Genomic DNA, 57,075 nt, shown 5'->3' with positions numbered 1-57,075 from the left:
CTTCCGCGGCTGAGCGGCTCGCCGGTCAGAACCCTCGGAACTTGGGGTCGCGCTTCTGGCTGAAGGCCTGCACGGCCTCGACAGTGTCGGCGGTAGAGAAGTTCAACGCCTGGCAGCGGGCCTCGTCCTCAACGGCCTGCTCCATCGAGGTGGCCCCGTTGTTGAGCATCGTCTTGGTCATCGAGAGCGCCAGTGGCGGTCCCTTGGCCAGGGTGCGGGCCCAATCGTCGACGAACCCGTCGAGGTCGGCTGCCGGCACCACCCGGTTGACCAACCCGATGTCAGCCGCCTCCTTGGCAGAAACGATCTCGGCGAAGAAGGCGAGCTCCTTGGCCCGGTGGAGCCCGATCAGCCGGGGCAGCACCCACGATCCCCCGAAGTCGACCGAGAGGCCGCGCCGGGAGAAGATCTCTGAGAAGCGAGCGTCCTCCGATGCCACGATCAGGTCGCAGCCCAGGGCGAGGTTGCAGCCCGCTCCGGCGGCGATCCCGGCGACTTTGGCGATCGTGGGTTTCGGCACCCGATGCAACGCCAGGGCCACGTCACCGACGCGGCGCATGCGCACCAGGCCGTGGTCACCCCCACCGTCGGACACCCCGCTCAGGTCCTGGCCGGAGCAGAATGCACCCCCGGCGCCGGTGACTATCAGCACACGGTCCTCGGTGCTCCGGGCGACGGCCTGAAACGTCTCCCACAGCTCGATCCACATCGTCTCGTTGATGGCGTTCTTGCGGTCTGGCCGGTCCATGGTCACGGTCACGACCCCGTCGGCGCGCTCTACTCGGAGAGTCTCCATGGGCCCGCACGATAATCACCGGACCACCGACGGTCCTCCGCCGCCTACCTACCGCGCCGAGGCAGCGACCCCGAGGGCGGCATCGAGGTCGGCCCACAGGTCCTCTACGTGCTCGATGCCGACGCTGACCCGGACCAGGCCGGCCGGCGTCGCCTCCTCGCCCTCCCAGCGCTGGCGCCGCTCCAGCAGCGTCTCCACCCCACCCAGGCTCGTGGCGTGCACACAAAGGCGCACCGCGTCGCACAGGGCGTCGGCGATCGGGGCGCCGCCGTGCACCTCGAACGACAGCATGGCGCCGAAGCCGTCCATCTGCCGGGAGGCCAGCTCGTGGCCAGGGTGGTCGGCGAGCCCCGGGTAGCGCACGACGGAGACCCCGGGATGGGCGGCCAGGCGACGGGCCAGCTCGGCGGCGTTGGCCTGGGCCCGCTCGAGGCGGACGTCGAGAGTACGCACCCCGCGGAGGGCGAGGAACGCCTCGACCGGCCCGGGTACGGCGCCGTGCAGGCTCCGCCGCCGGCGGAGCGCCTCGCCCCAGCGGTCCTGGTCACCGGTGATGGTCGCCCCCATCACCACGTCGGAGTGACCGGCCAGGAACTTGGTGACGCTGTGCACGACGACGTCGGCGCCCAGCTCGAGGGGGCGCTGGAGCAGGGGCGTGGCGAAGGTGTTGTCGACCACCACCGGGACGGCGACCGCCCGGGCCCCCTCGCACAGGGCGGCGAGGTCTGCGATCGCCATCATGGGATTGGTCGGGGACTCGCACCACAGCAGCTCGGCGCCGTCGATGGCGGCGAGCGTGGCCGAGGTGTCGGTGATGTCGACGAGCCGGACGAGGAGCCGGCCGCGCCCCGCCAACTCGGCCAGCAGTCCCCGCGTGCCCAGGTAGGCGTCCTGTGGCGCCACGACCAGTGCACCGACGGGCAGGGTCTCGAGGACAGCGGCGATCGCCGCCAACCCGGACGCGAACACCAGCGCCTGGCCGCCCTCCAGGGAGCCCAGCACCTCCTCCAGGGCGTCCCAGACGGCGTTGCCCTCCCTTCCGTAGGAGAGCGGACCGTCCGCCCGGTAGGTCGAAGACAGCGGCACGGCCACGTTGACGGGCGCCCCCGCGACCGCCTCTCCCCTACCTGAGGCCACCGCGACCGAGGCTGGATGCAGTGGTGGGCTCAGAACGCCCCCTCGACCACCTCGACGACGCCTCCCAGCACCGACGCCACGTCGAACCGCACCAGCCCGGCGTGGTAGGACCCCTCCTCGAGCCACCGGGCCGCAGCCCGCCGCAGGCGGGCCTGCTTGGCCCGCGTCACCGCCTCGACGGGCGCCCCGAAGACGGTCGAGGACCGGGTCTTGACCTCGCACACGACGATCAGGTCGCCGTGGCCCAGCACGAGGTCCAGCTCGCCCTGGGGACAGCGCCAGTTGCGGGCCACGACATCGAATCCGGATGCCCGGTACCACTCGGCCACCCTCTCCTCGCCGTAGGCGGCGAGCTCCTGGCGCCGAGCGACCCGTTCCACGGCTAGAGCTCCTTCTCGGGGAGCTCCTCCACGTTGACGTCCTTGAACGTGACGACCCGGACGGAGGAGACGAATCGGGCGGGCCGGTACATGTCCCACACCCAGGCATCATTCAGCTGGATCTCGAAGTGGGGATGCCCCGCCTCCCCCTTGGCCTCCATGCTCACGTGGTTGGCCAGGTAGAACCGTCGGTCGGTCTCGACGACATAGCGGAACATCGGGAGCACCGCTCGGTACTCCTGATAGAGAGCCAGCTCGATTTCGGCCTCGTAACGCTCGAGGTCCTCAGCGCTCATCATTCATGTCTCAGGCCTCGCTGGAGCGTTGTCCCCTGGAAGGCCAACTGTAGGACGCCGGTGCCCCGCTGCGCCCCTCCAGCCGCCGCACCCGGTCCCCCAGCCCCCGCTGGTGCTGGCGGCTGCGCCGCCCCGGGGGCCCCTGCCCCGCCGCAGGCCCGCGAGGTGCCCGGGACCCAGGGGCCCCACACGCTGGTCGCTCCAGTCAGCGAAGGACCGGCTTCTCCTCGACAAGACACCCATCTCTCCATAATCTCCACGAGGGCGACGACATCAGGGGGGCGAATCGATGCCCCGTGACTCTAACGGGATGCCCCGAGAAGCCTTTCAGCACGGTGTGACGACCCCGAACGAGGGAGGAGGCGTCACGACCGGGTCGTCGAGCTACATCGGTGTGATTCTGCGTCGCTGGCGAACGGCGCCGGGAGCGGCGCTAGGTCGTTTCTGCGGTCTTGTGGACGCGAGCGCGACCGTCCTGAGCCCTGGCTCCGCCTCCCGCTGAGCCCGATGCGGCCTCCCACGCGAACCCGTCCGGGTCGGTGAAGGGCCCCGCATCGCTGCCAATCACGATCCGGTGCGATCCGGAGCCGTCAGGGGAGACGCCGGCGTCCTTGGCGAGGGCTCCTCGCTTGTACAGCGCCAGAGTGATGGCGCCCGATGTCGCGGCGAACTGGACGTACCTGCTGAAATAGCTCTTCGCCACCGCGAGGCCGCGGTCGACGTAGAACCGTTTGCTCGCGGCCACGTCCGCGACGCCCAGCAGGAGCACGATCTCGTCGATCTGCCTGGTCGCCGGGCCGCTGTCCTTCTTCGACGACGTCGCGACCTTCCAGATCGTCCCGTCCGGCGCTCGGACGACGCCGCCGTAGCCCCACAACGACTTCGCGGCCGGCTTCAGCGGCGTGGCACCGGCGTTCAGGGCGGTGCCGATGAGGTCTTTGGCGGTGGCTGGCTGCGACACCACAAGCGACAGCGTGAACCCAGGAAAACCGGTCGCCGGTGCCTCCGAGGCCCGCAGGCGCACCTGAGTGCCCAACCCGAAGGCGGCGGAGTAGAAGGCCGTGGCGGCCGTGAGGTCGGGCACCTCGAGGGTGACGGATTCGATGGAGGTCATGGCCGCTCCTTCCGCGACGTGGGTCTGTCGTTCTATTGACGGCTACCACCCCGCTGATGTGACAGGGCAGAAGCAACTTCCACGGCCTCCTGATCCAGGTCACCGCGAGCGAGCGCCAGGCTTGATCGATCGGCCTGGGTTTGGGGTTCTCGAGACAGCCCTCAGTGGTCGTCGAGTTCCGCGAGCAATCGGCGGGGGGCGACCATCCTGAACGTCTCTTCTACGATCGCCGCCACCTCGTCCCAGTCGACGCCACCAGGAGGAGGTGGGCTCAGGACCACCCCAAGCCAGTCCGCGAAGACACCGCTGCTGGACGGTTGAGGTCTGAAGACGCGTTGGGGATCGGCCGCGAGCGCGTTCTGGTGGCAGCTATGGCGGGTGGTGTAGCGGGCCAGCTGGGCGTCCAACAGGTCGGCGAGCTCGGCCGACCGGGCGTCTAGGTGGCGGACCTGCCCTTCTTGCCGGCCGGGGTGGCCGGGGAAAGCTGCCGCTTCTCCTTGATCTTGGCCGCCTTCCCGACCCGACCCCGGAGGTAGTACAGCTTCGCCCGGCGGACGTCGCCCTGGATGATGGGCTCGATCTTGGCGATGATCGGGGAATGCACCGGGAACGTGCGCTCGACGCCCACGCCGAAGCTGACCTTGCGGACAGTGAAGGTCTCCCGGACCCCCGAGCCCTGGCGGCGGATGACGGCCCCCTGGAACACCTGGACCCTCTGCCGGTTCCCCTCCACCACACGCACGTGGACCCGGACCGTGTCTCCGGGCGCGAACGCCGGGATGTCGTCACGGAGGCTGTCACGATCGACCAGGTCGGTGGGGTTCATGGCGCGAAGGCTCCTCAGGAGACCGGGGGGACACTGCAGGATACCCATGCTCGGCGAGGAGCCGCATCTCCTCGTCGCTCAACCCGCCGCGAGCCTCGAGGAGGTCGGGACGCCGGGCGATGGTGCGGACGAGCGCCTGAGCCCGACGCCACCGGGCGATGCGGGCGTGGTCGCCCGAGCGCAGCGCCTCAGGCACGACCCACCCGCGGAAGTCGGCCGGCCTGGTGTACTGCGGGTACTCGAGGAGCCCGTCGGCGAAGCTCTCCTCGGTCGCCGATGCCGCGTTCCCCATGACCCCCGGCACCAGCCGGGCCACCGCCTCGATGACGACGAAGGCTGCCGCCTCCCCGCCGGCCAGCACATAGTCACCGATCGACAGCTCGTCGTCGACGAGATGCTCCGCCACCCGCTCGTCGACGCCCTCGTAGCGCCCGCACAACAGTGAGAAGCCACCGCCAGGGGCCGTGCCCAGAGCGGCCAGCTCCTGCACCAGGGCCTGGTCGAGCGGACGTCCAGCAGGTCCGAGCAGGAACAGCGGCCGGGGCGGTCGAGCTACCTCGACCGCCCCGAAGACCGGCCCTGGCGCGAGCACCATCCCCGCCCCGCCGCCGAAGGGGGTGTCGTCCACCGACCGTCGCGGATCGGTCGCCGCCGAGCGCAGGTCGTGGATCCTCAGGTCCAGCAGGCCACACTGGCGAGCCCGCCCGACCAGGCTCTCGCTGCCGACGGCCTCGAGGAGCCCCGGAAAGATGGTGAAGATGTCGACCCGCACGACGACATCACTCCAGGAGCCCGTCGGGGACCTCGACCACCACTCTGCCCGGTCCGTGCTCCACCACGAAGCGGAGGGGGATGAGACCACCCCCGTCGAGCACGAGCAGGTCGCTGGCGGGGTTGGCCTCGATGGCGGTGATCTCCCCCAAGTGGCGCCCGTTCACGTCGAGGACCTCCGATCCGTGCAGCTCGTGGACCCAGAGAGCATCGGGATCGACGATCGGCTCAGCCCGGAGCACCACGTCTCGAAGGGCCTCGGCTCCGTCCCGATCGCCCACCCCGGAGAAGGAGACGATCCAGCGACCGCCGTTGCAGACCGACCGTACGACCTCGAGGTTGCCGGCGGTCGACGAGAGCACGGCGCCGCTCGCCAGTCGCTCGGTGCGATCCGTCACCAAGCGCACGATGACCTCGCCCCGCAGCCCGTGCGGCCGAACCACCCTGCCGACCTCGAGCGTCGCTGGGCTACCGGGCCGGCCTCCCGGGTCGCCCGCGGCTGGCGTCGGCCGGTCAGTCGACAATGTCGACGCTGGCCTCGGTCCCCTCGTTGGCCCCGGCCGCCCTCACCAGAGCGCGGATGGCCTGCGCGACACGACCCCGCCGTCCGATGATCCTGCCCATGTCGTCCGGGGCGACGTGCAGACGCAGGTTCACCCCCTGGCGGGCCTCCTCGACCTCGACCACCACGGCGTCGGGGTCATCGACGATGGAGCGGGCGATGTGCTCGAGCACGGCTCGGGGGATCGCACCGAGGGCCCGGTTCCCCGCCATGTCATCGACTTCGTCGACCTCGCCGTCAGCCGAGAGGCCGACCTCCGCGTCCGACATGTCGCTCACTTCGATGCTGCGGCGGTGAACTCGTCCCAGGCCCCGGAGACGCGCAACAGCTTCTCGACCCGCTCGGTCGGCTTGGCCCCCCGTGACAGCCACTTGACGGCCTTGGCTGAGTCGATCTTGACCACGGATGGATCGGACCTGGGTGCATAGGTGCCCACGATCTCGATAAAGCGGCCGTCCCTGGGGGAGCTGCTGTCAGCGGCCACGACGCGGTAGGTGGGCTGCTTCTTCTTGCCCATCCTCATGAGGCGAAGCTTCACTGCCACGAATCGATCCTTGCCTTTCTGGGCCTGCCTTCCGGGCCGGCCGTTGGTTTGTCCGAGCTCGCTAGCGAAGCGAGCTGAGGTCGGCTAGCGACGGCGTGACACGGCCCCGCTTGCCCTTCTTCCCCGGCTTGCCGGAGGCCTTCCCGCCTCCGATGCCCTTCATCATGCGCTGCATCTCCTTGAACTGCTTGAGCAGCGCGTTCACCTCGGCGGTGGTCGAGCCACTGCCGTTGGCGATGCGCTGCCGTCTCGACCCGTTGACGATGGCCGGGTCCCTTCGCTCGCCCGGCGTCATGGAGCGGATGATGGCCTCGACATGGGCCAGCTGCCCGTCATCGATGGGGGCGTTCTTGATGTCCTTCGGCAGCCCGGGGAGCATGCCGAGGATACCCGTGAGGGGACCCATCTTCTTGATCTGCTGCATCTGCTCGAGGAAGTCCTCGAGGGTGAACTGTCCCTCCTGGAGCCGCGCCGCAGCCCGGGTGGCGGTTTCCTCGTCGTAGTGCTGCTCCGCCGTCTCGATGAGTGTCAGCATGTCGCCCATGCCGAGGATCCGGCTCGCCATGCGATCGGGATAGAAAGTGTCGAAGTCGGCGAGCTTCTCACCCGTCGAGGCGAAGGCGATGGGTCGGCCGACGACCTCCTTCACCGAGAGGGCGGCGCCACCACGGGCGTCGCCGTCGAGCTTGGAGAGCACCACGCCGTCCAGCTCCAGCGTGGCGTGGAACGCCTCGGCGGTGGCCACGGCGTCCTGGCCGGTCATGGCGTCGATGACCAGGAACGTGTAATTGGGATGGAGCACGTCGGAGACCGTGCGGACCTCGTCCATCAGGGCCTCGTCGATCGTGAGGCGCCCCGCCGTGTCGACGATGACCACATCGCGACCCCGCCGCTGGGCTTCGTCCAGCGCCCGCCGGGCCACGGTGACCGGGTCGGTCGGCTCGCTGAACACGGTCACCCCGGCCTGGCTCCCGAGCACCCGGAGCTGCTCCACGGCGGCGGGCCGCTGGAGGTCGGCCCCGACCAGGAGCGGCTGGCGACCCTGCTGCTTGAACCACCGGGCCAGCTTGGCTGCGCCTGTTGTCTTCCCGGAGCCTTGGAGACCGGCCAGGAGCACGACCGTCGGAGGCTTGGAGGCGTAGGTGATGCGCAGGGGCTCGCCCCCGAGAATGCCCACGAGCTCCTCGTTGACGATCTTGATGACCTGCTGCGCCGGCGAGAGGCTCTTGGACAGCTCGGCCCCGACGCAGCGCTCCCGGACCCGGGCGACGAATCCCCGGACGACGGCGAGATTGACGTCCGCCTCGAGGAGGGCCAGCCGGATCTCGCCGAGGGCCTGGTCGACCTCGGCCTCGCCCAGGCGGCCGCGGCCCCGCAGACGGGTGAAAATACCTTCGAAGCGATCAGAGAGAGACTCGAACATCTCGAGCCAGGCTACCGGAACGGCCAGCGGGCTCCATGCCTGCTCCTCAGGCGAACAGCGCCTCGACGAACTCGTCGGGGTCGAGGGGGACGAGATCGGCAGGGGACTCACCGAGCCCCACGAGCTTGATGGGCAGCCCGAGGTCCGCGACCACGGCCACGGCGATGCCGCCCTTGGCGGTGCCGTCGAGCTTGGTCAGGACCACACCGGTGACGCCGACCGCCTCGGAGAACTGGCGGGCCTGGACCAGACCGTTCTGTCCCGTCGTGGCGTCGAGGACCAGGAGCACCTCGCCCAGGTGGGCCGGAGACCGCTCCGCCACCCGCCGCACCTTCTTGAGCTCCTCCATGAGATTGACCTTGGTGTGCAGACGCCCGGCGGTGTCGACCAGCACCAGATCGGCCCTCCGGGCTACCGCCCGTTGGACGGCGTCGAACAGCACCGAGCCGGGGTCGCCCCCCTCCGACCCCCTCACCAGGTCGGCCTCGACGCGCACCGCCCACAGGGCCAGCTGCTCGGTGGCGGCGGCCCTGAACGTGTCGCCCGCCGCCATCACCACCGACCGCCCCTCGGCCGCTTCACGCATGCCCACCTTGCCGATCGTGGTCGTCTTCCCTACGCCGTTCACACCGACGAACAGCCAGAGGTTCGTCTGCCCCGGCTCCTGATGGAGCTCCCGGTCCCCTCGTCCGACGATTGCCTTGAGGTCCGACTTCAGCGCCTCGAGCAGCGCGTCGGGGCCCGCGATCTCGCCGGCCTTGACCCGCGTGCGGAGCCCGTCGAGCAGTGAGGTGGTGGTCGACACCCCGACGTCGGCCAGGATCAGCGCCTCCTCCAGCTCCTCCCATGTCCCCTCGTCGATGCCGGAGCGGGCGAGCACCGAGCCGACGCGGGCAGCCAGGAGACTGCGGGCCTTGCCCAGCCGCTCGCGCAGCGGCGGCGGGGCGGCGACCTCGGGAGGACCGAGCACCTCTTCGGCCTCGGCCGGCGCCTCGACGACCTCGGGCTCGGCGACCTCCGTCGAGGGCACGGCGCCCTCCGCCGGCGGCCGCGGCGGAGGCTCGAGCTCGACGCCCGCGCCGCGTCGCCTCAGGGTGACGCCGGCCACGAGACCCAACGACACGAGCAGGAGGAACCCGAGGACGGCCACGATCACCAAGATCGTCATGGCTTCGAGAGCCTACCGCCCGCCCCCGCTCGCTTGACCCCTAGGCCGAGGCCCTGACCCGTTCGCTCACGATCTTGGAGGACCCGCCGGGCTGGAGCGTGACCCCGTACAGCCAGTCGGCCGCTTCCATCGTCCGCTTCTGGTGGGTCACGACTATGAGCTGCGCCTCGTCGCGGAACTCGTCGATCAGGTCGAGGAAGCGCCGGAGGTTCACATCGTCGAGGGCGGCCTCGACCTCGTCGAGCAGATAGAAGGGTGACGGACGGCTGCGGAACACCGAGAACAGGAAGGCGATGGCCACCAGGGAACGCTCGCCGCCCGAGAGGAGCGACAGCTTCTTCACGTTCTTGCCCGCCGGCTTGGCCTCGACCTCGATGCCAGTCTCCAGGAGGTTGTCGGGGTCGGTGAGGCGCAGCCCGCCCACGCCGCCCGAGAAGAGGGTCGAGAACAAGGCGGAGAAGTGCTTCGACACGTCGGCGAAGGCGGCCGCGAAGACCTGGACGATCTCGCCGTCGATGGCCCGGATGACCTTGGCCAGATCCCGCCGGGCCCCCCGAACATCCTCCAGCTGGGACTCGAGGAACTCGTGGCGCTCGCGCAGCGAGGTGAGCTCCTCGATGGCCAGCGGGTTGACCGGGCCCATCAGCCGCAGCTCACGCTCGAGCTCCCTGCCTCGCTGGGCGATGGTGACCCCGCTGGCCGGCTCGGGGCGGGGTGCGGCCTTGGCGGCCTCCGGCTCGTGATCGAGCTCTCGGCGCACGGACTCGACGGCCGCCTCCTGCCGGAGCCGGATCTCGGCGTCCTCGATCTCCGCCCGCTGGGCCCGCTCCCGGATCTCAGCCAGGCGACGCTCGGCCTGCTGACGCTCGCCCCGGAGGCGGTCGAGACGGGCGGCTCGGTCGTGTAGGGCGGCGGCCATCTGGCGACGCTGCTCATCGAGGGTCGCGGCCTGGTCTTCGAGCGTGGCCACGTGCCCCGCCACCATTGCGCTCAGCCGATCGATGGCGATGGCGGCCGCCTCCATCTGCCGGCGGCGGTCCGACGCCTGGTCCGCTTCCGTCCGGTCGCGCTCGAGCCGCTGCTCGATGTCGCCCAGCCGTCCGGCGAGGAGGGAGCGCCGTTCGTCGAGGCTCGCCGTCCGCACCTCGAGGCCGGTACGGAGCTGGGCCACGGCAGCGACTCGCTCGTCCATCTGTGCCTTGGCCTCCCGTGCCACGGCCACTCGCTGGGCGACCTCTGCCTCGTCCGCCTCGAGCGACGGCAGGCGCTGCTCGAGCGAGGCAGCCAGGGACGTGTCGTGCTCGATACGCCGGGTCAGCTCCTGCTCGTGGTCCCGGGCGTGGTGGGCATCCTGGGCGAGCACCCCGAGCTCGGACTCGACCCGGGTGAGCGCCTCGCTGGTGCCCGCGGACCGGGCGTCGGCTCGCTCGACCTCTCGGGCCAGCTCCGCCTCGGCGGTCCGAGCCGCGGCCAACTCGGCCCGAGCGGCCTGCAGCTCCTCGGTGGCGTCGGTGACCGCTCGGGCGAACGTCGCCGCTTGCGCCCGTGCCTCGTCGAGCGCGGCGCCCGTGGCGGTCGGCCCGCCACCACCGATCCGCCACCCGGACGCACCGAACCGGTCGCCCTCGGCCGTGACCACGATCAGCTCGGGTCGGCGCAGCGCCAGGTCCACCGCCGCTTCCCAACCCCCGGGCGCCACGACGGCGCCGGCCAGAAGGACGTCCAGAAGGTGCTCGACCCCGTTGACGGCGGAGCGGACGTGGGCCCGGACCAGATCGACCTCCGCGAGATCGGTGGGGTCGCCGACGCGTCGGTAGCCCCCAGCGCCGGGGGCCAGCACGGCACCCGGCTTCCCTGCTCGGCGCAGATGGGCCAGGGCGGCACGCGCCTCGCCGGGGCCGGCCATGACCACGGCGGCCACCGCCTCGCCCGCCGCCGCCTCGAACGCGCGCTCCCACCCGGGGTCCACCGCCACCAGCTCCAGCAGCGTGCCCACGACCCCCGGGACCTCCGAGAGGCGCTCGGCGCCTGCTCGGGCCCGCGCCTCATGAAGGGCAAGGGCCAAGGCCTCGGCCCGCGCCTGCCACGAGTGGTGATCCTGGTCGGCGCGGCGCAGACCAGCCTCTGCCCGCTCGGCTTCGGACTCGGCGGACGCCCGCCGCTTGGCGGCGTCCTCGGCCGCCGCGACCAGCGACGGCGCCGCTCTCCGGGCGGCCTCGATCTCGGCTCCGAGCCGGCCTCGATCGGCCTCCAGGCCGTGAGACCGGTGCCCGATGGCAGCCAGGCGGGACTCGAGCCGGCCCTGCTCCGTCCGGTCGCGGTCGAGCCCGTGGCGGATGGTCCGAAGCTGACCGCGGGCATCGGCCGCCGCCCCGTCCCGGGAGACCAGGCCCATGGTGTCGCCGAGGGTCTCTTCGAGGTCGGCTCGTTCGCCGGCGAGCGCCAGCTCGGCGGCGGCCAGCTCCTCGCCCGAAGGCTCGAGCTCCCGGGCCGACGTCTCGGTCTGGTCGAGCTCGGACCGGAGGCGGGCGGCTTCGGCCTCGAGAGCGGCCACCACGTCCTGGTCCGCCAGGGCGCTCGCCGCACTGGCGATCGATCGGCGACGCTCGACGAGGACGGCAGACATCCCCAGCGCGCGCTCCCGCAGGCTCTCCACCCGGCGGAGATGGTCCGCCAGGTCGTCACCTCGGCCCGACGTCAGCGCGCTCTCGGCCGCGACCACCGAGGTGTCGAGCGTCGCCAGGCTGGCCTTGAGCCCGTCCTGCTCCCTGTCGAGCTCGGTCCGGGTCTCGAGGGATGCGGTCAGACGGGCGTCGAGGTTGGAGAGCTCCCGACCGGCGAGGTACAGCCGGACGGCGAGGAGCTCGTCCGCCAGGCCGCTGTGGCGGCGGGCGGCCTCGGCCTGTCGCTCGAGGGGGCGGATCTGGCGGCGCACCTCGCCGAGCAGGTCCTGGAGCCGCTCGAGGTTCCCCTCCGTGGCCTCCAGGCGGCGTTCGGCGCGCTCCCGCCGCCGGCGGTACTTGAGCACCCCGGCGGCCTCTTCGACGATCAGGCGCCGGTCCTCGGGGCGGGCGTTCAGCACGGCGTCGAGCTGGCCCTGGCTCACGATGACGTGCTGCTGGCGGCCCACGCCGGAGTCGGACAGGAGCTCCTGGACGTCGAGGAGCCGGCACGGGACGCCGTTGATGGCGTACTCGCTGTCGCCGGAACGGAACAGGGTGCGGCTCAGGGTGATCTCCGACGACTCGACTGGGAGGAGACCCGAGCTGTTGTCGATCGTGAGGGAGACCTCGGCCCGTCCCAGCGCCGGGCGCTTCGCCGATCCGGCGAAGATGACGTCGTCCATCCGGGCCGAGCGGACGGTCCTCGGCCCCTGGGCCCCGAGCACCCACGCCACGGCGTCGACGACGTTCGACTTGCCGCTGCCGTTGGGACCCACGACGACGGTGACCCCGGGCTCGAGCTCGAGCGTCGTCGACTCGGCGAAGGACTTGAAGCCCTTGAGCGTGAGCGCCTTCAAGAACACAGCGCGATCACGTTACCGGGGTGTCTGGCCTGCTTCGGGTATCCCCGCCGACCAGGGCGGTCATCGACTTCGCCCGCCTCAGACCTGGCACCCTTCGCACAGGAACGACGAACGCCCCCCCAGCCTGATCCTCGTGATGCGGCGATGGCAGCGCGGGCATGACTGGCCCTCCCGGTCGTACACCTGATGATGGCTTTGGAAGTCGCCCGGCCTGCCGAACAGGTCCCGGTACTGCTGGTCCGCGAGCGAGGAGCCGCGGTGTCGCACGGCGTCGGAGAGCACCTCGACCATCGCCCGATACAGCCGACGAATCTCCTCAGACGACAGCGTCTCCGAGCCACGGTCGTGGCGGAGGCCGGCGGAGAACAGGATCTCGTCGGAGTAGATGTTGCCGATGCCGGCCACGAACCGCTGATCCATCAGGAGCGGCTTCAGCTTGGTCTTGCGAGCGCGCAGCAGGTCTCCGAACTGCACCCAGCTCATCACATCGTGCAGGGGATCGAAGCCCAAGTGACCGAGCTCGGGCACCTCCTGGGCGACGACGGGCTCGGCGGCGACGAACATCTCGCCGAAAGTCCTGGGATCCACGAAGCGAAGCTCGCCGCCCTTCGTGAAGGTGATGGAGACGTGGGTGTGACGGGCGGCCACCTCCCGGGCGCTGCTGGGCCGGAGCAGCTGGCCGCTCATCCCCAGGTGGACGACGAGCACGTCGCCGTCGTCCAGGCACAGCAGGAGGTACTTGCCCCGTCGTCTGACGCCGGTGATCTTCTGGCCCTCGAGCCTGCCCCTGAACTCGGCCGGGCCCCGATGCCTGCGGATCGAGCGTCGACCCTTCACCTGTACCGACTTGATTCGCTTGCCGACCACCGCGCCGTCGAGATCACGGCGGATGGTCTCGACCTCTGGGAGCTCAGGCACGCTCGTCGCGCCGCCCACCCGACCCGACCGATGGCAGCTCGGCCGCATCTGGTGGCGGGCGTGGTGTGCCGGACAGATCGGCCCACGCCATCCGGGCCGCGGCCTGCTCGGCCTGCTTCTTGGATCGGCCCTCGCCGCGCCCGAGCAGCCGACCGCCGACGTGCACGCTGGCCCGGAAGCGCTTGGCGTGGTCGGGACCCTGTTCCTCGACCGCGTAGCGGGGCAGGGTCTCGGCCTGTCGGGCGGCCAACTCCTGGAGGCGCGTCTTGTAGTCCTGGCCGCCAGGACCGGCGGCCGCCTCCCTGATGCGCTCGCCGAGCAGCTGCATGACCAGCTCACCGGTCCTGTCCAGGCCGAGCTCGAGGTAGATGGCGCCGATGACGGCCTCGAAGGCGTCGGCGAGGATGGACGGCTTCTCGCGTCCTCCCGAGGCGTCCTCTCCCTTGCCGAGCAGTAGACCCGACCCCAGGTCGAGGGACGCGGCCAGGTCGGCCAGCACCTCGGCGTTGACGACCGAGGCCCGGACCTTTGCTAGCTCCCCCTCGGGCAGGTCCGGGTAGGCCTGGAAGATGTGGTCGGTGACGAGGAGGCCCAGCACCGAGTCCCCTAGGAACTCCAGGCGCTCGTTCGAGGCCTCACCCGTGGTTTCCGCGCACCACGACCGGTGGGCCATGGCCTGCTGGAGCAGCTCGACCTCTCCCGGCTCCTGTCCCAGCCGTCGCGCCAGTGCATCCAGCTCGACACGACGCAGTCCCGGCGGCTCGCGCAGCTCAGGTGGCCTCGAGCTTGGCGACTACGTAGTCGACGGCGTCTCGGACGGTCTTGAGGTCCTCGAGGTCCTCGTCCTCGACCCGGAACCCGACCGTCCGCTCCCCCAGCTCCTCCTCCAGGCCCTCGACCAGCTCGATGAGGGCGAGCGAGTCGGCGTTGAGGTCCTCGGAGAACGAGGCCCCCTCGCTGACGGAGGCGGGATCGATCTCCAGGATGTCGGCGAGCTGGTCGCGGATCATCTCGAAGACCTGGCGACGGTCGAACGGGCCTTTCTCGACATGGGTCTCAGCGGGCACTGCTGCTCCTGGGGTCAGTCGACGTCCGGATCGTACCGGTATCGGGCGCACGTCGCGGCCTCGATGACGCCCGAGACCGGGCTGTTTCCCCCGGGCCGGGCCTCCGGGGCCGGGCCTGTTGTCATCGGCCCCGGCCGCCTGGGCCGGCCTTCAGGGCGCGACGGCTCGCCGCAGTTCGTCGACCAGGCCCCGGGACACCATGTCGTGGGCCACCCGCACGGCGTTCACCACCGCCCGGGCTGACGAGGACCCGTGGCTGATGATGCAGACCCCGTCCACGCCGAGGAGCATGGCCCCGCCGGTGGACTCTGGGTCCATCTCCTCCATGAGCGGAGCCAGGCCGGGCATCAGCACCTTGGCCGCCGCTTTGGTCTCCTCGTTGGCGGTCATGACCCCAGTGAGGGCGCTCACGAAGAACCTCATGCCGCCCTCGAGCGCCTTGAGGGCGATGTTGCCCGTGAAGCCGTCGGTCACCACCACGTCGGCGGCGTCACTCAGCAGCTCGCGGGCCTCCACGTTTCCGACGAAGCGGACGCCCACCCCCTCCGAGAGCAGGGCGTGGGTGCGCTTGACCAGGGCCGTGCCCTTGCTCTCCTCCTCCCCGTTGGACAGCAGCCCAACGCGTGGCTCGGCCAGGTCGTAGCGCTGTCGAGCGAACAGCGACCCCATCTTGGCGAACTGCACCAGCCACTCGGGGGTGCACTCGGGGTTGGCGCCGGCGTCCAGCAGCACCGTGTGGGTGGACCCGGGCACGGGCAGCGGAGTGGCGATGGCGGGCCGGGCGACTCCTGGAAGCCGGCCCATGCGCAGCAGGGCGCCGGCCATGGCGGCGCCCGTGTTGCCGGCGCTGACCATTGCCGCCGCCCGGCCGTCCCGCACGGCCTCGGCCGCCCGGACGAGGGAGGCGTCCTTCTTGCGCCGGACCCCTTGTCCAGGGTCCTCGTGCATCCCGATCACCTGGCTCGCCGGCACGACCTCCAGGCCCGCCGTGTCGCCAAGCTCCTCGGGCCGGCCCACCAGCAGCACGGGGACGTCGAGCTCGTCGACCGCCTGACGGGCACCGGCGACGATCTCCCTGGGGCCGCGGTCGCCGCCCATGGCGTCGACGGCGACGGCAAAGCTCGCGGGCTTTCGGCCCGCGGCCCTCCGGCCCGCGGGCGCGGGCTCGGCCATGGGGGCGGGGGAGGCCTCGGAAGCGGAGCTGGTCACGTGCCCGTCAGTCGACGTCGACGGCCTGTCGGCCCCCGTACCAGCCGCAGTTGGGGCACACCACGTGGGGCAGCTTCGCCCGACCGCACTGTGGGCACACGCTGCGCGGCGGGGTCCGGAGGACCCAGCTCGAGGCCCGACGGCTCCGGGTCTTGGCCTTCGAGGTCTTCTTCTTGGGGACGGCCATCTTCTCTCGCTCTCGTCTGGCGTGTGCTGTCCGGACCTACCCCGCTCAGCGGCGAAGCTCACCGCCTCGCAGGGCGTCGAGCGGTGCCCACCGAGGGTCGACCGTCTCGGTCTGGCACGAGCAGCTCGCCTCGTTGCGGTTGATGCCGCAGACCGGGCACAACCCGAGGCACTCCTCGATGCAGAGGGGAACCTGGGGCAGGTCCAACAGCACAGCGTCGCGCGCCAGCGGCTCCAGGTCGAGCTGGTCGCCACGGAGCGGGTAGGTCTGCTCGGGGTCTCCACTGGGCTCGAACAGCTCCCGGACGGCGCTCCGGAGCTCGCCGCGGGCCACGGCCAGGCAGCGACGGCACTCGCCGGTCCACGGAGCAGACACGGAGCCCGTCGCCATGATCCCGCCGTGCACCGACTCGAGCAGCACCTCCACGACCACCGGCGCCCCCTCGGGCACCGAGCTGCCCGTGATCCCCAGCTCCGGGATCGGCCCTTCACGCCGCTCCCGCCGGCTGGCGCCAGGCTGGCGCCGAAGGGTCGCCACATTGACGACGAAGGGATGCTGCGCCATCGTCCTCGCCCCCTGTCCCTAGCCTCGGTCCTGGTCGAAGAACTCTCCCCCGTTGGCGTCGAGTCCGTTGCCAGCGGCGTCGCCGGGCTTGACCGCCCCCGAGTCGAAGCTGGCGAGGCCTCCACCGACGTTCAGCGCCGGCGTCTCCTGGAGCTTGCGCCGGCCCGAGTGCACGGTCTTGGCCGTCCGTTCGAGCAGGTCCTCGAAGGTGGCCAGCTTGCGGTCGCAGTACTCCTCGGCCTCCCGGCGCAGCCGTCGGGACTCGTCGTGGGCCCGGTCGAGGACGCGCTGGGCGGCATGCTGCGCCTGACGGACGATCTCGCCGCGCTGCACCATGCCTTCAGCCTGCACCCGCGAGGCCTCGAGGATCTCCTCGGCCTCGCGTTGGGTCTTGCTGAGGAAATCGTCGCGCTCTCGGAGCATCCAACGGGCGTGACGAAGCTCGTCGGGAAGCTGCCTGAGCGCCTCTTCCAACACCTGCACCAACTCGTCCCGGCCGACGAGGGCGTTGGCGGACAGCGGCATCGACTTGGCCCGGCGGACCGTCTCGATCGCTGAACGAAGAAGCTCCTCGGTGCCATGCCCGTCGGCCGGCTCGAACAGGCTCACGGCCCGAACCTCTCCTGGAGCCGTTTGGCGACGGGGGCGGGCACGAGGCCGCTGACGTCGCCGCCGAAGCGCGCCACCTCGCGCAGGAGCCTCGAGGCGATGAACGAGTGAGTCGACGCCGTGGGGATGAACAGGGTGTCGATCCCCGACAGCTGCTGGTTCATCTGGGCCATCTGCATCTCGTTCTCGAAGTCGGTCACGGCCCGCAGACCCTTCACGATGGCCGTCGCCCCGACCTCCTTGGCCACGTTGACCACCAGCGTCGACATCCCCACGACCCGCACCCGCGGCAGGTGCGTGGTCGACTCCTCCAGCATCTCCGCGCGCTCCTCGAGGCTGAACAGGGGCTCGCCCTTCTGAGGGTTGCGGAGCACGGCCACGATCACCTCGTCGAAGAGCCGGCAGGCACTCTCGACGACCTCGAGATGGCCGTTGTGGAAGGGGTCGAACGATCCGGGGAACAGGGCGATCCTCACGAGGCACCTTTCCGAGCGACCTGATGCGGCAGCGGCTGGACCAGGGTCACCACCGTACCGCCGTAGCGCTTGGTAGTCCGCACCACCCAGCCCGGCGGGGGCTCGAGCGGCACCGAGGACTCCAGCACGGCCAGGTCGGCGGACAGTCCCCGCAGGAGCCGATCCCAAGCCGCGAAGTCGTACGGCGGGTCGCACAGAGCGAGGTCGAACGCAGAGTCGCCGCCCGCTCGGGCCGATTTCCCGGACCGGCCGTGCTCCAGCCACGCCAGCGCGTCGGACCGCACCACGTCCCACGAGGCGTCGGCCAGCCCGACCGCGGCCAGGTTGTCGCGGATGGTCGCGGCGGCGGCCGGATCCCGGTCGACGAACGTCACGTGCGCCGCGCCCCGCGAAAGCGCTTCGATGCCGAGCGCGCCGGTGCCCGCGAACAGGTCGACCACCGTTGCCCCCTCCACGGCCCCGAGGCTGGTCAACACGTTGAAGACCGCCTCCCGGACTCGGTCGCCGGTGGGCCGGACGGAGCGGCCGGCGGGAGCCCGTAGGCGGCGGCCTCCTGCGACCCCACCAACCACTCGCATGCCTTCGAGATTACCTGCGACCCGCGGTTCTCGGGGGTTTGGGGTCTCCGGTCAGCTCTTGAAGAGGAACTCGGCCTCATCCTCGTCGATCATCAGGCGGACCTCGTCGGCGAGCAGGTCGTGGGCGCCGAGCATCGGGTCCGCGTCGACGATGTCGAACGCCATCTGACGGGCCTGCGCCACCAGCTCCCTGTCCCGTCGGAGCGACGCCAGCTTGAGATCGCTGCGTCCCTTCTGACGGGTGCCCAGGACGGTTCCCTCTCCCCGAAGGTCCAGGTCCACCTCGGCGAGGTGGAAGCCGTCGGTCGACTCCTGGAGGGCCTCCAGCCGCTTCTCACCCTCGGGCGAGGAGCCCTCGCCGAGCAGGTAGCACCAGGAAGCGTCCTTTCCCCGGCCCACCCGGCCCCGAAGCTGATGGAGCTGGGCCATCCCGAAGCGGTCCGCGTCCTCGATCACCATCACCGTGGCGGTGGGGACGTCCACGCCGACCTCGATGACCGTGGTGGCCACGAGGACGTCGAGCTTGCCGTCCCTGAAGTCGGCCATGACCGACTCCTTCTCGCGGGCCGGCATCTGGCCGTGAAGGAGCCCGAGCTGCAGGCCCGGCAGGTCTTCCCGAGCGAGCCGTTCTCGCTCCTGGGTTGCCGAGCGGGCCTGGACCCGCTCTGACTCCTCGACGAGAGGGCACACGACGTAGGCCTGCCTCCCGGCCGCCACCTCCCTGCGCACCGTGTCCCAGGCGCTCTCCACCTCCAGCGGTCCCCTCGCCCAGGTGGTCTTGACGGGCGTCCGTCCCGGGGGCAGCTCGTCGAGCACCGTCACGTCAAGGTCCCCGTACATCGTCATGGCGGCCGTCCGGGGTATCGGGGTGGCCGTCATCACCAGCACGTCGGGGTCGGCGCCGCCCGAGTACCTGCCCTTGCCCCGCAGGATGTCCCGCTGCTCAACCCCGAACCGGTGTTGCTCATCGACCACCACGACCCCGAGCGAGGAGAAGGCCACCTCCTCGGTCAGCAGGGCATGGGTGCCCACGAGGATGTCGACCGTCCCCGCACGAAGGCCGTCGTGCAGCCGGGCGCGCTCGGTGGGCGTGGTGCGATTGGTGAGCAGCTCCACGCGGACCGGGCGGTCCTGGGTGAGGGTCGACTCGTCAGGCATGACGACCTGGCGGAGGAGCCACCGGACCCCGGCGTGGTGCTGCTCGGCGAGCACCTCGGTGGGCGCCATGAGGGCGCCCTGGTGGCCGCCCTGGACGGCGACGAGCAGGGCGGCCAGGGCGACCACTGTCTTGCCGGCGCCCACATCTCCCTGCAACAGACGGTGCATCGGATGGGCCTTGGCCAAATCGCCCTCGATGGCGGCGATGGCCCGCTCCTGGGCCCCGGTGAGCGAGAACGGCAGGCGGCGCTGGAACTCCTCGAGCAACGACGCCTTCCCGGGCTCGGGCTTGATCGTGTGGCTGATGCCGACGGCCTGCTGCTCCAGCTTCCGCTTGCGCATGACCAGGGCCACCTGGAGGCGGGCCAGCTCGTCGAAGGCGAGGCGACGCCGGCCCGCATCCTTGGCTGGCATGGAGTCGGGCGCGTGGATCTGGTTCATGGCCTTGGTCCGACCGACCATCCCGAGCTCGTCCTGCCAGCGCTCGGGCAGGGGGTCGGCGAGCTCGCCGGCCCGCCGCAGGGCGCTCTCGATCCAGTCGGCCAGCTCCCATGTGGAGAGGCCGGCCTTGTCGGACTGGGGGTAGACGGGCACGATGCGTCCGGTGCGGTCGCCGATCAGGTCGACGACCGGGTTGGTCATCTGGCGCCGACCCCGGAACAGGTCGAGCTTCCCGAAGAAGACCGCCTGCCGGCCGGTCACCAGCTGCTTGGCCCGCCAACCCTGGTTGAAGAAGGTGCACCGCAGGTAGGCGGTGCCGTCGAACACGTCGATCTCGACGAGCGCTCTTCCCTGGCGCGTCCGCCGCGTGCTCACCCGCTTCACGTGGGCGAGGACCATGGCCTCCTCCCCCACCTTCAGGTCCTTGACCGCAACCTGCTGGGTGCGGTCGATGTACCGGCGCGGGTAATGGGTGACGAGGTCGAGGACAGTGGTGATGCCCATCTCCTCCAGAGCCTTGGCCTTGGTGGGCCCGACACCCGACAGGTCGGTCACCGGGCGATCGGCAAGTGCGCGCAGCTGCAGGCGCCCACTCGCGTCCCGCCCCTCCATCAGTCGATGCTCAACAGGTACGGATAGAGGGGCTGCTCGCCGTGGTGGATCTCGACGTCGATGTCGGGGCGGTGCTCACTCAGCCACTCCGTGATGCGACGGGTGTCGGCCGGACTGGAGCCCTCGCCCTCGATGAGCGTCACGATCTCGTGCTCGTCGGTGAGCAGCTTCTCGAGCAGCGCCGTGGTGGCTTCGGCGAGAGTCGGCTGCACGACTTCGACGCCGCGCTTGGACAGGCCCATCCACTCGCCCTCGGCGACGGGACCGGCCGGGCTGTTGCTGGCCCGAACGGCCCTGGTGACCTCGCCGGCGATGACACGCTGCGCGGCCGAGGACATGACGCTGGCGTTGTTGTCGACTCCGGCCTCGGGGTCGTACTCGAGCAGGGCGGCGAAGCCCTCGGCGACGCCGAATGTCTTCACGACCCGCACGCGCTTGTCGGTCAGGGCGTCGACCTGCTCGGCCACGGGAACGATGTTGCCGTTGTTCGGGAGCACCACGACGTCGTTCGCCGGAGCCGCTTCCACGGCCTCGAGGATCTGCGCCGTCGACGGGTTCATCGACTGCCCCCCAGCCACCATCTGGTGGACCCCGAGCGACCGGAAGATCCGGCGAATGCCGGTGCCGGTCGCGACCGCGACCACCGCCGTGGCTGGCACGGGCCACGGCGACTCCTCGTCGGGGGGCGCGCCTGCCGCTGCATCCCGCACCCACCGCTCCTCCTCGACCTGGTCCATGAGGTCGGTCACGCGAATGTTGCGGGGCCGGCCGGCGTCGATGCCGGCTTCGACCGCGGCGCCGATGTCGTCGGTGTGGATGTGGCAGTTCCACATCCCCTCCCCGCCGACCACGACGATCGAGTCTCCGACGCCGGCCCAGACGTCCTTGAAGGCCGGGATCGAGGCGTCGGGCGCCTCGAGCAGGTACATGACCTCGTAGCGGAGGTCCCCGACGTCCTCAGCGCTCTGGGGCTCGCCCGCCCCGGAGGCGTGGGCGCGAGCCGTTCCCTCCGGGCGCGCAGTCGCGCCGGCGACGCTCGGCGCCGTCCGCAGGGGCTCCGATGTCGCATACTCGGGCTCGGGCATGGGGCGGCCGGTCGCCACTTGCAGGAAGGCGTCCAGTAGAAGCACGAACCCGACGCCCCCGGCGTCGACCACGCCCGCCTGCTTGAGCACCGGCAACAGCTCGGGCGTGCGCGCGACCGACTCGGTGGCGGCCACCCGCGCCGCGTCGAGCACGTCGACGAGCTCGCCGCCGGCGTCGGCCTTGGCCCGGGCGGCTGACGCGGCGTCGGTGGCGACCGTGAGGATGGTTCCCTGGACCGGTCGCATCACCGCCCCCTCGGCTGCGGTCGCCGCGTCGACCAGGGCGGTGGCTACGTCTGATGCCGTGGCCGACTCCAGGTCGCGGAACACGTCGGACGCTCCCCGGAGGATCTGGGACAGGATCACGCCCGAGTTGCCCCGCGCGCCCATGAGCGAGCCGTGGGCCACGGCCTTGCAAACCGAGGTCATCTCGTGACCGGACTCGCCGAGTGACTCGAGCTCGGTCGCGACCGCCTCCAGGGTGAGGGCCATGTTGGTGCCGGTGTCGCCGTCGGGGACCGGGTACACGTTCAGACGGTTGATGACCTCCTGGTGCGCACGAAGGCCGTCTCGGTAGGCCAGCATCGCCGCCATGAGGTCACCGGCAGCCAGCCGGTCCAGCGCGTCCATGGTCGGATGCTAACCTTCCGTCGTCGCCTCCCAGCGTTCCCCCGTCGGGTACCCGATTGGGACGCACAGTGAGGCATCGTCCCCGGACCGAGAGGCTCGTCTCGTGGCAGCGGTATGCGAGGTGTGCGGCAAGCACCCCTCCTTCGGAATGAGCATCAGCCACTCCCACCGGCGCACCAAGCGCAGGTGGAACCCCAACATCCAGCGAGTCAGGGCGCTCGTTGACGGGAGCCCGCGCCGCATCCACGTCTGCACCTCCTGCATCCGGGCCGGCAAGGTCGAGAAGGTTCCCCGGTAGCTCTTCGTTACCAGTCGTGCAGCCAGCCGGTGGGCTCGAGCCGACGACCGTCGAGCCGCCGCTCCTCGAGATCGGCCGTGCAGCTTCCGATGCGAACCGGTGGTCGCAGCCGCGCCGACCGGAACGCGGCGGCCACGACATCGGGGTCCGGTGCGCTGAACGCCAGCTCGTAGTCCTCGCCTCCGCCGAGCGCCTGCTCCATCGTGGCCCCTTCGGCTATCGGCACCTCGGTGATGGAGAGCCCCACACCCGCCGCCACGGCGACCCGGTCGAGGTCGAGGGCGAGGCCGTCGGACACGTCGATCATGGCCGTTGCGCCGCCCGCCCGTGCTGCCTGCCCCTCCTCGACACGCGCCCGGGGCCGGCGGTGGGCCGCGGCGAGCTCGGGAGCTACCTGATCTCGTCCCGACCGGAGTAGCTCGAGCCCCGCGGCCGACGCCCCCAGCGGACCGGTCACGAACAGGGCGTCGCCCGGCTGCGCCCCATCTCGTCGCACCGCGGGCCTCCCCCCACTCGTCCCCGTGACGGCCACCGACACCACGAGGATGTCGGCGTTGGCCAGGTCCCCTCCGACTACCGGGCACCGGTAGTGGCGCGCCGCCTCGGCCAGCCCGTCGAACAGTCCGTCAAGGTCGGTCGCAGCCGGACCGGCCACGGCCACGAGCGCGTGCTGCGGCCGACCGGCCATGGCGGCCAGGTCGCTCACATTGGCCGCCATGGCCTTCCATCCCATGTCGTCGATTCCCACCAGATCGAGGTCCGCGTGGACTCCCGCCACCACGAGATCGGTGGCGAGCAGCAGGCTCTCAGGCGGTGGCGCCACCACGGCGGCGTCATCGCCGATCCAGGTCTCGCCTTCGGGAGGGCCGGGGAGCCGCGAGCGGATCCGCTCGATGGCCGCCCGCTCCCCACGCTGTCCGGCGCCCACGTAGGCCGAGCGTAGGGCGTGGCCGCCGCGGGCGGCTGAATTGGGGCAGTTCCCGACCCTGACCTACCATCGTCTCCGTCCATTCGTTGCGCGCAACGGCGCGCTCGACGAAAACGAGGCGCTTGGCGATGGGTCCGACGACGAACCAGAGGCTGCGGCAGTGGGTCGACCAGGTCGCTTCCCTCACCACGCCCGACCAGGTCGTATGGTGTGACGGCTCGGCGGCGGAGTACGACCGGCTGGCCCGGATGCTGGTCGACAGCGGGACCTTCACCCGGCTCTCCGACGCCAAGCGGCCGAACAGCTACTGGGCCCACTCCGACCCCGCCGACGTGGCCAGGGTCGAAGACCGTACCTTCGTCTGCTCGCGGCGGGAGGTGGACGCCGGGCCGACCAACAACTGGCGGGACCCCGACGAGATGCGGGCCGAGCTGACGGGCCTGCTCCGGCACTCGATGCGGGGTCGCACGATGTACGTGGTGCCCTTCTCGATGGGCCCGCTCGGCTCGCCGATCGCCCATATCGGCGTGCAGCTGACGGACTCGCCCTACGTCGCCGCGAGCATGCGGATCATGACCCGCATGGGCTCGGCCGTCCTCGACCAGCTCGGGCCCGACGGAGAGTTCGTGCCCTGCCTGCACTCGGTGGGTGCGCCCCTGGAGGCTGGCCGGCCCGACGTGGCCTGGCCCTGCAATGCCGAGAACAAGTACATCGTCCACTTCCCCGAGACCAGGGAGATCTGGTCCTACGGATCCGGCTACGGCGGCAACGCCCTGCTGGGCAAGAAGTGCTTCGCCCTGCGCATCGCCTCGGTGATGGCCCGAGACGACGGCTGGCTGGCCGAGCACATGCTGATCCTCAAGCTCACCTCGCCCCGGGGTGAGACCCGCTATGTGACCGGCGCCTTCCCGTCCGCCTGTGGCAAGACCAACCTGGCCATGCTGGTCCCGACCCTGCCGGGCTGGAAGGTCGAGACCATCGGCGACGACATCTGCTGGATGAAGTTCGGCGACGACGGACGGCTGTACGCCATCAACCCCGAAGCGGGCTTCTTCGGAGTGGCTCCGGGCACGAGCATGAAGACCAACCCCAACGCCATGCTCACCCTGGACGGCAACTGCATCTTCACCAACACGGCGCTTACCGACGACGGAGACGTGTGGTGGGAAGGCATGACCGAGGAGACCCCCGCCCACCTCACCGACTGGCGAGGGGAGAGCTGGACCCCGTCCTCCTCGACCCCGGCCGCCCACCCCAACGCCCGTTTCACCGCTCCCGCGAGCCAGGATCCGGCGATCGCCCCTGAATGGGAGGACCCGGCGGGAGTGCCGATCTCGGCCATCCTTTTCGGCGGCCGGAGGGCATCGGTCGTGCCGCTCATCTTCGAGGCCTTCGACTGGCAGCACGGCGTCTTCCTGGGCTCGATCATGGCGTCGGAGACCACCGCCGCCGCCGCCGGCAAGGTGGGGAACCTCCGGCGGGATCCCTTCGCCATGCTGCCCTTCTGCGGCTACAACATGGCCGACTACCTGGGCCACTGGCTCGACATCGGCAAGGCGACCGACGCCGCCAAGCTGCCGAAGCTCTTTTACGTCAACTGGTTCCGCAAAGACGCCGACGGCCGGTGGCTGTGGCCCGGGTTCGGCGAGAACAGCCGGGTCCTCGAGTGGGTCTTCGAGCGCGTCAGCGGGCGCGGCGAGGCGGAGGAGACGCCGGTCGGCAACGTCCCGGCCAAGGACGCCATCGACGTCGAGGGTCTCGACGTGTCTCCGGCCGACATGGAGCTGCTCCTCCATGTGGATCCCGAGGAGTGGCGTCGCGAGGTGCCGCTGATCCGTGACCATTTCGCCCGACTCGGCGACCACCTGCCCGGCGAGCTGACCGACGAGCTCGACCGCCTCGAAAGGCGCCTCGACCGCTGATCGGGGGCCGGACCCCGACCCGTACGAAGCCGACGGAGCCTACGGAGCCGACGGAGCCGACTTCGGTGGCGGCTGCCAGTGCGGTGCCTGGGCGGGCACGGGATGGACGGCGGGGGTACCCCGTGTCACCTGCCTGACATCGAAGGCGCCGACCGCGGGGCCGACCGTGAGGGCCAGCAGCATTACCGCCAGGAGCGCCCAGGCCACCACGGCGACGCCGTCCAGGGTCTTGACTGCGCGTCGGACCGGCACGCGGACGACGGCCCAGGCGGCGTCGGCCCTCGCCACCAGCCCCGCGCCCGGGCCGGGCGCCGGCGGGGGCGGCGGCAGCGGTCGGGCGCGCCGCGGACCTGGAGAGGTCGTCCGGGAGGGCACCCTTAACGGATTCGACCTGCGATGAAGCTCCCCTGCCCCGAACGGAGATCAGTCCTCGGCCCGACCCCCGAGGTGGCGGGCGAGGAAGCGCTCGGCGGCGGCGTAGAAGCGCAACCGGTTCTCGGGCTTGGCGAAGCCGTGGCCCTCGTCGGGGAAGAGGAGGTACTCGTGGTCGATGCCGGCCTCGGTCAGGGCGGCGACGATCTGCTCGGACTCTGCCTGCTTGACGCGAGGATCGTTCGCCCCCTGGGCAATGAGCAGGGGCACCTTGATGTCCTTGACCCTCGACAGCGGAGAGCGTGACCAGAGGAACTCGGACTCGGTGTCGGGGTTGCCCACCCGGGTGTGGAACTGGGCGATCAACGGGGCCCAGTAGGGCGGGATCGACCGGATCAGCGTCTCCAGGTTGGACGGCCCGACGACGTCGATGGCGGCCCGGAACAGCTCGGGCGTGAACGCCGCGCCCACCAGGGCGGCGTAGCCCCCATAGGAGCCGCCGTAGATAGCGACCCGGGCGGGGTCGGCCAGGCCCCGGTCGACGACACTGGCCACCGCGTCGACGAGGTCGTCGTGCATCTTCGCGCCCCACTCACGGTCGCCGGCGTTCACGAACGCCTTGCCATAGCCCGTCGAGCCCCGGAAATTGACCTGCACGCACAGATAGCCGCGATTGGCCAGCCACTGGGTCTCGGGCTGGAAGCCCCACTCGTCGCGGGCCCAAGGGCCGCCGTGGACGACAAGCACGGTCGGCAGTCGCGCCCGGGGTTCCCCCACGGGAAAGGTCAGGTAGCCGTGGATCGCCAAACCGTCGCGAGCTTCATACGAGAACGGCTCCATGGCCGCCAACTCGTAGCGTCGCAGGCTCGGCCGGTGCTCGAAGAGGAGGCGGGCCTCTTTCGTGCGCCGGTCGTAGGCGAAATACGGGATGGGTCCGGTGTCGTTGGTGAAGCCCACCAGCCAGGTGAGATCGGCGTCATCGTGTCCCTCGAGCACCGGGTCACCGGGATGCAGCGACCGGATGGCGGCGAGGTCATCCTCGACGTCGGGATCGAGCACGAGAAAGTCGGCCCGCTCGCGGGCGAAGGTCACGATCTGGACCTGGCGGGTGTCGGGATGGAGCCGCACGTCGGTGACGTCGTTGACTGGGTCCTCGGCGATCACCTCGGTGGCTCCGGTGCCGAGATCGGCGCGGACCAGACGCCCGGTGTTGGCGCCGATCGAGCTGACAGCGAGGAGGCTCGCACCATCGCGGCTGAAGGCCACCGTCCCGCTCGACAGGGCGTCCTCGGCCGGGACGCGTTGGAACGGGCGCCACTCAGCCGCCTCAGCGTCGCGCACCATGACGACGAAGCCACCGTCGGCCTCGGGGGCAAGCGCCGCCCGCACCACCATGTCGGCGTCGGCCAACCAGCCGATCAGTCCCGGGTTGTCGACGACCTTGACGAGGTCGCCGCTCACCAGGTCGAGGTGGTACACGTCGTGGAGCTCCGCCGTGTCCCGGTTGAGCCCGACCAGGACCTCGGTCGGGAAACGCTTGTCGACCGCCAGGATCTGGGCCTGCACATCCTCGAACGGCGTCAGATCGCGGCGGGCCATCGTCTCCAGGTCCACGTCGTAGAGGCGCCAGTTCTCGTCCCCGCCACGGTCCTGGAGGTACAGGAGATGGACGCCGTCGTGGGCCCAGAGAAAGCTGCGGATGCCACGATCGCGATCGTCGGTCACCGGGTTGGCGCCTTCGATGTCGAGGGGTGGGCCTTCCGGGCCGGGCATCTCGAGGGGCCGGTCTCCCGGACCGGCCATCGCCAGGCTGGCCACCCAGACGTTCAGCACGCCATCGACCGGCGCCAGCCAGGCCAGCCGGCTACCGTCGGGCGACACCCTCGGGCTCACCCGCTCCGGGTTGCCGAACAGCACGTCTCTCGGGATCAGCTCGACCATACGGACTGACTACCAGGCGCGCCCGCCCATTGCCCAGACTGCGTCGAGGAGCTGGCACTACGATGCGGGCTCTGCGAGGCGAGGAGGAGCCGGTGTCCGTAATTGCTTACGTGCTCATCCAGACGGAGGTCGGCAAGGCCGCTCAGGTCGCAGCGGAGGTCTCCAAGATCCAGGGCGTGGTGTCGGCCGAGGATGTCACTGGTCCCTACGACGTGATCGTGCGCGCCGAGGCCGGCTCGGTCGACGATCTGGGCAAGATGGTCGTGAGCCGGGTCCAGCTCATCGAGGGCATCACCCGCACCCTCACCTGCCCGGTGGTCAACCTCTAGCCGGCGGGCGCCGCAGCTGCGGCCGAGTTGGCCTCGGCCTCGGCTTGGGCCTGGGCGGCGATGTCGACCAGCTCGACGATCTCGTCATCGCTGAACCCGGCCATGGACCTGAACTTCCGGGCCAGGTGCACCGGGTTGTCCTCGCCCTCGCCGCGCAGCCCACCGAAGCTGAAGAGCTTGTCCACGGTGCGCTGGAACTCCAGCGCCTGGGCCTGCCGGTCCTTGTCGGTGGCCGTCAGCCGTCGCAGCCAGTCCGAGCCCATCTTCACGTGGGTCACCTCGTCGGCGAGCATCCAGTCCTCGCAGAAGTAGAGAACCGGGTCCGACACGCTGTCCCCGTAGTCCCGCATGGTGTTGAACACGTCGATGGCGAGACCTTCGAGCGCCCGGTTGACCCCGGTGAGCCTGAGCACGGGGTCCGAGTTGCAGGCCGCCTGGAACAGCATGGTCTGCTCGGAGAACTCCCCGATCCCGGTGCCCATGTGCTCGGTCAGCTTCACCGAGATCTCCACGTGACGAGCCTCGTCCCAGCATTGGCGGGCCATGTCCAGCTTCATGGCGAACGGGACCTCGTCGCGGCCGGCCCCCGTGTCGAAGTCGTAGCACGTCCGTCCCGCTCCCTCGAGGGCCTGGATCTCTCCCACGAAGATGCCGTGCATCAGCGCCCGGGCGGCGTCGGGCGACTCCGTGTCCCGGTGATCGAGGACGTTGCGGCGATCGCTGCCCGACCGCCTGGCGTCGAAGACGACGTCCTCGATCTGGATCCGCTCGAACCGCTCGTCGCGAGCCAGATCATCGACCGACAGCATCCGCTTCATGACGCGCCCTCCTACGCCGGGTGGAACCGATCCTACCCCGCTGTCACCACGCCTCAGCGAGGATCTGGCGAGCGCCCTCCTCGCTCACCGGGCGGGGGTTGAACCCCACGCTGACGTTGCCCTCGGACATGCGGGCGACGGCGTCGAGATCCTCCTTGGTCACCCCACACTCGGAGAGGCGGCCCGGCAGCCCGAGACGCCTGCGCAGCCGGTCGCAGGCGCCGGCGGGGTCGTCGGGGTCGCCCAGGGCGGCGCCGATCCGCGCCACCTCCACGGGCGCCGCCTCCGCGTTGAAGCGCAGGACGTGCGCCAACATGATGGCGTTCGCCAGGCCGTGGGCGATCCCAGTGCGGCCGCCCAGCAGCTGCGCCAGCCCGTGGTGCACGCCCATGCTGGCGTTCTGCAGCGCCCGACCCCCCAGAGCAGCGCCGACGAGCATGGCCGTCCGAGCAGAGAGATCGTCGGGATCGTCCACGACGCCGGGCAGCCATGCTGCCACCCGCTGGACACACGCCAGCGCCACGGCCTCGGCCTCCGGCGTCCGACGGGTCGCGTACGCCGCCTCGACACCGTGAGCGAGCGCGTTCATTCCTGTCTCGGCGCTGACCCGGGGCGGCGTGTCCAGGGTCACAAGCGGGTCATACACAACGGCCACCGGCGCCACGGTGGGACCCCCGGCTCCGCTCTTGCGCCGGGCGGCGGGGTCGGTCATGCCGAAGAACGGGGTCAGCTCGGCGCCCGAGTACGCCGTCGGCACGGCCACGTGCGACAGAGCGGGACGGTCCAGAGGCGACATGCCGGGCGTTCCCGCCTGCTGCTCCACGAAGAAGCACACCGCCTTGCCCAGGTCAGCGCACGAGCCGCCTCCGAACGACACCAGACCGTCGACGCCGTCGGCCTGGGCCTGGCGCACCGCCGCTTCGACAGCGGCGGTAGGCACGTGGGAGGTCACCCCGGCGAAGGTGGAGACGAGCTGCCTTCCGAGCAGACTGACCACACGTCGGCCGGCGTCGGAGTCGGCCCGCCCCTCGGTCGTCACCAGCATCACCCGCCGGGCACCGGTCTCCCTGACCACGTTCGCCAGTTCGTCCAGGCTCCCGGCCCCGAAGTGGATGCGCTGCGCGTACCCGGTGTGGGTCCAGGAGTCGTCCACAATGACCCCTCAGGCGATGGCCCCGGCCTGGCGGAGCTTCTCCCGCTCGCCCGCGGTGAACCCCCAGTCCGCCAGGGTGTCCTCGGTGTGCTGGCCGGCGTGCGGCGGCGGACGACCGATGGCTCCCGGCGTCCGACCGAACCGGGGCGCGGGAGCCGGCTGGGGCACCCCCGCGACCTCCACGAACGTCTCCCGCAGGCGGTTGTGCGGATGCGCTGGCGCCTCGCCCATGGACAGCACCGGGGCGAAGCACACATCGGTCCCCTCCATGAGGCCACACCATTCGTCACGCGTCTTGGTGCGGAACACGTCGGCCACCCGCTCCTTCAGGGCCGGCCACTGGCTGCGGTCCATCTGCGCCGGGAGCTCCTCGCCCTCCAGGCCCGAGAGGCGCAGCAGCTCAGCGTAGAACTGCGGCTCGATGGACCCCACCGAGACGTAGCGATGGTCGGCCGTCTCGTACACGTCGTAGAAATGCGCGCCGGTGTCGAGGAGGTTCGTTCCCCGCTCGTCCACCCAGAGTCCGATGGCTCGCAGGCTGTGGATGAACGTCGTGAGCACGGCGGCGCCGTCGACCATCGCCGCGTCGACCACCTGGCCCTGACCGGAGCGACCGGCCTCCAGCAGCGCGCACACCACCCCGTAGGCCATGAACATGCCCCCGCCTCCGAAGTCACCAACCAGGTTCAGGGGCGGTACGGGTGCTTCGCCCGCTCGTCCGACCGGATCGAGGGCTCCGGCCAGGGCGATGTAGTTGATGTCGTGGCCGGCGGCGTCGGCGTACGGTCCCTCCTGGCCCCAGCCGGTCATGCGGCCGTAGACGAGGCGCGGGTTGCGGGCCATGCACTCATCGGGTCCGATCCCGAGCCGCTCCATCACTCCCGGACGAAACCCTTCGATCAGAACGTCCGCGTGCTCCACCAGCCTGAGCACCACCCCCGCGCCCTCGGGATGCTTGAGGTCGATCCCTACCGAGCGTCGCCCCCGACCCAGAAGGTCGATCGGAGGGTGCGCGGGGTCGCCGCCCGCCACCTTCTGGGCCCGATCGACGCGTACGACGTCGGCACCCATGTCCGCCAGCATCATGGCCGCGAACGGTCCGGGGCCGATGCCGGCGATCTCGACGACGCGCACGCCCTCGAGTGGCCCGCTCATCTGGACCCGGCCTTGGCGGCGTTGCGCACGACGGCCTCGACGACGGTCTCCCACGCACCGGGTGGAAGCTCGTGGCCCATTCCCTCGACCATGATCAGCTCGGCCCCGGGAACGGCCTTGGCGGTGGCTTCACCGCCGCTCGGCGTGACCAGCGGGTCGGCGGTCCCATGGATCACGACCGTCGGCACGTCAATGTGGGACAGCCCCTCGGTGCGATCGCTGGCCGCCACGACCGCTGCCACCTGACGGGCCACACCCTGGGGGTAGAAGCTGCGATCGTAGGCGGCCGCGGCCCGCCGGCGCGTCCGCTCCTCGTCGACGGGGAACCCGGGTGACCCGATCGCCTTGTGCGTCTCGACTTCGCCCGCGATGACGTCGTCGCGCTCCTGCGGCGGTGGCCTCATCAGCACCGCCATGGCCTCGGGCGTCGGAGCGCCGACGCTCGGATCGCCCGTTGTCGACATGATCGACGCCAGGCTGAGGACTCGGTCGGGATGATCGATCGCCACCACCTGAGCGATCATCCCCCCCATCGATACGCCGACTATGTGCGCCTTCTCGACGCCGAGGGCATCCAGGAGACCGGTGGCATCGGCGGCCATGTCCTCGAGGGAGTAGGAGACCGACGACCGATCTCCTTGTATGACCGCCATGATGTCGGGCACGGGACCCGCCTCGATCTTCGTGCTGAGGCCGACGTCGCGGTTGTCGAAGCGGATGACGCGGAACCCGTGAGCGGCCAGCCGGTTGCAAAAGTCGGCGTCCCAGGCGATGAGCTGACCCCCGAGGCCCATGATGAGCAGCATGACCGGGTCGGTTGGATCACCGAAGGTCTCGTACTCGATGTCGATGCCATTGGCGCGCGCGATGGCCATGCCCGGATGCTGTCTCGTCTTGACCAGTCGGTCAAGCGCGGGGCGGAGACCACCACACGCAGACCAGCTCCCTTCCCGGGAGGGTGGCGTTGACCGGAAGCAGCGACTCCACCTCGGGGTCGCGCTCGGCCGGCAGGCACAGGCGGCGGCGGGCGAAGGCAACGAGGTCGCCTCGGTCCACTTCGGCCAGTCGCGCGGGCCCGGTGAAGCGCTCGACCTCGGGCTCGATCCCGATCTCCTCGAGCACGGACACCGCGTCGCCGGCATTCGGTCCAGTGGGCCGCTCGAGCCCGTGAAAATGCAGCCACAGGGGACTCAGCGCGGACTGGGGATGCTGGGCCGTGAGCTCGACGACGACACGCCGGCGGGCGGCCGAGGTGAGGGCGCGGACGAAGGGGACGAGCTCAGCCACGTTGTACAGGACGTGATGGCACACGACGACGTCGGCCCGTCCCGCCTCGCCGGCAGCCTCGGGCCACGGGGCGGGGACGGTGCGCACGGCAACCCCCAGGCCGGCGGCGGCGGCGGCGAAGCGGGCCAACATGTCGGCGCTCTCATCCACCCCGACGAGCCGGGCCGCCGGAGGGACCAGGCCCAGGCTGGCCGCTCCGGCGCCCACACCGACGTCCAGAACGGATCCGCCCGTGGGGAGGGCCTCCAGTGCTCGATTCCTCGACGGCGTCGCCGCCGGCGCCTCGGGAGCCGCGAACAGCTCAGGGGGGAAGCCCCACGGCGACTCCGGTGCACTGGCCAGGATCTCGTGTGGGATGGCCCAGCCGTGCAGTGCTTCGGCCCATCGCGAGCTCGCCCCGGCCATCGCGCTCAGGCTACGGCGCCGTGCGAAGCTCTTCTCAGATGAGCCCTTGCCGGGTCCGGGCCCACGCCCCAGGGCGGGTCAACCTCATCGGCGACCACACCGACTACACGGGCGGATTGGCCCTCCCCATGGCGATCGACCTGGGCGTCGACGTGGCGCTCGAGCGGGACGAGACCTTGGACCGGGTGGAGCTGGTCTCCGGCGACCAGCCCGGACGGGCCACCGTCGACCGGGCCCAGCCCCTCGCCAGCGTTGGCGACGACGCACCGCGCTGGGCCCGCTACGTCGCCGGCGTGGTCGAGACGGCGACGCCACCGGCCGGCGGCATCGGCACCGTCAGCTCGAACCTTCCGATCGGCGCCGGGCTGGCGTCGAGCGCCGCCCTGGAGGTGGCCGTCGCCCTGGCCCTCGGCTTCGAGGGCACGCCGGTGCAGCTGGCGCAGGCGTGCCAGCGGGCCGAGCGGGTGGCGGCAGGGGTGCCGTGCGGCGTGATGGACCCGCTCGCGTCGGCGTGCGGTCGCCGCGGCCACGCCCTGCTGCTCGACTGTGCATCGCTCGTCGTCTCGCCGGTCGCCCTGCCGGACGAGGTCGAGGTCGTGGCCGTGCACTCAGGGCGGGCTCGAGGCCTGGCCGGCTCCGCCTATGCCGCCCGTCGGGCAGAGTGCGAAGCCGCCGAGGCCGTCGTCGGAGCGCTGCGCGAGGCGACGGCCGCCGAGGTCGGCTCGATCCGCGATCCAGTCCTCCGACGCCGGGCCCGCCATGTCGTCACCGAGAACGCCCGGGTCCGGGCGGCAGCGCAGGCCATCGCCGCGGGCGATCTGGCATCGGCCGGCGCGGAGATGACCGCCAGCCACCGCAGCCTCGCCGCGGACTTCGAGGTCTCCACGCCGTCGCTCGATGCCCTGGTGGACGAGCTGCTGGGCACGCCGGGCGTGCTCGGTGCCCGGATGACGGGTGCGGGCTTCGGTGGCTGCGTGGTGGCGCTCACCGAGCCGGGCGCCGTCGTTCCCGACAACCGCCGGGGATGGGTCCTGCGGGCCTCGGCGGGAGCGTCGGTAGAGGTCGTCGACGCTTAGCAGCTGGCACCGGCGGGACCTGTCGTTCAGCGTAGGTGGTCGAGGAGCCGGGCTTTCTCGGCGTCGAACTCGGCCCTCGTGATCACACCGCGGCGACACAGATTGTCGAGCTTCTCGAGCTGCTCGGGGACGGTGAGGGGCACCCGGCCGACCGACTGCTCGGCCCACCGGCGCCGCGACTGCTCCAGCTGCTGGTGGATGGCCTTCTGCACCGCCAGGCAGTGGGGCACGCCGATGAACGCCTCCTCCCCCATCCGTCCCGCCGACTCGACATAGAGCCGACCCGAGCCCACGAGGCGCTCCAGGATCGACTGGTGGACCGTGATGTCGTTCAGCCGCTCCAGCGGGATCTCGCGTCCGTGGCGGATGAGGACGCCGGTCCGGTACACCACGCGGCTGTTGGTCAGCACGAAGCTGGTGCTGGCCCACCGGGCATACCGGCCGGCGAGCCAGACCATGGCGCCGGCAAGGAAGAGCAGCACGGCGACGATGACGACTCCCGGGGCCGACGGGAACGCCACCAGGATCGCCACGGCCACGACAATGACACCGATCGCCCCCAGCACCGGCCCGATGAGGAATGACCAATGCGGGCGGAGGTCGACGACGACCTGCTCGCCCTCGTTCAGCAGCTTTCGAGGGATCGGCACCAGGAAAAGGGTATCGACCCACCTGGTCGCTCCCACGGCAGCGTGAGTCACGGCCTTCGAGCCGAGTCAGGTCAGCTTGCTGGCGATGCTCCCCGCCGAGCGCAGGACGGCGCCGTCGGCCCCGACGGCCAGGTGCTGCACCGACGGCCGGGCCATCGCCTCCGCCAGCATGTCCGCCAGCAGCGTGGTGAAGGACACCGGAGGCGCCACCCACAGATACTTGGCCATCGAGCCCGGAACCGTGTTGACCTCGTTGACGAACAGATCCTTGCCATCGGAGAGGAAGTCGATGCGCGCCACGCCGCGAAGGTCGACCAGCCGGGCCACCAGGTGGGCAGCCTCGGTGAGTCGCGACTCGAGGCCGCTGTCCAGCTCGGCGGGCAGCTCACGGGGTGCGCTGGCCATGCCCGCGCCGCCCACGTACTTGTCGGCGTAGCTGAGGATGTCGGAGGACGATTGTGAACGGATCGGGCGCTCGATGGCGGAGAGCTTGACCTCGGGCCAGCTCCGCACCGAGACGTTGAGGTCGAACAGGTCGGGCCGATAGGGCTCGGCCACCGCCCCCCGCCGGAGGTGGGCGTTGTTCAGCAGGCGGGCCGTGGCCGTGGCCAGGTCCTCGACCACCTCGATGCCGATGGACGACCCGCCGAACCGGGGCTTGACGATGTAGGGGCCGGGGAAGTCGGGGCGGGCGGCGTCAGTGAGCAGGATCCGCGGCAGGGTCGGGAGCCCCGCGGCGATGGCCAGACCCGCAAACGCCAGCTTGTCCATGCCGAGCGCCGCCCCAGCTGCGGTGGGGCCGGTGTAGCGGACGCCTGCGAGATCGAGCGCCGACTGGAGCGTCCCGTCCTCACCGGGACCACCGTGGCAGCAAATAAGGGCGGCGGAGATATCGAGCGGTCGGGGCCGGCCCGTGAGAGCGGCCCTGGCCTGGAACCCGCCCCCGGCGTCGGCCTCCAGTCGGAGGGGGGTCGAGCCGGGCGGCACGCCGTCGACGAAGGCCTCGCCCTCGAGATCGGGCGCCACCTCGAACCAGTCTCCCGACTTCGTCCAGTACAGCGCCCTGATCCGCTCGGACCCGGTCGTGTTCAGCGCTCGCGTCACCTGGAGCCCGGTCAACACACTCACGTCGTGCTCGGGGGACGGCCCGCCAAAGATGACTGCGGTGTCGCTCACGGGTCACTCTCCGGTACTTGGGGCCCTCCCTGGAAACTAGCCCCCGGATCGGAGCCCGAGGAGATCATGCGAAGTGGTCGGGCAGGTCGTTCTCGTAGAGCACGACGTCGCCCTCGCCCAGGTGGGCCTTCACCCAGCTCACTGCCTCGTCGCGGCTTCCTACCAGGACCTCCTGGGCGGGGTGCTCGGCGGGGACCCCGTCGCCGTCCGTCTTGGCGCCGGAAGCCTTGGCGCCTTCGGTCTCGGCGCCTTCGGTCTCGGCGCCGCGAGGGTCTGTCGCGCCGGGCCGGCTCTCCCCGTCCGCTTCGTCCTCGTCTTCCTCGTCGTCGTCGGGCGCGATGGTGTACCCACCCGCTCCGGCCCGCCACCCGCTGATCCTGACGTTGTCTTCGCCGGCCCCCTCGAGCAGCGCCTTGCGGTTGGTGAAGCCGACGATGACCAGGTCGGTGGCGACTGCTCTCGCCGCAGCGGCGAAGGCGCTGTTCTCGGGGTGCTGGCGGTCTCCCAGCTCGACCATCCCGGGGGTGACGACCACTCGCCGGTGGCCGTCGCGCCCGTGGCGGCCCATGACGTCCAGGGCCACGCGACAGCCCGCCGGGTTGGAGTTGTAGGTGTCGTCGACGACGGTGACGCCCGTGGAGCCGACCGCCACGTTCAGGCGGTTGGGCGTTACGGGCAGCCCGGGCAGCAGCCGCGCCACCTCCGCCTCCGCCACGCCCAGCTCGAGCGCCACGGCCACGGCGCACGCCACGTTGGTCGGGCGGGCGTCGGCGACGTCCACCCGGGCCATCAGGGTGCCCTTGCGATGAACCTCCAGCGCGGCGCCGTCGACGAGCGCGCACACGTCGGCGTCGCGGTCTGTCCCCGAGCACCGCCACACCCGTCTGCCCGCGGCCGCAGCCTGGTCGGCGAGGGCCCGCAGACGAGCGTCGTCGACGTTGAGCACCGCTGTCTCCGCTCGATCGAGGATCTCCGCCTTGGCCTCGACGATGCGGTTCTCGGACCCGAAGCGCTCCAGGTGCACGGGTCCGATGGCCGTGATCACCCCGACGCGAGGGCTCAACCACGAGGTGAGCTCGGCGATCTCTCCGGGGCCGTAGGTGCCCATCTCGGCGACCAGGACCTCCGTTCCCGGAGCCAGATGCTCGTTGACCGTGCGGGCCAGCCCGGCCCGGTTGTTGTAGCTCGCGGGGCTGACGACGACAGCTCGGGTCGAGGCGAGAAGGTAGCCCACGTACCCCTTGGTCGAGGTCTTGCCGTAGGAGCCGGTGATCCCGACGACGATCGGTGCCAGCCGGCGCAGCTTGGTGGTCGCCTCGCCGACGAAGCGATCGGCCAAGCGGCGCTCGAACGGGGCGGTCAGGGCACAGGCGGCGTCGACCAGCGGCGGCACGAGCAGGGCGCCGGCGACCGCCACCACGGGGCCGACTCCTCCCGCCAGTCCGGCCACCACCACGACAGCCTGGAGCGCGGCCCACACCACGGCGAGTGTCCGGAGGCGCCTGGTCCACACCAGCTTGGCGGTGCGCCCACGCAGCGAGAGGCCCACCGGCCCAAGGGCCACGACGGCCGCGGGGGCGAACCCGGCCGGAGCGAACGAGAGGGTGACGAGGAAGCCCAGGACCGCCACCATCGCGAGCAATCGGTTGAAGCTGACCGCCCCCCACCACCAGCGGAGGGCGAACCGGGTGACCGAACCGGCCAGGTAGTGCTCCCGCTGCGCGACCCGGAGCCAACGGAGACCAGCCAGTGCCGAGCCGGCCACCGCGCTGGCGACGACGGCGATGTCGAGGGCACTCATGGCCGGTGGCGCTCGATGACCTGACGGAGCGCGTCGGGGGCGGTGAGCGGGACGAGATGGCCTGCGCCGCGACACACGGTCAGGTTTGGGCGGGCCAGTAGCCTCGCCGCCGTCTCGGCGACCGAGACGGGAACCTCGGTGTCGTCGTCGCCCCACACGAGCTCGACCGGGCAGCGCAAGGCGCGCAGCTGGTCGTCGTAGGTCTCGTTCACCGTCCGGACGAGGACCTGGCGCATGACGCCGGTGGCGGCCCGGTAGTCGGGCGAGCCGTAGCGCTGGCGCAGCGTCTCCATCCGGTCCTCGCCGACGAGCCCCCGCCCGTACAGCGCTCGACCGACCCGGTACCGCAGAGGTGGGCGACGGCTTCCTGCAGCCTGGCGCACGAGCGGCACACCGGTCAGCACCAGCGCCTTCACGAGGCCCGGCTGGGCGGCGGCCAGGTGGACCGCGACCCGGCCACCGAACGAGTGGCCCACGACCACCGTGGGCACCTCCAGCTCCGCGAGAACGGGCGCGACGGCGGCCGCGTACTCGGCCGATCCCCAGGCCTCGGGCGGCGGTGGCGTCGCCCCGAACCCCGGAAGGTCCAGGGCCACCGAGGCCATCGCGTCCAGTCCTCCCGACTCGTCGACCGACGGGTCACCGATCCGCGAGGGTCGGGTCGCCGGAGAGCTCCCCTGCGGCACCGTTCCCGCGTCTCGCGCCCCGAGCACGGCGCGCCAGTCCTGGTGCGTGCGCGCCCACCCGTGCAGGGCAAGCAGCCACGGCGTCCCGTCGCCACCATAGGACGCGCCGAAGAGCCGGCCGCCGTCGAAGGACTTCAGCATGGCCAGGCGGGGACGAGCGAGTGGGCGGGTTGCGCAACAGACATCGACGTGAGCGGGCGGTCGGCGGGCGGTCGGCTTGCGCCCGCGGCCAACCTGCACCACGACGATATCCGCTCTCGCCCGACCGGCCCTTCCATACCGTCGGGCCCTTGACGCGCCCGGCACGCGGGTGCAGAATGCGGCCAGCGCAACCGGAGCAGGTGGAGCCGGCCGCCGGGGTCAGGATGGGCCACAGGTCCCCGCCCGATGTGGTTGGTGAGCCGACGAAGGTTGCGTCAGGGTTGTCGCTTGGTCCGAGCACCGACAGGTGCTCGGCCGGGGCCGGACAGTCGCTGGCAGGCGACCGACGGTTCAGGGGCGTGGCCTGAGGATCGGCCCCGAGGAGTCCGGGGGGCGAAGGCCCCACGGCTACTTGGGGCCGATCTCGTTCCGGGCTCCGTCCGTCGGCGAGCATCCACCGCGTTGTCACACCCCGTCGATACGGTCGGGAGGCATGGGTGACACCGCGCTGTTGCAAGACCTCAACGACGGGCAGCGCCGCGCGGTGACGTCCGATGCTGCCCCCCTCTGCGTGCTGGCCGGAGCGGGGTCGGGAAAGACTCGCGTCCTCACCCGGCGCGTCGCCTGGCGGATCGAGCAGGACACCGCCGATGCCCGCCACGTCCTCGCCTTGACCTTCACCCGCAAAGCGGCCGGCGAGCTGCGGTCCCGCCTCCGGGCCCTCGGGGTACGCCAGCAGGTGACGGCCGGGACCTTCCACGGCATCGCCTACGGCCAGCTGCGCCAACGGTGGGCCGACCTGGGCACGCGCCCGCCGGCCCTGCTCGATCGCAAGGTGCGGTTGCTCGCCCGCCTGGCGGCGCGCCGCGACGGTGGGCGGAGCGCCGCCGGCCCGGCCAAGGCTGGCTCGTCCCTGGCCGACCTGGCCGCGGAGATCGAGTGGGCCAAGGCCAGGATGGTCCCCCCCGACGGCTACCCGGAGGCACTCGTGGCCGCGGGCCGGCGGCCACCGGTGCCAGCGCACGAGATGGCCGCCATCTACAGCAGCTACGAGCAGGAGAAGGTCCGCCAGGGGCTGGTCGACTTCGATGACCTGCTGGTGGCGTGCATCAACGACCTCGAGCAGGACCCGGGCTTCGCCGCCGCCCAGCGGTGGCGCTTCCGCCATCTGTTCGTCGATGAGTTCCAGGACGTCAACCCGGCCCAGTTCCGGCTTCTACAGGGCTGGATGGGCGACCGTCTCGACCTGTGCGTGGTCGGCGACCCCAACCAGGCCATCTATTCGTGGAACGGGGCCGACCCGTCGCTGCTGGGCCGCTTCTCCCACCGCTACCCGACCGCCGGTGTCGTGCGCCTCGACCACAACTACCGATCGTCCCCCCAGGTCCTGACGGTGGCGGCGGCGGTGCTGGCCCAGGGCCGGACCGCACCCACGGACATGCTCCGGGCGACCCAGGCCGACGGGCCGGTGCCGACGGTCACGGCCTCCGACACCGATGTGTCCGAGGCCCGCATGATCGCCAGCAGGCTGCGCAAGGCCCGCCGACCGGGCATGCCCTGGGCCCACCTGGCCGTCCTGACCCGGACCAATGCCCAGCTGGTGCTGCTCGAAGAGGCCCTCCGCTCGGCCCGCGTCCCCTACCGGGTGTCCGGCGGCGAAGCGTTCCTGGATCGGTCCGAGGTCAAAGACGCCCTGGGCGAGCTGCGAAGGGCGCCGGCCGGGATGCCGTTCGCCGCCCGCCTGGCTGACCTCGAGGGTCGGGTCGCCGACCTCGACCGTGCCGTGGGCGAAGAGGCGGCAGCCGGCCCCGGAGGCGGCCACGAGGTCGCGGATCGTCGGTCGCACCTGGAGGGCCTGGTCCGACTGGGCCACGAGTATGAGGCGGTGGACCAGGCGGCATCGGCCGAGGGGTTCTCGGCCTGGTTGGCAGCGACCGTGCGCAGCGAAGGAGCCGACGCCGGGGCCGACGCCGTCGAGCTGACCACGTTCCATCGGGCCAAGGGACTGGAGTGGCCCGTGGTGTTCCTCGCCGGGCTGGAGCGCGGCCTGGTGCCCATCGGGCACGCCGCCACACCGGCGGCCGAGGCGGAGGAACGCCGCCTCCTGTACGTGGCCCTGACCCGGGCCGAGCGGGAGCTGCACTGCTCGTGGGCCGAGCGGCGAACGTTCGGGACACGCACCGCGGCGAGGACCCGCTCCCCGTACCTCGAGGCGGTCGACCTGGCCCGCCGGGCGCTCGCCCAGGCCCCGGAGGGGATGGATCCGCTCCGGCTCATCCAGGCCGAGCGCTCCCGGCTCAGCCGCCAGCAGGCGGCCGGCGGACGACGCACCCGACCTCGAACCCCGGGCGCCGCCATGGTGGAGGCCGCCGATCCCGCCATGATCGCCGCTCTCCGTGCCTGGCGGTCTTCCGCCGCCCGGCTCTCGGGAGTACCCGCCTACGTGATCTGCCATGACACGACGCTGGCCGCCGTCGCCAGCGCCCTACCGGCGTCGCACAACGAGCTCCTCGCCCTGCCCGGCTTGGGACCCGTGAAGGCGGCCCGGTACGGCGAGGCACTGCTCGACCTGGTGTCCCAACATCGGCGGTCGGCGTAAGGCCGTGCCCCGCGCCCGCAGGGTTGACGGCAGGTGCCAACGGCGCGAGAAAGGGGCATGGGTTCGTTCATGTGGCCGAGCGAGGACGGATGGCCCTACCCGGACGACGACGGCGGGCTCGTGGATCCCACCGCCGTCATCGATGAGGACCTCGTCTCCGTGCGTTCTCTCCCTGACCGGGTCCTCGACGAGCTCGAACCACTCGAGCGGCTCCTGATCGGTGCCCGCTTCGGGGTCGGCGGTGACGAGATCAGGTCAATGAAGCAGCTTCACGCTGACACTGGGTTGTCCCGCGCCGATCTGCGGGCCAGCCTCGGATCGGGACTGACGAAGCTCCGCACCCAGCTGATCTGACGTCGGGCTGGTCGGAGGCGGTGCCGACTCGATCTCCGTCGCGTTCGAAGCTCAGGGAGTGAGCGCTGCTCCCTCGAGGTCGAAGTCGACGAGGACGGGCGCGTGGTCGGACGGCAGCTTGCCCTTGCGGGCGAAGCGGTCGATCAGGGCGAATCCGACCCGCCCGACCAGCGGTCTGGTGACAAGGATCAGGTCGATGCGCATCCCACGATGCTGATGGAAGTCACCCGCCCGGTAGTCCCACCACGAGAACAGGCCAGGTTCGTCATATCGCTGACGAAAGGCGTCAACCAGGCCCCATTCCTCCAGCTGAGCGAGCGCCGTTCGTTCGGGCGCGCTGACGTGGGTGGCGCCTTCGAAGCGCGACGGGTCCCAGACATCGCGGTCCTCGGGAGCGACGTTGAAGTCGCCGCAGACGGCCATCGGTGCCATCGGATCGCAGGTCCGCATCAGATAGGCACGCAGCTCGGCCAGCCAGTCCAGCTTGGCCTGGTAGTGCTCACTCCCGACGCTCCGCCCGTTCGGGACATAGACGCTCGACACCCTCACGTCGCCGCAGATGGCGCTGACGAAGCGCCCCTCGGCAGCCTTGCTCCCGCCCTCGTCGGAGAAGCCGGCCGACACATCTTTGATGCCGACCCGGCTGGCGATGGCCACCCCGTTCCATCGGCCGGTGCCGTTGTGGACCGCCTCGTACCCGAGGGTGGCGAATGCCATCGCCGGGAAGGTGGCGTCCGCCACCTTGGTCTCCTGCATGCACAGCACGTCCGGCTGGGCGTACGCGATCCACTCCTCGACCCTGGGCAGCCGGGCATTCAGCGAGTTGACGTTCCAGGTGGCTATCCGCATCGGTGCCATCTTGTCGCATCGGCACGGCGTGTTGAGCCGAAGATCTCCGGCCTCCGCTACTTCTTGGCCCGGCCCTCGGACGCCCTGGCCGTCGCGGTCCTGACCGGGGCCTTGGCCTCGGCTCCGGCCGTCGCTCCCGCCGACGCGTCCTTCGTCGCCTTCTTCGTCGCCTTCTCCGCCGTCTTCTTGGTCGCCTTGGCCTTGGTCGCGGGGGCCTTGCTCACACGGGTCTTGGTCACCTGTGTCTTGGCGACCGGGGACTTGGAGGCCGGGGACTTGGTGACCGGGGACTTGGTCACCGGGGCTTTGGTCGCCTTGGATGGCTTCGTGGTCTTCCCGGCCTTGGCCGCCGTCTTGGCCGCCGCCTTCGCCGGTGCGGCCTTGGCCTTCTTGGCCGCACCAGCCTTCGCCTTCTTGGCCGCACCAGCCTTGGCCTTCTTGGTCGTCGCCGCCTTGGCCTGTTGGGCCGGGCCATCGCCCTTCCCGGCTCGCCGCCTGCCCTTCCCGTCCTTCGCCTTCTCGGACGCCTTCTCTGGGGCCGTCGCCTTCTGGACCCGTTTGCGCGCTGCGCCCCGCTCGGCGTCGGGGACCACCTCGTCGGTGCCCGTCGCCTCCGAGATCTCGGCCTCGACCGTCTCCTCGCTGGGCGACCCGGCCACGTGGGCGAACTCCGGCAGCGCCAGCTCCACCCCCCGCCGCTGCGGGTCCAGGGCCTGGAGCACGAAGGGACGGCGCTCCCCCCGCCGCAGGGCCCGCCGGGCGCTGCGGGGAGGCGGGTCGCCGAGACCGGAGACCGGCACGTAGGCCTGCGCATTCTGGACCCGCACGAAGGCGCCGTGCGACGTGAAGCTCTCCACCTCGCCCTCGACCAGCTGGCCCAGGGGGTGCTCGGCGATGAACCTGATGAACGTCAGAGGATCGTTGACCGCCTGGGGTGGGGGCCCGGATCCTCGCCGGCGACGACGACCGCCCGAGGATGTCTGGGGCGACACGACCTCCTCGGTGGCGGCGGCGATGGCCTGGCGAACCTTTGGGTCGGCGGGAGGCGTGGCGTCCCTGACCGCCCCGGCGCCGTCCTCGGGCTCCTTCGGCCCTCCGTCCCGCCGGCCTCTGCCGGGCGGCGGCACTGCGGGCACCGGCATCGGCTTCGACGCCTCCTTGGAGCCGACCCGCACCCGGGTGCGCTTGGCGTCCTGTGTCGCCACTCGACTGCGCGGACCCCTGACCGGTGTGCGAGCGGTGAAGATCCAGCCCACGCTGGGCACCGGCTTGCCTCCGACCAGGCGCGACTGGGAGAACAGCCAGTCGTGCTCGCCGTGGAACTCCTGGAACGAGTCATTGGACAGCACGGTCGCGCCGGTCTTCTCGGCGATGCGGAGGAGGAATGCGTCGCCCCTGCCGATGGCGCCAGCGGGAGGAGACACGATCTCGCCGTGCGCCTCGGCCTCGTCGAACGCCGGGCGCTCCGACTCGTCGATCCGGTGCCCGAACGAGGCGTCGACCACCACGGTCACCTCGGCGTCCGGGAACTCGCGCTGAAACTCCCGGACCGCCTCGTCAAGCTGGGCCAGGCTCGGAACGGAGCGACCCTCGGTGGCGATGTTGGACCCGTCCACAACGACGCGCCGATATGCCATTTCCTGTAGTCAACCATCCGGCGGCGACCCTGTGGGCGATCGGGCTGGGAGCGAGCGGGGCCAGGGGCCCTTCCGGGCCTGGCCGCCTCCCTACGATTGGGCGAATGACCGAGCTGAAGGCCGTCCTGTTCGACCTCGGCGGGGTGATCCTGACCAGCCCGTTCGAGGCCTTCACCGACTACGAGCGGGCCCACGGGCTGCCGGACGGCTTCATCCGCTCGCTGAACGCGACCAACTCCGACGACAACGCCTGGGCCCGCCTCGAGCGCAACGCCGTGAGCTTCGAGGAGTTCTGCCGGCTCTTCGAGGCCGAGGCCCGCAGCGCTGGTCACCAGCTCGACGCCGCCGCCGTGATGCGACTCCTGGCCGGTGAGATCCGCCCGGCGATGGTGACCGCCGTGCGCCGCTGCCAGGAACGGCTGCGGACCGCGGCGCTCACGAACAACTTCACCCTTCCGGACGGCGATCCGGCGATGACCGAGATCCGCGAGCTGTTCGACGTGATCGTCGAGTCGAGTCGGATCGGTGTTCGCAAGCCCGACCCTCGCTTCTACGAGCTGGCCTGCGCCGAGCTCGGCGTGGCGCCCAGTGAGTCCGTGTTCCTCGATGATCTCGGTGTCAACCTGAAGTCGGCCCGGGCCCTCGGCATGACGACGATCAAGGTGGACGACCCCGCTCGCGCCATCGCCGAGCTCGAAACGGTCGTGGGGTTCGCGCTCGGGTAACCGCTCAGTCGAACGGCTGCAGGGCGCGGGCCAGCAGGTCCTTCGCCTCCAGCTGGTGCATGGCCGTGCTGCCGGTGGCCGGGCTCCCCGCCTCGATCCGGCTCACGTGGCGGAGCGTGAAGTCGTTGCGAAGCAGGCGGTGGAGCCGTCCGTGCACGAAGGCCCAGGCGCCCATGTTCTCCGGCTCCTCCTGGAGCCACACCACCTCGCTGGCTTTCTCGTAGCGGGCCAGCAACGTGGCGATACCGTCCTCGGGCCACGGGTACAGCTGCTCCACCCGGACCACCGCGCTGACCGGCGCCTCGCCCTGCTCGAGCCGGGCGTCTCGGGCGGCCATGGCGTCGTAGGCGACCTTGCCGGTGCAGAGCACGACCCGCTCGACCGTGCCGGGATCCACGCGGGCGCCGGCCTCTCCGGTCGCGGGGTCGTCGAGCACGGCCCGGAAGTGTCCGTCGGTCAGGTCCTCGATCGCCGTGCGGGCCGCCTTCGACCGCAGCAACGACTTGGGCGTGAAGATCACCAGCGGCCGGCGCATCTCGCGGTGCACCTGGGACCGCAGCAGGTGGAAGTACTGGCCTGCGGTCGTGAGGTTCACGAGACAGGAGTTGTCCTCGGCCGCCAAAGTCAGGAAGCGCTCCATCCGCGCCGAGGAGTGATCGGGACCCTGTCCCTCGTAGCCGTGTGGAAGCAGCAGCACCAGCGACGAGCTCTGGCCCCACTTGTCCTGGGCCGCCATGATGAACTCGTCCACCACGACCTGGGCTTCGTTGATGAAGTCGCCGAACTGTGCTTCCCAGGCGACCAGGGCGTCGCCGTGGACCACCGAGTAGCCGTACTCGAAGCCGAGGGCGGCGTACTCCGACAGCGATGAGTCGTAGACGAAGAAGCGGCCCCGGCTACCGTTTCCACCCTCGGCGGCCAGGGCGACGAGCGGCAGGTACTCGGTGCCGCTGTGGTAATCGACGAGCACGGCGTGGCGCTGGCTGAAGGTCCCCCGCCGGGTGTCCTGACCGGTGAGGCGGACGTCGGTGCCCTCCAACAGCATCGACCCGAAGGCCAGGGCCTCGGCCAGCGACCAGTCCACCTCTCCCCCGGCGTAGACGCTCGCCCTGGACTCCAACTGGCGGGCGAGCTTGGGATGGACGCTGAGGCCCTCGGGCGGGTGGTGCAACCGGTCGGCGATGCGATCGAGCACGGCCCGCTCCACGGCCGTACCGATCGGCGCCACCGGGGCCGGGGGCGCCTTCACCTCGGGCAGCGTGGTGGGCCGCGGTGGGGCTGACGAGCGCGTCTGGTCGAGAGCGGCCTCGAGGCGGGCCGAGAAGTCGTCCAGGGCGCGCTCGGCGTCCTCCAGGGTGATGTCTCCCCGCTTCACCAGGGCCTCGGTGTAGAGCTTGCGCACGGACCGCTTGCTCTCGATCCGCTCGTACATCTGGGGCTGGGTGTAGCTCGGCTCGTCTCCTTCGTTGTGGCCGAACCGCCGGTAGCAAACCATGTCGATGACGACGTCCTTGCGGAACTCCTGGCGGAACGCGAAGGCCAGCCTCCCCACCCGCACGCAGGCCTCGGGGTCGTCGCCGTTCACGTGGAAGATCGGCGCCTGGACCATCTTGGCCACGTCGGTGGCGTAGAGGCTCGAGCGCCCGGCCTCGGGTGCGGTCGTGAAGCCCAGCTGGTTGTTGATCACCAGGTGGACGGTCCCGCCGGTCCGGTAGCCGCGCAGATTGGACAGGTTGAGGGTCTCGGCCACCACGCCCTGTCCGGCGAAGGCGGCGTCCCCGTGGACCAGGAGCGACAGCACGGGAAACGTGGCCGGCTCGTCCGACAGGTCCTGGCGGGCCCGCGCCATCCCTTCGACGACCGGGTCCACGGCCTCGAGGTGGGAGGGATTCGACGCCAGGGTGACGGGCAGCTCGGCGCCCGAGAGACCGACGAACTTTCCGGAGGCGCCCCTGTGGTACTTGACGTCGCCGGATCCCTGCACCGACTCCGGGTCGATGTCGCCTTCGAACTCGCGGAAGATCTCTCCGTAGGACTTGCCCACGATGTTGGCCAGCACGTTGAGACGGCCCCGGTGGGCCATGCCCATGAAGGCCTCGGTCACCCCCGCCTTGGCCGCCTCGTCGAGTACCGCGTCCAACAGCGGTATGGCCGACTCGGCTCCTTCGAGACCGAACCGCTTCTGGCCGATGTACTTGCTGTGCAGGAAGCGCTCGAACGCCTCGGCGGCGTTCAGCCGGCCGAGGAGGTGACGCTGCTCGTCCTGGCTGAGCCTGGTCGGGACGCCCTCGACGTGGTCCTGGATCCAACGCTTCTGGTCGGGCTCCTGGATGTGCATGTACTCGACGCCGGCGGTCCGGCAGTAGGCGTCGCGCAGAATGCCGAGGGTCTCGCCCAGCGTGAGCATGTCCCGCCCGGCCAGACCGTCGGTGAGGAACTCGCGGTCGAGGTCCCACAGGGTCAGGCCGTAGGTCGCGGGATCGAGCTCCGCGTGCATCCTCGGCGGACGGGCCTCCAGCGGATCGAGGTCGGCGATCAAGTGGCCCCTGACCCGGTACATGTTGATAAGGGTCTGCACGTGCATCTGCTTGACGAGATGGCCGCGCTCCTGATCGACAGGGTTGACGTCGGGCCGCCACTCGACGGGCTCGTAGGGCACGCCCATCGACCGGAACACGTCATGGTAGAAGCCGTCCTCGCCGAGGAGCAGCTGGTGGATCCTCGACAGGTACGTCCCCGACTCGGCCCCCTGGATGATGCGGTGGTCGTAGGTCGAGGTCAGGGTGATGACCTTGCTCACACCCAGCTGGGCCAGCATGCGAGGATCGGCGGCCTCGTACTCGACGGGGTAGTTGAGAGAGCCGACGCCCACGATCAGCCCCTGGCCGGCCATCAGTCTCGGCACCGACATCGCCGTGCCGACCGTCCCCGGGTTGGTCAGGCTGACCGTCGTGCCTGCGAAGTCGTCGACGCTGATCTTGTTCGTCCGCACCTTGCGGATCAGATCCTCGTACGCGACCAGAAAGCTGCGAAAGTCCAACGTGTCGGCGGCCTTGATGCAGGGCACGAGGAGAGTCCGCGACCCGTCCGACCGCGCCACGTCCACGGCCAACCCGAGGCCGACGTGGGGGTGACGCACGACACCGGGCGTACCTTTGCCGTCGACGTCAGCCACGAAGCTGGCGTTCATGGCCGGGACCGACTCCAGGGCCCGGACCACGGCGAAGCCGATCAGGTGGGTGAAGCTCACCTTGCCGCCGCTGGTGCGCAACAGGTGGTTGTTCAGGATGGTGCGGTTGACCTCGAGCAACTTGGCCGGCACCTGGCGCACGCTGGTGGCCGTCGGCACGCCGAGGCTGGCCTCCATGTTGGAGACGATGCGAGCCGCGGCACCGCGGATGGGCATGGGCGGCGCTTCCTCACCGTCCGCCTCGGGCGAGGTCGGCGGTCGCGGCGGGGCCTGGGGCTGGGGCTGGGGCGGAGCGGGCCGCGCCGCGCCGCCCGAGGGACCTTCGGCCGGCGCCGCGGCAGCCTCACCTGGCGCCGAAGGCCGGGCGGGAGCCGCCACGGCCGCAGGCGCAGCCGGGGCCGTCGGAGCGCTCGGGGAACTCGGGGCTCCATCGGTCGCGGGTGCAGCGGGCCCGGCGTCGGCGACCGACGCAGCTCCGTCGTCTCGCCGGTAGTCGGCGAAGAACTCCTGCCAGCTCTCGCTCACCGATGACGGGTCCCGCCGGTACTGCTCGTACATGTCCTCGACGAGCCAGGCGTTGGGGCCAAAGCTCCCGAACGACTCGTCGGTGCGCTGCTCCGGCATCACCCTCGATCCTACCGGCGACCGACCCGCTACCGTCGGAGACCGTGCCGGCCCAGTTCATCTATGTGATGCGGGACCTCCGCCGTTTCTACCCTCCCGACCGGGAGGTGCTGAAGGGGATCAACCTGTCCTTCTACCCGGGCGCCAAGATCGGCGTCATCGGCGCCAACGGGTCGGGCAAGTCCTCCCTGCTTCGCATCATGGCCGGCGAGGACGACGGGTACACCGGACAGGCCCGGCTATCGCCCGGCTTCACGGTCGGTCATCTCCCTCAGGAGCCCACGCTCGATTCGACCCAAGACGTCCTTGGAAACGTGGCCGCGGGAATGGGCGAGGCCACCGCGCTGCTCCGGCGCTTCGAGGAGATCAGCGAGCAGCTGGGATCGGCCGGCCCCGAGGAGATGGATCGGCTGCTCACAGAGCAGGGCGAGTGTCAGGACCGCATCGAGGCCATTGGAGCCTGGGAGCTCGACCGCACACTCGAGGTCGCCATGGACGCCCTCCGGCTCCCGCCCGGCGATGCCAGCGTGGACATGCTCTCGGGCGGCGAGCGTCGCCGGGTCGCCCTGTGCCGCCTGTTGCTCAGCCGGCCCGACCTCCTCCTGCTCGACGAGCCCACCAACCACCTCGACGCCGAGTCGGTGGCCTGGCTCGAGCGCTTCCTGCACGAGTACGAGGGAACGGTCGTGGCCGTCACCCACGACCGGTACTTCCTGGACAACGTGGCGGGGTGGATCCTCGAGCTCGACCGGGGGGCGGGGCTGCCCTGGGAGGGCAACTACTCCTCGTGGCTGGAGCAGAAGCAGGCACGGCTGGCGAACGAGGAGAAGGCCGACTCGGCGCGCCGTCGCACCCTCGAACGGGAGCTCGAGTGGGTCCGTCTCTCCCCCCGGGCTCGCCAGGCCAAGGGCAAAGCCCGCCTGTCGGCCTACGAGGCGCTGCTGGCGGAGGCGGCCTCGGCTCCCGTCCGGGAGGATCGGCTGGAGCTGGCCATACCGCCGGGGCCCCGCCTGGGCGACCTCGTGGTCGAGGCGAGCGCGCTGCGCAAGGGCTACGGCGACCGCCTGCTCATCGACACCCTCGACTTCTCGCTGCCGCGTGGGGGGATCGTCGGCGTGATCGGCGCCAACGGCGCGGGCAAGACCACGCTCCTGCGCATGATCACCGACCAGGAGAAGCCCGACGAGGGCAGCCTGGTCGTGGGACCGACGGTGAGCCTGGCCTACGTGGACCAGTCTCGCCAGGCCCTCGATCCGTCCCGAACGGTCTACGAGGAGATCACTGACGGACAAGACCGCCTGGTGGTGGGCGGTCGCGAGATCCACGGACGGGCATATGTCGCCGGGTTCAACTTCACCGGATCCGACCAGCAGAAGAGGGTCGGCGACTGCTCTGGCGGTGAGCGCAACCGCATCCACCTGGCCAAGGTCCTGCGCTCGGGAGGCAACGTGCTCCTGCTCGACGAGCCGACCAACGACCTCGACGTCGACACGCTCCGGGCCCTCGAAGACGCGCTCGTGGCCTTCGCCGGGTGTGCGGTGGTGATCACCCACGACCGGTGGTTCCTGGACCGGATCGCGACACACGTGCTCGCCTTCGAGGGCGAGTCGGTGGTGCACTGGTTCGAGGGGAACTTCAGCGATTACGAGGCCGAGCGCCGACGCCGGCTCGGAGCGGCCGCCGATCAGCCCCACCGCATCCGCTACAAGCCCCTGGTCAGGGGCGGGTGACCGAAGGCGAGATGATGGCCTTACGCCAGACCAGTTGACTAGTCTGGGGTCCTGAGCCGCGGGCGATCCCTAGCGCGGTTGGGGGGACGACGTGAGCAGTGAGGCGGGCAGGGCAAGAGGTATCACCGAGAGTCGAGCTGTCATCCGGACCGTCGAGCCCGGCAGCTCGGCCATCTGCGCCCACTGCGGGGCCCCGGTGAAGTTCGTCGCCCGCGCCCAGCTCCGCCAGGTCATCGCCAACGTCTACGTCAATGGCACGTGGGACCGGGTGGAGCACTACCACGCCGACTGCTATCAGGAAGCCAGCGAACCCTACGGGCCGCCCGACTCCGATCACGGCCGCGCCGACCACCGGTAGCTGGGGATAGCCTGGGTGTGGATGCGCACCCGGGTCTGCCGCTCGTTCGCCTTCGAGGCGGCCCACCATCTCCCGTGGCACGCCGGTAAGTGCCAGCGGTTGCACGGCCACCACTACCGCCTCGAGGTCACCGTGGAGGGGCCCGTCAACGAGCACGGCGTCGTGATGGACTTCGACGACTTGGCGGCTGTCGTCGAGCGCGAGGTCGTGAGCCGCTACGACCACCGCCTACTGAACGACGTCCTCGACAACCCCACCGCCGAGCGGGTCGCCCAGCAGGCGTGGAAGGAGCTCGAAGCGGCGGGCCTGGACCTCGTCGCCGTACGCCTTTGGGAGACCCCACAGTCCATGGTCGAGCTGTTGGCCGAATGAGCGCGGGCCGGCAGGTGATCATCCTCTCGGGCGGGCTCGATTCCACCACGTGCATGGCCTTGGCGGCGAAGGACGCCGAACGTCCGCCGCTGGCCCTCAGCTTCGACTATGGCCAGTCGCACGGAATCGAGCTCGAGCGCGCCGCCAAGGTGGCCGCCCACTACGGCGCCGAGCGCCTCCTGGTCGCTATCGACACGCGCGCCTGGGGTGGGTCGGCGCTCACCGACCCGTCGGTCGAGATACCGCGACCGTCGCCTTCGGCGCGCACCAGCGAGCCAGATGCAGTCGACATACCGGTGACCTACGTACCCGCGCGCAACAGCATCTTCCTCGCTGTCGCCCTCGGAGTGGCCGAGGCCCGTGACGCCGATGCCGTGTATCTCGGCGTCAACGCCCTGGACTACAGCGGCTACCCCGACTGCCGGCCTGCGTTCGTCGATGCCTTCCGCGCTGTGGCGGCGGTGGGCCAGAAGCGCGGGCTCGAGGGCCGACCGGTCGACATCCGGACACCGCTGGTCGACCTCACCAAGGCCCAGATCATCCGCCTCGCCCTTGACCTCGAGGCTCCCGTCGAGCTGACCTGGTCGTGCTACCGCGCCGGCCCGGATCCGTGCAGGGCCTGCGACGCGTGTGAGCTACGGGCGCGCGGCTTCGCCGAAGCCGGCGTGCCCGATCCGGCCCTGCCGTCGCCGTGACAGATGCCACGACCCTGCTGGTGACCGAGGTCTTCTCGGCGATTCAGGGCGAGGGGGCGCTGGTAGGTGAGCGCCAGGTCTTTCTCCGCCTCACCGGTTGCAACATCCGCTGCGCCTACTGCGATCAACCGGAGGCCCTCGAGAAGCGTGCGGGGCCGTGCCGCCTCGAGCAGACGCCGGGGCGTCGGGACTGGTGCCGGCGGGAGAGCCCACTTCCGGTCACCGAGGTGGCCGACGCCGTCGGTCAGCTGTGGCGCGCCGTTCCGCACCACTCGGTCAGCGTGACCGGAGGCGAGCCGCTGCTCCAGGCCCGGCGTCTCACCGCCCTCTTCCCGCTGCTGACCCAGCAGGACCAATCGATCTACCTGGAGACGAACGGCACTCTCCCGAGCGGTCTGGCGTCGGTGCTGGAGTGGGTCGACCACATCGGCATGGACATCAAGCTCGACAGCGTCGACCACGAGGCCGTCGACCTGGAGACGCATCGCCGGTTCCTGCGTGCCGGCACCGCCCGGCACCTCTTCGTCAAGATCGTCCTCGGGCCGGCCACGGTGCCCGACGAGCTGGACCGCGCCGTGGCCATGGTTCACGGGGTGGCTCCGGAGACCGAGATCTTCCTGCAGCCCGTCACGCCCTTCGCCGACGTCGCCGCCGCGCCCAGCCCCGGCCAGGTCCTCGAGCTGCAGGAACGGGCGCTGCGACTCCACCCGCGAGTCCGGGTCGTTCCCCAGACACACAAGCTCATCGGTCAGCTCTGACACCCCCAGCGCGCGCCCGCACCGGGGGAGGTCCTGGGAAACCCTGGTACCGTGACGCCGACGTCAGCTTTGGGACACCCGCCATGGACCTCGAGTTCACAGCCGACCAGGAGGAGCTGCGCACGTCGGTGCGGGCCGTGCTCGCACGCGAGTGCCCGCCCAGCTTCGTGCGCGAGATCGTCGAGAAGGGCGCTTCAGCCGACGACCTGTGGGCCGCGATGGTCGACCTCGACTGGCCCGCCCTGACGATCGATCCCGAGTACGGAGGTCTGGGGCTGGGCTTCGTCGAGCTGGCCGTCGTCGTCGAGGAGCTGGGACGGGCGATCGCGCCGGGGCCGTTCCTGCCGACGCTGTCGCAGTTCGTGCCGGCGATCCGCGAGGCGGGCTCGGCAGAGCAGCAGCGACGGTTCCTCGCTGACGTGGTGGCCGGTCGCATCACCGGGACCCTGGCGGTGGCCGAGGAGTCGGGGAGCTGGGCCGGCGAGGACGTCACGCTGGTGGCCCGCAGCCAGGGGGACGGCTGGATCCTCCATGGGTCCAAGCACTACGTCGCCGACGGCGCCACCGCCAACGAGCTGGTGGTCGCGGCCCGACTCGATGGCACCGATGGGCCCGATGGTCTGGCCCTGTTCATCGTCCCGCGGGAGGCGGTCGCCGCGAGCTCCCTCCAGACGCTCGACGCCAGCCGCCAGTACGCGTCGGTGCACCTCGACGGCGTGACCGTCGGCCCTGACCGCACGCTGGGCGAGCCGGGTCGCTGCGCGCCGGTGCTGGCCCGCGTCGTCGAGGAGGCCTCGACGGCGCTGGCGCTGGAGATGGTGGGGACCTGCCAGTCGATCTTCGATATCGCCCTCGAGCACGCCAAGACCCGCGAGCAGTTCGGCTCGCCCATCGGGTCCTTTCAAGCCATGAAGCACAAGTTCGCCGACATGTTCGTCGCCCTCGAGTCAGCCCGGGCGGTGTGCTACTTCGCGTCGGCGACGCTCGCCGAGGACGACGAGCGCCGGTCTCTGGCCGTCTCCATGGCCAAGGCGGCGGCCGGCGACTGCCAGCGGCTCCTTACCCAGGAGGGCATCCAGACCCTCGGCGGGATCGGCTACACGTGGGAGCACGACATGCACCTGTACGTGAAGCGGGCCAAGTCCGGCGACGCCGTCTTCGGTACGGCCCGCCAACACCGCGCCCGCGTGGCCACCCTCGCCGGACTCTGACGGAGCCGCGGCACGCCGCGTCCCGTCAGTCGAAGACGACCCTCAGCTCCTTTGGTGCCCGGAAGGCGAGCCCTCGGATCTCGGGCGGAGGCGCGTCAGGGTCGAGGCGCAGTCCCGGCAGCCGGTCGAGCAGGGAGCCGATGGCCACGGTCGTCTCCATCCGGGCCAGGTGCATGCCCAGGCACATGTGGGGCCCGTAGGCGAAGGACATGTGCTGCTGGGGATCGCGGAAGATGTCGAACCGCTCCGGGTCCGGGTACCGCGCAGGGTCGTGGTTGGCCGCGCCCATGTTCACGTTGATGATCACTCCTGCGGGCACGGTGACACCGGAGATGTCGACCTCCCGGGTCGTCGTCCTGGCGATGGCCGTGAGCGGCGGCTCCCACCGCAGCGCCTCCTCGATCGCCTGGGGCATGAGCGACCGGTCGGCCCGCAACGCCTCGAGCTGGTCGGGGTTGGCCAGCAGCCCCGTCAACAGGTTGCTGGAGGACCGGTAGGTCGTCTCCGCGCCAGCGGGCAGCAGCAGCCGGAGGAAGGCGAAGATGTCCTCGTCGGTGAGCTTCTTCCCCTCCAGCTCGGCCTGCGCCAGCGCCGTGATCACGTCCTCGGAGGGCTGCCGGCGACGCTCGGCGAGGATCCCGGCGAAATAGTCCCTCAGCTTGCCGGACGCCTCCATCCCGTGCTCGAAGTCAGCGCCGACGTTGGTGAGCCCGACGGCCCAGGCGTGGAAGGTATCGAGATCCTCCTCGGGAAGACCGAGCATCCCCGCGATCACCCGAACGGGAAACGGGAAGGTGAGGTCAGCGACCAGGTCGGCCCGACCGCGACCGGCGAAGGAATCGATGAAGCCGTTGACGATGGGCCGCACCAGGTCGGACTCCCACCGGACCATGGCCTTCCGGGTGAAGGCCTGCTGGACGAGCCCGCGGTAGGCGCGGTGCTCGGGCTCGTCCATCTCCAGGATGCTGTGGCCCATGACCATGCCCATGCTCTCGGCGTAACCGGAGGACGAGAACGTCTGTCCGTCGCGGAGGACCTTCTCCACCGCCTCGTGGGTGACGACGGTGTACGCGTCCGGCAGGTCTCCCAGCCCGTCCATGCCTTCGAGGTCGTAGAGCTCCCGCAGATCCCGCTTGTGCACCGGGCCCCCGCGGCGGAGCTCGGCGAAGTCGGGATAGGGGTTGCCGACCTTCGCCGCCCCCGCCGTCCTGTCGAATTCTTTGAACGGGTCGTAGGTCGCGTCGTCGTACGGTGCGATCCGGCCTTGCGTCGTCATCGCTCCCCTCTCCGACCAGGCGTCAGTTCCCTAACACCGATGTCATGTTTTAGCATACCGGCCGTGGAGACCGCCGACCCGGAGCCGAGACGGCGCGACCCTCAGCAGCCCTGGTGGGACCCCGGCATCCAGACGATGCCGCACGATCAGCTCCACGAGCTGCGCGAGGAGCGCCTGCGGGACATGGTCCGGCGGGTGTTCGAGCGACCCGTCCCCCTGTTCGTCGACAAGCTGGCCGAGGCCGGTGTCTCGGGTCCCGAGGACATCAAGGGACTGGCCGATCTGGAGCGCCTCCCGATCACGGTGAAGCAGGACCTGCGCCAGTCCGAGGCCGAGCACCCACCAGTGGGCGACTACCGCTTCACCGACCTTCGCGACAACGCCCGCCTGGGCACGTCCACGGGGACCACGGGCACTCCCACGATCATGCTGTGGACCACCCGGGACCTCAGGGTCGAGTACGAGTGCGGCGCACGCAACTGGTGGCGTCAGGGCATTCGCCCCGGGATGATCGTCACCCACGCCCACCCCGCCTACCTGTACGGCGGCGGGCCGCTGTTGTCCGGCGCCTACGAGTACTTCGGATGCCTCAACATCTGGGTTCCCCCGCCGGACACCGACGAGCTGGCCGAGCAGGGCATGCGCATGTGGATGCAGGTCAAGCCGGACGTGCCGTTCGTCGGGTTCGCCCTGGGCCGCTACTTCGAGGTCGCGGCCAAGCTGGGCCTCGACCCCATGAAGGACGTCGGGTTCCGCATCCCGTCGATGCCCGGCGCCGGATCAGGATCGCCGCTGGCCACTGCCGGCGCCGAGTGCTTCGCCTTCCTGGGCGCCCCCTGCGGCGAGAACAACGGTGGTCACCTCGCCGACGATCACACCTACGTGCAGGCCATCGACCCGGAGACCGGGCGCGAGGTCCCCGACGGCGAGTGGGGCAACCTGGTCGTCACCACCTTCGGGCGCGACAACTGCATGATCCGTTACGACCTGGAGGAGGCGTGCAGGGTCGAGCGCACACCGTGCCCCTGCGGGGAGACGAGCTCGCGGGGCTGGTGGGGCGGGCGCTTCAAGGACCTGCTCTCCAGCCAGGGACGAAAGTTCCAGGTGGCCGAGGTGCAGGCGGCGCTGGCCGCCGTGCCCGAGGTCGCCAAGCCCAGCCTGGAGTTCGTGGTCGTCCGCCCCCGGGAGCAGCAGGCTCCCCTCGGCGTGCGGGTCGAGGCTGGCGAGGGCCAGGGCGACGACCCGACGGTCGGACGACGGCTCGGCGCGGCGGTGAAGGAGCGGCTGGGCCTGGAAGCCACGATCGAGGTGGTGGAGCGGGGCAGCCTTCCCCGCTCCGGCTTCAAGGCGACCCGGGTCGTCGACAGCTAACCCGCCCCCCCGCTGATCGCCGCGGCGTCGTCGGCTAGAGCCCGTAGAGGGCGACGGCGTTCTCGCCGGCGATCAGCGCCTGCTGCTCCTTGGTGAGGCCTTCGATGGCCTCGGCCAGCTCGGCCGTCACGCCCGGGTACTTGGCATCGGGATGCGGATAGTCCGAGGCCCAGATGATGCGGTCGGCGCCACACAGCGGCGAGTTGGCGGTGAAGGCGAGGGTCGACTCGTCGGCGTCGAAGCTGATCCAGCACTGTCGCCGGAAGTAGTCCGAAGGCCTTTCCTTCAGCCACGGGACGTCCCACGAGAAGATCTCGGCGTGGTGGTCGAGCCGCTCCAGCCAGGGCACCAACCAGCCCCCGTTGGCCTCGAGGAAGATGAGCTTGAGGCCCGGGAAGCGCTCGCACACCCCGCCGGCGAGCAGGAACGCCATCGAGCTCATCATGTCGAAGGGGTTGGACAGGGCCTGGGTGAAGTAGATGTTGTCGATGTTGACGTCGGCCCCGCCCTCCTCCGGCAGCGGCGCCGCCGAGGTGCCGAGGCGGTTGAAATGCATCCCGATACAGGCGCCCGGGAGGTCCGCGGCGAGGAACGGATGCAGCCCGACGGGCAGTCCGGTGTCGGACGCGGCGCGCCAGATCGGGTCGTAGACCGGGTCGTTGAACTGCTTCCAGTCGGCGGTCGGGTTGGGGCGGATGAACACAGCCACCACCCCCGGAAGCTCGGCCGCTCGGCGGATCTCGGCCGCCGCCCGGTCCAGGTCCTGCTGGGGCAGCACGGCGGCGGCGAACAGCCGGCCCTCTCCGTCACCCACATGGTCCGACACCCAGTCGTTGTAGGACCGGCACTGGGCCGTGGCGAAGTCGACGTCGCGGTGGCTCTGGATGCCGAGAAGAAAGGTCGGGTACACCACGGACTGGTCGATGCCGTCAGTCGACATGTCGTCCAGGCGGGCCTTTGCGTCGTAGGCCGCCGGCCTCACCTCGGTGTAGCGGAGCTCCCCCCGCTGGGCCCTGCCCCGCTCCTCGTCCGACATCCCCGCGGTGCCGGCCAGGGCGAGGCCGTTGGCAGGCATGCGCACGTCGTCCATGATCATCCACTCGCGGCCCTT

Annotated in this window: 56 protein-coding genes (1 of these 56 only partly in view); 15 read left to right on the top strand and 41 right to left on the bottom strand. The window is 70.8% G+C overall.

Going from position 1 to position 57,075, the window contains the following annotated elements; genetic code table 11:
• Nucleotides 1-13, top strand: partial view of a hypothetical protein gene (locus tag VH112_05225; GenBank protein ID HEX4539628.1) — the 3' end only. It extends 299 nt beyond the left edge of the window; 13 of the gene's 312 nt are visible here — the last part of the coding sequence; its start codon lies beyond the left edge, outside the window; the stop codon is at nt 11-13.
• Between the two features lie 12 nt (nt 14-25).
• On the opposite strand, the gene VH112_05220 is transcribed toward VH112_05225, so the two are convergent.
• The 24 genes from VH112_05220 to VH112_05105 all read right to left on the bottom strand — a co-directional run bounded on the left by VH112_05220 (nt 26) and on the right by VH112_05105 (nt 22,077).
• Nucleotides 26-796 carry an enoyl-CoA hydratase gene (locus VH112_05220; protein ID HEX4539627.1) on the bottom strand — a complete coding sequence of 257 codons (771 nt, stop codon included), beginning with the start codon at nt 794-796 and terminating at the stop codon, nt 26-28.
• 48 nt (nt 797-844) lie between these two features.
• Complete coding sequence (locus tag VH112_05215) at nt 845-1,933, bottom strand: PLP-dependent transferase (GenBank protein HEX4539626.1); 1,089 nt, start codon at nt 1,931-1,933, stop codon at nt 845-847.
• Between the two features lie 29 nt (nt 1,934-1,962).
• Nucleotides 1,963-2,313, bottom strand: coding sequence for a YraN family protein (locus VH112_05210; GenBank protein ID HEX4539625.1), 351 nt, complete (start codon nt 2,311-2,313; stop codon nt 1,963-1,965).
• Between the two features lie 2 nt (nt 2,314-2,315).
• A complete protein-coding gene (locus VH112_05205) occupies nt 2,316-2,609 on the bottom strand; it encodes a DUF2469 domain-containing protein (protein ID HEX4539624.1) in 294 nt (97 codons plus the stop codon).
• Between the two features lie 433 nt (nt 2,610-3,042).
• Nucleotides 3,043-3,723 carry a hypothetical protein gene (locus VH112_05200; GenBank protein ID HEX4539623.1) on the bottom strand — a complete coding sequence of 227 codons (681 nt, stop codon included), beginning with the start codon at nt 3,721-3,723 and terminating at the stop codon, nt 3,043-3,045.
• Between the two features lie 436 nt (nt 3,724-4,159).
• Nucleotides 4,160-4,549, bottom strand: a complete 390-nt coding sequence (rplS, locus tag VH112_05195; GenBank protein HEX4539622.1) for a 50S ribosomal protein L19 — start codon at nt 4,547-4,549, stop codon at nt 4,160-4,162.
• Complete coding sequence (gene trmD / locus VH112_05190) at nt 4,521-5,321, bottom strand: tRNA (guanosine(37)-N1)-methyltransferase TrmD (GenBank protein ID HEX4539621.1); 801 nt, start codon at nt 5,319-5,321, stop codon at nt 4,521-4,523. The genes rplS and trmD overlap by 29 nt, the downstream gene beginning before the upstream one ends.
• A 7-nt stretch (nt 5,322-5,328) precedes the next feature.
• The gene (rimM, locus tag VH112_05185) at nt 5,329-5,844 is read right to left on the bottom strand and encodes a ribosome maturation factor RimM (protein ID HEX4539620.1); all 516 of its coding nucleotides are present in this window, start codon (nt 5,842-5,844) and stop codon (nt 5,329-5,331) included.
• Nucleotides 5,834-6,151: a KH domain-containing protein gene (locus VH112_05180; GenBank protein HEX4539619.1), complete on the bottom strand. Its 318-nt coding sequence runs from the start codon at nt 6,149-6,151 to the stop codon at nt 5,834-5,836. Before VH112_05180 ends, rimM begins: the two co-directional genes overlap by 11 nt.
• Nucleotides 6,152-6,156: 5 nt before the next feature.
• Complete coding sequence (gene rpsP / locus VH112_05175) at nt 6,157-6,426, bottom strand: 30S ribosomal protein S16 (protein ID HEX4539618.1); 270 nt, start codon at nt 6,424-6,426, stop codon at nt 6,157-6,159.
• A 61-nt stretch (nt 6,427-6,487) separates the two neighbouring features.
• Entirely contained in the window at nt 6,488-7,849 is a 1,362-nt protein-coding gene (gene ffh / locus VH112_05170; protein HEX4539617.1) for a signal recognition particle protein, read from the bottom strand.
• A gap of 46 nt (nt 7,850-7,895) precedes the next feature.
• The gene (gene ftsY / locus VH112_05165) at nt 7,896-9,017 is read right to left on the bottom strand and encodes a signal recognition particle-docking protein FtsY (GenBank protein ID HEX4539616.1); all 1,122 of its coding nucleotides are present in this window, start codon (nt 9,015-9,017) and stop codon (nt 7,896-7,898) included.
• A 40-nt stretch (nt 9,018-9,057) separates the two neighbouring features.
• Nucleotides 9,058-12,543, bottom strand: coding sequence for a chromosome segregation protein SMC (gene smc / locus VH112_05160; protein ID HEX4539615.1), 3,486 nt, complete (start codon nt 12,541-12,543; stop codon nt 9,058-9,060).
• A gap of 78 nt (nt 12,544-12,621) precedes the next feature.
• Complete coding sequence (gene mutM, locus VH112_05155; protein HEX4539614.1) at nt 12,622-13,461, bottom strand: bifunctional DNA-formamidopyrimidine glycosylase/DNA-(apurinic or apyrimidinic site) lyase; 840 nt, start codon at nt 13,459-13,461, stop codon at nt 12,622-12,624.
• Nucleotides 13,454-14,176: a ribonuclease III gene (gene rnc, locus VH112_05150; protein HEX4539613.1), complete on the bottom strand. Its 723-nt coding sequence runs from the start codon at nt 14,174-14,176 to the stop codon at nt 13,454-13,456. Before rnc ends, mutM begins: the two co-directional genes overlap by 8 nt.
• Before the next feature lie 55 nt (nt 14,177-14,231).
• On the bottom strand, nt 14,232-14,528 hold the full coding sequence (locus VH112_05145; GenBank protein ID HEX4539612.1) for a phosphopantetheine-binding protein: 297 nt from the start codon (nt 14,526-14,528) through the stop codon (nt 14,232-14,234).
• A gap of 150 nt (nt 14,529-14,678) precedes the next feature.
• A complete protein-coding gene (gene plsX, locus VH112_05140; GenBank protein HEX4539611.1) occupies nt 14,679-15,737 on the bottom strand; it encodes a phosphate acyltransferase PlsX in 1,059 nt (352 codons plus the stop codon).
• 7 nt (nt 15,738-15,744) lie between these two features.
• Nucleotides 15,745-15,924: a 50S ribosomal protein L32 gene (gene rpmF, locus VH112_05135; protein HEX4539610.1), complete on the bottom strand. Its 180-nt coding sequence runs from the start codon at nt 15,922-15,924 to the stop codon at nt 15,745-15,747.
• A gap of 45 nt (nt 15,925-15,969) precedes the next feature.
• On the bottom strand, nt 15,970-16,488 hold the full coding sequence (locus VH112_05130; GenBank protein ID HEX4539609.1) for a DUF177 domain-containing protein: 519 nt from the start codon (nt 16,486-16,488) through the stop codon (nt 15,970-15,972).
• An 18-nt stretch (nt 16,489-16,506) separates the two neighbouring features.
• Complete coding sequence (locus VH112_05125) at nt 16,507-17,097, bottom strand: hypothetical protein (protein ID HEX4539608.1); 591 nt, start codon at nt 17,095-17,097, stop codon at nt 16,507-16,509.
• The gene (gene coaD / locus VH112_05120; GenBank protein HEX4539607.1) at nt 17,094-17,573 is read right to left on the bottom strand and encodes a pantetheine-phosphate adenylyltransferase; all 480 of its coding nucleotides are present in this window, start codon (nt 17,571-17,573) and stop codon (nt 17,094-17,096) included. Before coaD ends, VH112_05125 begins: the two co-directional genes overlap by 4 nt.
• Entirely contained in the window at nt 17,570-18,151 is a 582-nt protein-coding gene (locus VH112_05115) for an RsmD family RNA methyltransferase (protein HEX4539606.1), read from the bottom strand. Before VH112_05115 ends, coaD begins: the two co-directional genes overlap by 4 nt.
• A gap of 51 nt (nt 18,152-18,202) precedes the next feature.
• Entirely contained in the window at nt 18,203-20,362 is a 2,160-nt protein-coding gene (recG, locus tag VH112_05110) for an ATP-dependent DNA helicase RecG (protein ID HEX4539605.1), read from the bottom strand.
• Nucleotides 20,362-22,077 carry a DAK2 domain-containing protein gene (locus VH112_05105; protein HEX4539604.1) on the bottom strand — a complete coding sequence of 572 codons (1,716 nt, stop codon included), beginning with the start codon at nt 22,075-22,077 and terminating at the stop codon, nt 20,362-20,364. The genes recG and VH112_05105 overlap by 1 nt, the downstream gene beginning before the upstream one ends.
• Before the next feature lie 103 nt (nt 22,078-22,180).
• Here VH112_05105 and rpmB point away from each other — a divergent pair, with 103 nt between their 5' ends.
• On the top strand, nt 22,181-22,375 hold the full coding sequence (gene rpmB / locus VH112_05100) for a 50S ribosomal protein L28 (protein ID HEX4539603.1): 195 nt from the start codon (nt 22,181-22,183) through the stop codon (nt 22,373-22,375).
• A gap of 7 nt (nt 22,376-22,382) precedes the next feature.
• Here the strand turns inward: rpmB and thiL are convergent, their stop codons facing one another.
• A complete protein-coding gene (thiL, locus tag VH112_05095) occupies nt 22,383-23,303 on the bottom strand; it encodes a thiamine-phosphate kinase (GenBank protein ID HEX4539602.1) in 921 nt (306 codons plus the stop codon).
• An 86-nt stretch (nt 23,304-23,389) separates the two neighbouring features.
• Here thiL and VH112_05090 point away from each other — a divergent pair, with 86 nt between their 5' ends.
• The gene (locus tag VH112_05090; protein HEX4539601.1) at nt 23,390-25,225 is read left to right on the top strand and encodes a phosphoenolpyruvate carboxykinase (GTP); all 1,836 of its coding nucleotides are present in this window, start codon (nt 23,390-23,392) and stop codon (nt 25,223-25,225) included.
• A gap of 39 nt (nt 25,226-25,264) precedes the next feature.
• Here VH112_05090 and VH112_05085 read toward each other — a convergent pair whose 3' ends face one another.
• Both VH112_05085 and VH112_05080 read right to left on the bottom strand, forming a co-directional pair.
• A complete protein-coding gene (locus VH112_05085) occupies nt 25,265-25,513 on the bottom strand; it encodes a hypothetical protein (protein HEX4539600.1) in 249 nt (82 codons plus the stop codon).
• 135 nt (nt 25,514-25,648) lie between these two features.
• Nucleotides 25,649-27,538 carry a S9 family peptidase gene (locus VH112_05080; GenBank protein ID HEX4539599.1) on the bottom strand — a complete coding sequence of 630 codons (1,890 nt, stop codon included), beginning with the start codon at nt 27,536-27,538 and terminating at the stop codon, nt 25,649-25,651.
• 62 nt (nt 27,539-27,600) lie between these two features.
• Between VH112_05080 and VH112_05075 the strand changes: the two genes are divergently transcribed.
• A complete protein-coding gene (locus VH112_05075) occupies nt 27,601-27,867 on the top strand; it encodes an Lrp/AsnC ligand binding domain-containing protein (GenBank protein HEX4539598.1) in 267 nt (88 codons plus the stop codon).
• Here VH112_05075 and VH112_05070 read toward each other — a convergent pair.
• The 5 genes from VH112_05070 to VH112_05050 are packed head-to-tail and all read right to left on the bottom strand — an operon-like array spanning nt 27,864 to nt 32,685.
• Entirely contained in the window at nt 27,864-28,685 is an 822-nt protein-coding gene (locus VH112_05070; GenBank protein HEX4539597.1) for a DUF455 family protein, read from the bottom strand. The two genes, VH112_05075 and VH112_05070, sit on opposite strands and share 4 nt — an antisense overlap.
• Before the next feature lie 43 nt (nt 28,686-28,728).
• Nucleotides 28,729-29,838 carry an iron-containing alcohol dehydrogenase family protein gene (locus VH112_05065; GenBank protein ID HEX4539596.1) on the bottom strand — a complete coding sequence of 370 codons (1,110 nt, stop codon included), beginning with the start codon at nt 29,836-29,838 and terminating at the stop codon, nt 28,729-28,731.
• A gap of 9 nt (nt 29,839-29,847) precedes the next feature.
• Nucleotides 29,848-30,993: a CaiB/BaiF CoA-transferase family protein gene (locus tag VH112_05060; protein ID HEX4539595.1), complete on the bottom strand. Its 1,146-nt coding sequence runs from the start codon at nt 30,991-30,993 to the stop codon at nt 29,848-29,850.
• Entirely contained in the window at nt 30,990-31,868 is an 879-nt protein-coding gene (locus tag VH112_05055; GenBank protein HEX4539594.1) for an alpha/beta hydrolase, read from the bottom strand. The genes VH112_05060 and VH112_05055 overlap by 4 nt, the downstream gene beginning before the upstream one ends.
• Before the next feature lie 31 nt (nt 31,869-31,899).
• Nucleotides 31,900-32,685 carry a methyltransferase domain-containing protein gene (locus VH112_05050; GenBank protein HEX4539593.1) on the bottom strand — a complete coding sequence of 262 codons (786 nt, stop codon included), beginning with the start codon at nt 32,683-32,685 and terminating at the stop codon, nt 31,900-31,902.
• A 38-nt stretch (nt 32,686-32,723) separates the two neighbouring features.
• Here VH112_05050 and galK point away from each other — a divergent pair, with 38 nt between their 5' ends.
• Nucleotides 32,724-33,761 (top strand): galactokinase, encoded by a 1,038-nt coding sequence (gene galK / locus VH112_05045; GenBank protein HEX4539592.1) that lies wholly within the window; start codon nt 32,724-32,726, stop codon nt 33,759-33,761.
• Nucleotides 33,762-33,787: 26 nt separating this feature from the next.
• On the opposite strand, the gene VH112_05040 is transcribed toward galK, so the two are convergent.
• From VH112_05040 to VH112_05025, 4 genes are all read right to left on the bottom strand, one after another.
• Nucleotides 33,788-34,411 (bottom strand): PH domain-containing protein, encoded by a 624-nt coding sequence (locus VH112_05040; protein HEX4539591.1) that lies wholly within the window; start codon nt 34,409-34,411, stop codon nt 33,788-33,790.
• 66 nt (nt 34,412-34,477) lie between these two features.
• The gene (locus VH112_05035; protein HEX4539590.1) at nt 34,478-35,587 is read right to left on the bottom strand and encodes a hypothetical protein; all 1,110 of its coding nucleotides are present in this window, start codon (nt 35,585-35,587) and stop codon (nt 34,478-34,480) included.
• A 64-nt stretch (nt 35,588-35,651) separates the two neighbouring features.
• Nucleotides 35,652-37,388 carry a Mur ligase family protein gene (locus VH112_05030; GenBank protein HEX4539589.1) on the bottom strand — a complete coding sequence of 579 codons (1,737 nt, stop codon included), beginning with the start codon at nt 37,386-37,388 and terminating at the stop codon, nt 35,652-35,654.
• A complete protein-coding gene (locus tag VH112_05025) occupies nt 37,385-38,317 on the bottom strand; it encodes an alpha/beta hydrolase (GenBank protein HEX4539588.1) in 933 nt (310 codons plus the stop codon). Before VH112_05025 ends, VH112_05030 begins: the two co-directional genes overlap by 4 nt.
• 391 nt (nt 38,318-38,708) lie before the next feature.
• On the opposite strand from VH112_05025, the gene VH112_05020 reads away from it, so the two are divergent.
• Together VH112_05020 and VH112_05015 are read left to right on the top strand one after the other, a co-directional pair.
• A complete protein-coding gene (locus tag VH112_05020; GenBank protein HEX4539587.1) occupies nt 38,709-40,814 on the top strand; it encodes a UvrD-helicase domain-containing protein in 2,106 nt (701 codons plus the stop codon).
• A 57-nt stretch (nt 40,815-40,871) separates the two neighbouring features.
• The gene (locus VH112_05015; GenBank protein HEX4539586.1) at nt 40,872-41,168 is read left to right on the top strand and encodes a hypothetical protein; all 297 of its coding nucleotides are present in this window, start codon (nt 40,872-40,874) and stop codon (nt 41,166-41,168) included.
• A gap of 51 nt (nt 41,169-41,219) precedes the next feature.
• Here VH112_05015 and VH112_05010 read toward each other — a convergent pair whose 3' ends face one another.
• Nucleotides 41,220-42,017, bottom strand: a complete 798-nt coding sequence (locus VH112_05010; GenBank protein HEX4539585.1) for an exodeoxyribonuclease III — start codon at nt 42,015-42,017, stop codon at nt 41,220-41,222.
• Nucleotides 42,018-42,073: 56 nt separating this feature from the next.
• Nucleotides 42,074-43,654, bottom strand: coding sequence for a S1 RNA-binding domain-containing protein (locus VH112_05005; protein HEX4539584.1), 1,581 nt, complete (start codon nt 43,652-43,654; stop codon nt 42,074-42,076).
• Between the two features lie 104 nt (nt 43,655-43,758).
• On the opposite strand from VH112_05005, the gene VH112_05000 reads away from it, so the two are divergent.
• Entirely contained in the window at nt 43,759-44,379 is a 621-nt protein-coding gene (locus tag VH112_05000) for an HAD-IA family hydrolase (GenBank protein HEX4539583.1), read from the top strand.
• Between the two features lie 4 nt (nt 44,380-44,383).
• On the opposite strand, the gene VH112_04995 is transcribed toward VH112_05000, so the two are convergent.
• On the bottom strand, nt 44,384-48,193 hold the full coding sequence (locus VH112_04995) for a multifunctional oxoglutarate decarboxylase/oxoglutarate dehydrogenase thiamine pyrophosphate-binding subunit/dihydrolipoyllysine-residue succinyltransferase subunit (protein ID HEX4539582.1): 3,810 nt from the start codon (nt 48,191-48,193) through the stop codon (nt 44,384-44,386).
• A gap of 44 nt (nt 48,194-48,237) precedes the next feature.
• Here VH112_04995 and ettA point away from each other — a divergent pair, with 44 nt between their 5' ends.
• The 6 genes from ettA (at nt 48,238) to VH112_04965 (ending at nt 53,317) form a co-directional block, all read left to right on the top strand.
• Nucleotides 48,238-49,923 (top strand): energy-dependent translational throttle protein EttA, encoded by a 1,686-nt coding sequence (gene ettA, locus VH112_04990; protein ID HEX4539581.1) that lies wholly within the window; start codon nt 48,238-48,240, stop codon nt 49,921-49,923.
• Between the two features lie 91 nt (nt 49,924-50,014).
• A complete protein-coding gene (locus VH112_04985; protein HEX4539580.1) occupies nt 50,015-50,281 on the top strand; it encodes a hypothetical protein in 267 nt (88 codons plus the stop codon).
• Between the two features lie 21 nt (nt 50,282-50,302).
• Nucleotides 50,303-50,653 carry a 6-carboxytetrahydropterin synthase QueD gene (queD, locus tag VH112_04980; GenBank protein HEX4539579.1) on the top strand — a complete coding sequence of 117 codons (351 nt, stop codon included), beginning with the start codon at nt 50,303-50,305 and terminating at the stop codon, nt 50,651-50,653.
• Entirely contained in the window at nt 50,650-51,348 is a 699-nt protein-coding gene (queC, locus tag VH112_04975) for a 7-cyano-7-deazaguanine synthase QueC (protein HEX4539578.1), read from the top strand. The genes queD and queC overlap by 4 nt, the downstream gene beginning before the upstream one ends.
• Entirely contained in the window at nt 51,345-52,106 is a 762-nt protein-coding gene (locus tag VH112_04970) for a 7-carboxy-7-deazaguanine synthase QueE (protein ID HEX4539577.1), read from the top strand. Before queC ends, VH112_04970 begins: the two co-directional genes overlap by 4 nt.
• Nucleotides 52,107-52,189: 83 nt before the next feature.
• Complete coding sequence (locus VH112_04965) at nt 52,190-53,317, top strand: acyl-CoA dehydrogenase family protein (GenBank protein ID HEX4539576.1); 1,128 nt, start codon at nt 52,190-52,192, stop codon at nt 53,315-53,317.
• Between the two features lie 25 nt (nt 53,318-53,342).
• Here VH112_04965 and VH112_04960 read toward each other — a convergent pair whose 3' ends face one another.
• Nucleotides 53,343-54,593 (bottom strand): cytochrome P450, encoded by a 1,251-nt coding sequence (locus tag VH112_04960; GenBank protein ID HEX4539575.1) that lies wholly within the window; start codon nt 54,591-54,593, stop codon nt 53,343-53,345.
• A 63-nt stretch (nt 54,594-54,656) separates the two neighbouring features.
• Between VH112_04960 and VH112_04955 the strand changes: the two genes are divergently transcribed.
• On the top strand, nt 54,657-55,964 hold the full coding sequence (locus VH112_04955) for a hypothetical protein (protein ID HEX4539574.1): 1,308 nt from the start codon (nt 54,657-54,659) through the stop codon (nt 55,962-55,964).
• 34 nt (nt 55,965-55,998) lie between these two features.
• Here VH112_04955 and VH112_04950 read toward each other — a convergent pair.
• The coding region (locus tag VH112_04950; protein HEX4539573.1) for an amidohydrolase family protein at nt 55,999-57,075 on the bottom strand (1,077 nt) is incomplete at its 5' end.

It is taken from the genome of Acidimicrobiales bacterium (assembly GCA_036270875.1).
In the GTDB taxonomy this organism is placed as follows: domain Bacteria; phylum Actinomycetota; class Acidimicrobiia; order Acidimicrobiales; family AC-9; genus AC-9.
This window is presented reverse-complemented; position numbering and strand designations above follow the sequence as displayed.

What these genes read in the sequence shown, in the direction of transcription:
- VH112_04965 (HEX4539576.1), top strand. Translation starts at nt 52,190, where the DNA reads ATGGACCTCGAGTTCACAGCCGACCAGGAGGAGCTGCGCACGTCGGTG.
- VH112_05220 (HEX4539627.1), bottom strand. Translation starts at nt 796, where the DNA reads ATGGAGACTCTCCGAGTAGAGCGCGCCGACGGGGTCGTGACCGTGACC.
- ftsY (HEX4539616.1), bottom strand. Translation starts at nt 9,017, where the DNA reads ATGACGATCTTGGTGATCGTGGCCGTCCTCGGGTTCCTCCTGCTCGTG.
- VH112_05080 (HEX4539599.1), bottom strand. Translation starts at nt 27,538, where the DNA reads ATGGTCGAGCTGATCCCGAGAGACGTGCTGTTCGGCAACCCGGAGCGG.
- recG (HEX4539605.1), bottom strand. Translation starts at nt 20,362, where the DNA reads ATGGAGGGGCGGGACGCGAGTGGGCGCCTGCAGCTGCGCGCACTTGCC.
- VH112_05050 (HEX4539593.1), bottom strand. Translation starts at nt 32,685, where the DNA reads ATGGCCGGGGCGAGCTCGCGATGGGCCGAAGCACTGCACGGCTGGGCC.
- VH112_05015 (HEX4539586.1), top strand. Translation starts at nt 40,872, where the DNA reads ATGGGTTCGTTCATGTGGCCGAGCGAGGACGGATGGCCCTACCCGGAC.
- VH112_05130 (HEX4539609.1), bottom strand. Translation starts at nt 16,488, where the DNA reads ATGGCGCAGCATCCCTTCGTCGTCAATGTGGCGACCCTTCGGCGCCAG.
- queC (HEX4539578.1), top strand. Translation starts at nt 50,650, where the DNA reads ATGAGCGCGGGCCGGCAGGTGATCATCCTCTCGGGCGGGCTCGATTCC.
- VH112_05005 (HEX4539584.1), bottom strand. Translation starts at nt 43,654, where the DNA reads ATGGCATATCGGCGCGTCGTTGTGGACGGGTCCAACATCGCCACCGAG.
- galK (HEX4539592.1), top strand. Translation starts at nt 32,724, where the DNA reads ATGAGCCCTTGCCGGGTCCGGGCCCACGCCCCAGGGCGGGTCAACCTC.
- VH112_04960 (HEX4539575.1), bottom strand. Translation starts at nt 54,593, where the DNA reads ATGACGACGCAAGGCCGGATCGCACCGTACGACGACGCGACCTACGAC.
- VH112_05020 (HEX4539587.1), top strand. Translation starts at nt 38,709, where the DNA reads ATGGGTGACACCGCGCTGTTGCAAGACCTCAACGACGGGCAGCGCCGC.
- rpmF (HEX4539610.1), bottom strand. Translation starts at nt 15,924, where the DNA reads ATGGCCGTCCCCAAGAAGAAGACCTCGAAGGCCAAGACCCGGAGCCGT.
- VH112_05060 (HEX4539595.1), bottom strand. Translation starts at nt 30,993, where the DNA reads ATGAGCGGGCCACTCGAGGGCGTGCGCGTCGTCGAGATCGCCGGCATC.
- rplS (HEX4539622.1), bottom strand. Translation starts at nt 4,549, where the DNA reads ATGAACCCCACCGACCTGGTCGATCGTGACAGCCTCCGTGACGACATC.
- VH112_05055 (HEX4539594.1), bottom strand. Translation starts at nt 31,868, where the DNA reads ATGGCCATCGCGCGCGCCAATGGCATCGACATCGAGTACGAGACCTTC.
- VH112_05205 (HEX4539624.1), bottom strand. Translation starts at nt 2,609, where the DNA reads ATGAGCGCTGAGGACCTCGAGCGTTACGAGGCCGAAATCGAGCTGGCT.
- VH112_04995 (HEX4539582.1), bottom strand. Translation starts at nt 48,193, where the DNA reads ATGCCGGAGCAGCGCACCGACGAGTCGTTCGGGAGCTTTGGCCCCAAC.
- VH112_05180 (HEX4539619.1), bottom strand. Translation starts at nt 6,151, where the DNA reads ATGTCGGACGCGGAGGTCGGCCTCTCGGCTGACGGCGAGGTCGACGAA.
- queD (HEX4539579.1), top strand. Translation starts at nt 50,303, where the DNA reads ATGCGCACCCGGGTCTGCCGCTCGTTCGCCTTCGAGGCGGCCCACCAT.
- VH112_05030 (HEX4539589.1), bottom strand. Translation starts at nt 37,388, where the DNA reads ATGAGTGCCCTCGACATCGCCGTCGTCGCCAGCGCGGTGGCCGGCTCG.
- VH112_05000 (HEX4539583.1), top strand. Translation starts at nt 43,759, where the DNA reads ATGACCGAGCTGAAGGCCGTCCTGTTCGACCTCGGCGGGGTGATCCTG.
- VH112_05010 (HEX4539585.1), bottom strand. Translation starts at nt 42,017, where the DNA reads ATGCGGATAGCCACCTGGAACGTCAACTCGCTGAATGCCCGGCTGCCC.
- VH112_05070 (HEX4539597.1), bottom strand. Translation starts at nt 28,685, where the DNA reads ATGAAGCGGATGCTGTCGGTCGATGATCTGGCTCGCGACGAGCGGTTC.
- ffh (HEX4539617.1), bottom strand. Translation starts at nt 7,849, where the DNA reads ATGTTCGAGTCTCTCTCTGATCGCTTCGAAGGTATTTTCACCCGTCTG.
- VH112_05200 (HEX4539623.1), bottom strand. Translation starts at nt 3,723, where the DNA reads ATGACCTCCATCGAATCCGTCACCCTCGAGGTGCCCGACCTCACGGCC.
- VH112_05105 (HEX4539604.1), bottom strand. Translation starts at nt 22,077, where the DNA reads ATGGACGCGCTGGACCGGCTGGCTGCCGGTGACCTCATGGCGGCGATG.
- VH112_05115 (HEX4539606.1), bottom strand. Translation starts at nt 18,151, where the DNA reads ATGCGAGTGGTTGGTGGGGTCGCAGGAGGCCGCCGCCTACGGGCTCCC.
- VH112_05075 (HEX4539598.1), top strand. Translation starts at nt 27,601, where the DNA reads ATGCGGGCTCTGCGAGGCGAGGAGGAGCCGGTGTCCGTAATTGCTTAC.